The sequence below is a fragment of the Streptomyces sp. NPDC107581 genome (assembly GCF_055657175.1).
Map to the genome: position 1 here is coordinate 232,591 of NZ_JBVKBH010000008.1, position 57,671 is coordinate 290,261.

At 71.9% G+C, this 57,671-nt stretch carries 47 protein-coding genes; 29 read left to right on the forward strand and 18 right to left on the reverse strand.

What is annotated here, in order from left to right; translation table 11 throughout:
• Positions 1–240 precede the first annotated feature (240 nt).
• The 4 genes from ACZ7P3_RS22425 to ACZ7P3_RS22440 form a co-directional block, all read right to left on the reverse strand.
• On the reverse strand, positions 241–489 hold the full coding sequence (locus ACZ7P3_RS22425) for an SCO4226 family nickel-binding protein (protein ID WP_472084288.1): 249 nt from the start codon (positions 487–489) through the stop codon (positions 241–243).
• A gap of 478 nt (positions 490–967) precedes the next feature.
• Complete coding sequence (locus ACZ7P3_RS22430; protein ID WP_472084290.1) at positions 968–2,101, reverse strand: Mrp/NBP35 family ATP-binding protein; 1,134 nt, start codon at positions 2,099–2,101, stop codon at positions 968–970.
• Positions 2,102–2,144: 43 nt separating this feature from the next.
• On the reverse strand, positions 2,145–2,747 hold the full coding sequence (locus ACZ7P3_RS22435; RefSeq protein ID WP_472084292.1) for a DUF1003 domain-containing protein: 603 nt from the start codon (positions 2,745–2,747) through the stop codon (positions 2,145–2,147).
• Entirely contained in the window at positions 2,737–4,089 is a 1,353-nt protein-coding gene (locus tag ACZ7P3_RS22440; RefSeq protein WP_472084294.1) for a magnesium transporter MgtE N-terminal domain-containing protein, read from the reverse strand. The genes ACZ7P3_RS22435 and ACZ7P3_RS22440 overlap by 11 nt, the downstream gene beginning before the upstream one ends.
• Before the next feature lie 211 nt (positions 4,090–4,300).
• Here ACZ7P3_RS22440 and ACZ7P3_RS22445 point away from each other — a divergent pair, with 211 nt between their 5' ends.
• A complete protein-coding gene (locus ACZ7P3_RS22445) occupies positions 4,301–5,038 on the forward strand; it encodes a hypothetical protein (RefSeq protein ID WP_472084296.1) in 738 nt (245 codons plus the stop codon).
• Between the two features lie 148 nt (positions 5,039–5,186).
• On the opposite strand, the gene ACZ7P3_RS22450 is transcribed toward ACZ7P3_RS22445, so the two are convergent.
• Both ACZ7P3_RS22450 and ACZ7P3_RS22455 read right to left on the reverse strand, forming a co-directional pair.
• A complete protein-coding gene (locus ACZ7P3_RS22450) occupies positions 5,187–5,714 on the reverse strand; it encodes a hypothetical protein (RefSeq protein ID WP_472084298.1) in 528 nt (175 codons plus the stop codon).
• A gap of 23 nt (positions 5,715–5,737) precedes the next feature.
• On the reverse strand, positions 5,738–6,862 hold the full coding sequence (locus tag ACZ7P3_RS22455; protein WP_472084300.1) for a magnesium and cobalt transport protein CorA: 1,125 nt from the start codon (positions 6,860–6,862) through the stop codon (positions 5,738–5,740).
• A gap of 459 nt (positions 6,863–7,321) precedes the next feature.
• Here ACZ7P3_RS22455 and ACZ7P3_RS22460 point away from each other — a divergent pair, with 459 nt between their 5' ends.
• Entirely contained in the window at positions 7,322–7,918 is a 597-nt protein-coding gene (locus ACZ7P3_RS22460) for a suppressor of fused domain protein (protein WP_472084302.1), read from the forward strand.
• Between the two features lie 42 nt (positions 7,919–7,960).
• Here ACZ7P3_RS22460 and ACZ7P3_RS22465 read toward each other — a convergent pair whose 3' ends face one another.
• The gene (locus ACZ7P3_RS22465) at positions 7,961–9,238 is read right to left on the reverse strand and encodes an MFS transporter (RefSeq protein ID WP_472084304.1); all 1,278 of its coding nucleotides are present in this window, start codon (positions 9,236–9,238) and stop codon (positions 7,961–7,963) included.
• A 171-nt stretch (positions 9,239–9,409) separates the two neighbouring features.
• Here ACZ7P3_RS22465 and ACZ7P3_RS22470 point away from each other — a divergent pair, with 171 nt between their 5' ends.
• The 3 genes from ACZ7P3_RS22470 to ACZ7P3_RS22480 all read left to right on the forward strand — a co-directional run bounded on the left by ACZ7P3_RS22470 (position 9,410) and on the right by ACZ7P3_RS22480 (position 12,020).
• Positions 9,410–10,051: a DUF6758 family protein gene (locus tag ACZ7P3_RS22470; RefSeq protein ID WP_472084306.1), complete on the forward strand. Its 642-nt coding sequence runs from the start codon at positions 9,410–9,412 to the stop codon at positions 10,049–10,051.
• A 437-nt stretch (positions 10,052–10,488) separates the two neighbouring features.
• On the forward strand, positions 10,489–11,346 hold the full coding sequence (locus ACZ7P3_RS22475) for a PHP domain-containing protein (RefSeq protein WP_472084308.1): 858 nt from the start codon (positions 10,489–10,491) through the stop codon (positions 11,344–11,346).
• Positions 11,347–11,414: 68 nt separating this feature from the next.
• Entirely contained in the window at positions 11,415–12,020 is a 606-nt protein-coding gene (locus ACZ7P3_RS22480) for a MarC family protein (RefSeq protein ID WP_472084310.1), read from the forward strand.
• Positions 12,021–12,064: 44 nt separating this feature from the next.
• Here the strand turns inward: ACZ7P3_RS22480 and ACZ7P3_RS22485 are convergent, their stop codons facing one another.
• Positions 12,065–12,220 carry a hypothetical protein gene (locus tag ACZ7P3_RS22485; protein ID WP_472084312.1) on the reverse strand — a complete coding sequence of 52 codons (156 nt, stop codon included), beginning with the start codon at positions 12,218–12,220 and terminating at the stop codon, positions 12,065–12,067.
• A 204-nt stretch (positions 12,221–12,424) separates the two neighbouring features.
• Here ACZ7P3_RS22485 and ACZ7P3_RS22490 point away from each other — a divergent pair, with 204 nt between their 5' ends.
• Positions 12,425–13,321 carry an NYN domain-containing protein gene (locus ACZ7P3_RS22490; RefSeq protein ID WP_472084314.1) on the forward strand — a complete coding sequence of 299 codons (897 nt, stop codon included), beginning with the start codon at positions 12,425–12,427 and terminating at the stop codon, positions 13,319–13,321.
• Positions 13,322–13,570: 249 nt separating this feature from the next.
• Here ACZ7P3_RS22490 and ACZ7P3_RS22495 read toward each other — a convergent pair whose 3' ends face one another.
• On the reverse strand, positions 13,571–14,446 hold the full coding sequence (locus ACZ7P3_RS22495) for an alpha/beta fold hydrolase (RefSeq protein WP_472084316.1): 876 nt from the start codon (positions 14,444–14,446) through the stop codon (positions 13,571–13,573).
• 136 nt (positions 14,447–14,582) lie between these two features.
• A complete protein-coding gene (locus ACZ7P3_RS22500; protein WP_472084596.1) occupies positions 14,583–17,234 on the reverse strand; it encodes a DEAD/DEAH box helicase in 2,652 nt (883 codons plus the stop codon).
• Positions 17,235–17,737: 503 nt separating this feature from the next.
• Here ACZ7P3_RS22500 and ACZ7P3_RS22505 point away from each other — a divergent pair.
• Positions 17,738–18,484 carry a ferritin-like fold-containing protein gene (locus tag ACZ7P3_RS22505; RefSeq protein ID WP_472084318.1) on the forward strand — a complete coding sequence of 249 codons (747 nt, stop codon included), beginning with the start codon at positions 17,738–17,740 and terminating at the stop codon, positions 18,482–18,484.
• Positions 18,485–18,517: 33 nt separating this feature from the next.
• Here the strand turns inward: ACZ7P3_RS22505 and ACZ7P3_RS22510 are convergent, their stop codons facing one another.
• The 4 genes from ACZ7P3_RS22510 to ACZ7P3_RS22525 form a co-directional block, all read right to left on the reverse strand.
• A complete protein-coding gene (locus ACZ7P3_RS22510; RefSeq protein WP_472084320.1) occupies positions 18,518–18,787 on the reverse strand; it encodes a hypothetical protein in 270 nt (89 codons plus the stop codon).
• Positions 18,788–18,958: 171 nt separating this feature from the next.
• Entirely contained in the window at positions 18,959–19,186 is a 228-nt protein-coding gene (locus tag ACZ7P3_RS22515) for a DUF3107 domain-containing protein (protein ID WP_472084322.1), read from the reverse strand.
• Positions 19,187–19,320: 134 nt separating this feature from the next.
• Positions 19,321–19,962 (reverse strand): TetR/AcrR family transcriptional regulator, encoded by a 642-nt coding sequence (locus ACZ7P3_RS22520; RefSeq protein ID WP_472084323.1) that lies wholly within the window; start codon positions 19,960–19,962, stop codon positions 19,321–19,323.
• A gap of 189 nt (positions 19,963–20,151) precedes the next feature.
• Positions 20,152–20,376, reverse strand: a complete 225-nt coding sequence (locus tag ACZ7P3_RS22525) for a hypothetical protein (RefSeq protein ID WP_472084325.1) — start codon at positions 20,374–20,376, stop codon at positions 20,152–20,154.
• Between the two features lie 429 nt (positions 20,377–20,805).
• Between ACZ7P3_RS22525 and ACZ7P3_RS22530 the strand changes: the two genes are divergently transcribed.
• The 12 genes from ACZ7P3_RS22530 (at position 20,806) to moeZ (ending at position 35,664) form a co-directional block, all read left to right on the forward strand.
• Positions 20,806–21,867 carry an alpha/beta fold hydrolase gene (locus ACZ7P3_RS22530; RefSeq protein WP_472084327.1) on the forward strand — a complete coding sequence of 354 codons (1,062 nt, stop codon included), beginning with the start codon at positions 20,806–20,808 and terminating at the stop codon, positions 21,865–21,867.
• A gap of 8 nt (positions 21,868–21,875) precedes the next feature.
• On the forward strand, positions 21,876–23,462 hold the full coding sequence (locus ACZ7P3_RS22535; RefSeq protein WP_472084329.1) for a DUF3152 domain-containing protein: 1,587 nt from the start codon (positions 21,876–21,878) through the stop codon (positions 23,460–23,462).
• Positions 23,463–23,518: 56 nt separating this feature from the next.
• Complete coding sequence (locus ACZ7P3_RS22540; protein WP_351880145.1) at positions 23,519–23,614, forward strand: Ms4533A family Cys-rich leader peptide; 96 nt, start codon at positions 23,519–23,521, stop codon at positions 23,612–23,614.
• Between the two features lie 154 nt (positions 23,615–23,768).
• On the forward strand, positions 23,769–25,487 hold the full coding sequence (locus ACZ7P3_RS22545; protein ID WP_472084331.1) for an ABC transporter substrate-binding protein: 1,719 nt from the start codon (positions 23,769–23,771) through the stop codon (positions 25,485–25,487).
• Between the two features lie 4 nt (positions 25,488–25,491).
• Entirely contained in the window at positions 25,492–26,502 is a 1,011-nt protein-coding gene (locus ACZ7P3_RS22550) for an ABC transporter permease (RefSeq protein ID WP_472084333.1), read from the forward strand.
• Entirely contained in the window at positions 26,499–27,497 is a 999-nt protein-coding gene (locus ACZ7P3_RS22555) for an ABC transporter permease (protein ID WP_472084335.1), read from the forward strand. The genes ACZ7P3_RS22550 and ACZ7P3_RS22555 overlap by 4 nt, the downstream gene beginning before the upstream one ends.
• Before the next feature lie 80 nt (positions 27,498–27,577).
• Positions 27,578–29,173, forward strand: coding sequence for a dipeptide ABC transporter ATP-binding protein (locus ACZ7P3_RS22560; RefSeq protein ID WP_472084337.1), 1,596 nt, complete (start codon positions 27,578–27,580; stop codon positions 29,171–29,173).
• Between the two features lie 202 nt (positions 29,174–29,375).
• Positions 29,376–31,112, forward strand: coding sequence for a DUF3492 domain-containing protein (locus ACZ7P3_RS22565; RefSeq protein ID WP_472084339.1), 1,737 nt, complete (start codon positions 29,376–29,378; stop codon positions 31,110–31,112).
• Positions 31,113–31,162: 50 nt separating this feature from the next.
• Entirely contained in the window at positions 31,163–32,527 is a 1,365-nt protein-coding gene (locus ACZ7P3_RS22570; RefSeq protein ID WP_472084598.1) for a hypothetical protein, read from the forward strand.
• 198 nt (positions 32,528–32,725) lie between these two features.
• Positions 32,726–33,685 (forward strand): NAD-dependent epimerase/dehydratase family protein, encoded by a 960-nt coding sequence (locus ACZ7P3_RS22575; protein WP_472084341.1) that lies wholly within the window; start codon positions 32,726–32,728, stop codon positions 33,683–33,685.
• Entirely contained in the window at positions 33,673–34,422 is a 750-nt protein-coding gene (locus ACZ7P3_RS22580) for a spherulation-specific family 4 protein (RefSeq protein ID WP_472084343.1), read from the forward strand. Before ACZ7P3_RS22575 ends, ACZ7P3_RS22580 begins: the two co-directional genes overlap by 13 nt.
• 63 nt (positions 34,423–34,485) lie before the next feature.
• A complete protein-coding gene (moeZ, locus tag ACZ7P3_RS22585; protein ID WP_472084345.1) occupies positions 34,486–35,664 on the forward strand; it encodes an adenylyltransferase/sulfurtransferase MoeZ in 1,179 nt (392 codons plus the stop codon).
• Positions 35,665–35,882: 218 nt separating this feature from the next.
• On the opposite strand, the gene ACZ7P3_RS22590 is transcribed toward moeZ, so the two are convergent.
• The 3 genes from ACZ7P3_RS22590 to ACZ7P3_RS22600 all read right to left on the reverse strand — a co-directional run bounded on the left by ACZ7P3_RS22590 (position 35,883) and on the right by ACZ7P3_RS22600 (position 42,077).
• Entirely contained in the window at positions 35,883–37,439 is a 1,557-nt protein-coding gene (locus tag ACZ7P3_RS22590; RefSeq protein ID WP_472084347.1) for an alpha/beta hydrolase, read from the reverse strand.
• 134 nt (positions 37,440–37,573) lie between these two features.
• Complete coding sequence (locus tag ACZ7P3_RS22595) at positions 37,574–39,115, reverse strand: alpha/beta hydrolase (protein WP_472084349.1); 1,542 nt, start codon at positions 39,113–39,115, stop codon at positions 37,574–37,576.
• A gap of 85 nt (positions 39,116–39,200) precedes the next feature.
• Complete coding sequence (locus ACZ7P3_RS22600) at positions 39,201–42,077, reverse strand: lysylphosphatidylglycerol synthase transmembrane domain-containing protein (protein ID WP_472084351.1); 2,877 nt, start codon at positions 42,075–42,077, stop codon at positions 39,201–39,203.
• 185 nt (positions 42,078–42,262) lie between these two features.
• Between ACZ7P3_RS22600 and ACZ7P3_RS22605 the strand changes: the two genes are divergently transcribed.
• The 5 genes from ACZ7P3_RS22605 (at position 42,263) to nudC (ending at position 53,123) form a co-directional block, all read left to right on the forward strand.
• Complete coding sequence (locus ACZ7P3_RS22605) at positions 42,263–42,649, forward strand: MGMT family protein (RefSeq protein ID WP_472084353.1); 387 nt, start codon at positions 42,263–42,265, stop codon at positions 42,647–42,649.
• Positions 42,650–42,924: 275 nt separating this feature from the next.
• Positions 42,925–46,536, forward strand: coding sequence for an ATP-dependent helicase (locus ACZ7P3_RS22610; protein WP_472084355.1), 3,612 nt, complete (start codon positions 42,925–42,927; stop codon positions 46,534–46,536).
• Between the two features lie 306 nt (positions 46,537–46,842).
• The gene (locus tag ACZ7P3_RS22615; RefSeq protein WP_472084357.1) at positions 46,843–50,574 is read left to right on the forward strand and encodes a UvrD-helicase domain-containing protein; all 3,732 of its coding nucleotides are present in this window, start codon (positions 46,843–46,845) and stop codon (positions 50,572–50,574) included.
• A 47-nt stretch (positions 50,575–50,621) separates the two neighbouring features.
• Positions 50,622–52,025 (forward strand): dipeptidase, encoded by a 1,404-nt coding sequence (locus ACZ7P3_RS22620; RefSeq protein WP_472084359.1) that lies wholly within the window; start codon positions 50,622–50,624, stop codon positions 52,023–52,025.
• Positions 52,026–52,178: 153 nt separating this feature from the next.
• Entirely contained in the window at positions 52,179–53,123 is a 945-nt protein-coding gene (nudC, locus tag ACZ7P3_RS22625) for an NAD(+) diphosphatase (protein ID WP_472084361.1), read from the forward strand.
• Between the two features lie 120 nt (positions 53,124–53,243).
• Here nudC and ACZ7P3_RS22630 read toward each other — a convergent pair whose 3' ends face one another.
• Positions 53,244–53,486 carry a mycoredoxin gene (locus tag ACZ7P3_RS22630; protein WP_472084363.1) on the reverse strand — a complete coding sequence of 81 codons (243 nt, stop codon included), beginning with the start codon at positions 53,484–53,486 and terminating at the stop codon, positions 53,244–53,246.
• Positions 53,487–53,583: 97 nt separating this feature from the next.
• On the opposite strand from ACZ7P3_RS22630, the gene ACZ7P3_RS22635 reads away from it, so the two are divergent.
• The 5 genes from ACZ7P3_RS22635 (at position 53,584) to ACZ7P3_RS22655 (ending at position 57,566) form a co-directional block, all read left to right on the forward strand.
• Positions 53,584–55,866, forward strand: coding sequence for an ATP-dependent DNA helicase UvrD2 (locus tag ACZ7P3_RS22635; protein ID WP_472084365.1), 2,283 nt, complete (start codon positions 53,584–53,586; stop codon positions 55,864–55,866).
• Positions 55,867–56,034: 168 nt separating this feature from the next.
• Positions 56,035–56,355 carry a hypothetical protein gene (locus tag ACZ7P3_RS22640; RefSeq protein WP_472084367.1) on the forward strand — a complete coding sequence of 107 codons (321 nt, stop codon included), beginning with the start codon at positions 56,035–56,037 and terminating at the stop codon, positions 56,353–56,355.
• A gap of 172 nt (positions 56,356–56,527) precedes the next feature.
• Positions 56,528–56,896 (forward strand): WhiB family transcriptional regulator, encoded by a 369-nt coding sequence (locus tag ACZ7P3_RS22645; RefSeq protein ID WP_037660091.1) that lies wholly within the window; start codon positions 56,528–56,530, stop codon positions 56,894–56,896.
• Entirely contained in the window at positions 56,893–57,216 is a 324-nt protein-coding gene (locus tag ACZ7P3_RS22650) for a hypothetical protein (RefSeq protein ID WP_472084369.1), read from the forward strand. Before ACZ7P3_RS22645 ends, ACZ7P3_RS22650 begins: the two co-directional genes overlap by 4 nt.
• 137 nt (positions 57,217–57,353) lie before the next feature.
• Positions 57,354–57,566 carry a hypothetical protein gene (locus ACZ7P3_RS22655; RefSeq protein WP_472084371.1) on the forward strand — a complete coding sequence of 71 codons (213 nt, stop codon included), beginning with the start codon at positions 57,354–57,356 and terminating at the stop codon, positions 57,564–57,566.
• The last annotated feature ends 105 nt before the right edge of the window (positions 57,567–57,671 follow it).

Here is a 57,671-nt window from a genome sequence, read left to right on the forward strand (position 1 = left end):
GCGAGCACGGCATGCCCCGAGCACGGCATGCCCCGAGCACGGCATGCCCCGAGCACGGCATGCCCCGAGCACGGCATGCCCCGAGCACGGCATGCCCCGAGCACGGCATGCCCGGTGTACCGGATCGGCCTCCTCGGGCCGCACGGTCAGGTGCCGGATCGGCTCCTTCGGGTCGCAGGGCCAGGTGCCGGATCGGCTTCTTCGGGCCGCACGGTCAGGTGCCGGATCGGCTCCTTCGGTTCACACGGTCAGGGGGACCGGGTGGATCTCGTCGGCCCGGTGACCGGCGCGCTCGTGGATGCGCTGGACCGCTTCGGCCGAGGGGGCCTCGGAGAGGCAGTAGACGATGCCGGACTCCGGGTCTGCCCAGGCCTTCTCGAAGTGGACGCCCTCGTCCTTCTCGATGGCGAGGTCGGCCCCGTGGGCCTGCTTCAGCTGGTCGGCTGTGAGGCCCTTCATCCCGTGGTGGACATCCATGAACTGGGGCATGGCTCCGCATCTCCTTCCGGCTGTCGCGTCCCGGCACACGGCCGAGTCGCCTGCCAGTTCCGTCATGTCCATCGTGTGCCTGTACGACCGCGATGGCGACCGTGCGGGCCCCGGCCAGCCGATGCCTGCGCCGGTCGGCGTCCTCGGTCCCGGAGAAACCGCGGCGTCGGCGGTGACGTGGCGTCGGCGGTGATGCGGCGCCGGCGGAGACGCGGCGTCGGCGGTGACAGCGAGGCGCCGGGCCGTCGCCGGGCGGTCCGAAGGCGCACAACGACAACGAACGCCGGCCAACGACAACGAACGCCGGCCAACGACAACGAACGCCGGCCAACGACAACGAACGCCGGCCAACGACAACGAACGCCGGCCAACACAACGAACGTCGGCCAACGACAACGAACGCCGGCCAACGACGACGGCTCCGCCGCTGGTCGAAGAGTTGACCAAGGGCGGAGCCGCGGATCGCAGGCGTGCGAGTTCAGAACTTGTTCTTCGGGGTGATCCCCAGGGACAGGCCCGACAGGCCCCGCTGGCGGCCGCCGAGCTTGCCCGCGATGGCGCGCAGGGCCGAGCCCGCCGGGGAGTCCGGGTCGGTCAGGACCACCGGCTTGCCCTCGTCGCCGCCCTCGCGCAGGCGGACGTCGATGGGGATGTTGCCGAGGACCGGGACCGTCGCACCCGTGGTGCGGGTCAGGCCGTCGGCGACCGTCTGGCCGCCGCCGGTGCCGAAGACGTCGACCATCTCGCCGCAGTGCGGGCAGGGCAGGCCGGACATGTTCTCGACCACGCCGACGATCTTCTGGTGGGTCTGCACCGCGATGGAGCCGGCGCGCTCGGCCACCTCGGCCGCCGCCTGCTGGGGCGTGGTGACGACCAGGATCTCGGCGTTCGGCACCAGCTGGGCGACCGAGATGGCGATGTCGCCGGTGCCGGGCGGCAGGTCCAGGAGCAGGACGTCCAGGTCGCCCCAGTAGACGTCCGCCAGGAACTGCTGGAGGGCACGGTGCAGCATCGGGCCGCGCCAGACGACCGGGGCGTTGCCCGGGGTGAACATGCCGATGGAGATGACCTTCACGCCGTTCGCGGACGGCGGCATGATCATGTTCTCGACCTGGGTCGGGCGGCCGTCCGCGCCGAGCATGCGCGGTACCGAGTGGCCGTAGATGTCGGCGTCCACGACACCGACCTTCAGGCCGTCGGCGGCCATCGCCGCCGCCAGGTTCACCGTCACCGAGGACTTGCCGACGCCGCCCTTGCCGGAGGCGACCGCGTAGACCCGGGTGAGGCTGCCCGGCTTGGCGAAGGGGACCTCGCGCTCGGCCTGGCCGCCGCGCAGGGCCGCCGCCAGCTCCTTGCGCTGCTCGTCGCTCATCACGTCCAGCGTCACGTCGACGCGGGTGACGCCCTCGACCCGGGAGACCGCCTCGGTCACCCGCTGGGTGATGGTGTCGCGCATGGGACAGCCGGAGACGGTCAGGTACACGGTCACCGCGACCGCTCCGTCCGCACCGATCTCCACCGATTTGACCATCCCGAGTTCGGTGATGGGTCGGTTGATCTCGGGGTCGTTCACCGTCGCCAGTGCCTCGCGCACCGCGTCTTCCGTAGCCATAAGGACGATGGTACGGCGCGTCGTGGTGCCTCCGGGTAGCCCCTCAGCGGTCGTCTGCGTCACGTCCCGGCGACCGTTCCGACCGTTCCGCCGGGAATACGACATGACCGTCGTGCCGCCGCCGTTCCTCCGCCTCCTTGACCACGTCCTGCAGTTCGGAGCGGATCCAGTCGCGGGTCGCCACCTCGCCCAGGCCCATGCGCAGTGCGGCGATCTCCCGGGTCAGGTACTCGGTGTCGGCGATCGACCGCTCGTTCTGCTTGCGGTCCTGCTCCAGGTTGACCCGGTCGCGGTCGTCCTGCCTGTTCTGGGCGAGCAGGATCAGCGGGGCGGCGTAGGAGGCCTGCAGGGACAGCATCAGGGTCAGGAAGATGAAGGGGTAGTTGTCGAAGCGCAGGTTGGCCGGCGCGGCGATGTTCCAGACCACCCACAGGATGATGACGACCGTCATCCAGACGATGAAGCGTCCCGTGCCCAGGAAGCGGGCGATCTTCTCCGACAGCCGGCCGAAGGCCTCCGGGTCCCACTCGGGCAGGATCCGGCGCCGGGGCGGGCGCGGCTGGTCCAGACGGGGCGTGCGGGGCCGGGCGGCGGCCGTGGCGCCCGTCGCGGTGCGTTCGCGGGCGCTCTCACGCTCAGGAGCCATGGGCATTCGCCCCCTCGTCCGCCGTCCCGCCGGTCGCGTCGGTCCCGCCGGCTCCGCCGGTTCCGTCGGCCCCGTCGGTCTCGTCGTTCAGGTGGAACTCCGTCTCCCGCCAGTCCTCGGGCAGCATGTGGTCGAGTACGTCGTCCACGGTCACCGCGCCGAGCAGCGCCCCGGACTCGTCCACGACGGGCGCGGCGACCATGTCGTACGTGGCGAAGAACCCGGCGACCACGGGCAGCGCGGCGTCGGGGTCGAGGGCCTGCAGGTCGTCGTCCACCAGCGAGCTGACCAGGGTGTACGGGGGGTCCCGCAGCAGCCGCTGGAAGTGCACCGTGCCCAGGTACTTGCCGGTCGGGGTCTCGTCGGGCGGGCGGCAGACGTAGACCTGGGCGGCGAGGGCGGGGGACAGGTCCGGGTTGCGGACCCGGGCGAGCGCGTCGGCGACCGTGGCGTCCGGGCGCAGCACGATCGGCTCGGTCGTCATCAGACCGCCGGCGGTGTGCTCCTCGTACGACATCAGGCGCCGCATCTCGGCCGCGTCGGCGGGTTCCATCAGGCTCAGCAGCCGCTCCTTGTCCGCCTCCGGCAGCTCGCCCAGCAGGTCGGCCGCGTCGTCCGGGTCCATGGCCTCCAGGACGTCGGCCGCGCGTTCCTCGGCCAGCTTGCCGAGGATCTCGATCTGGTCGTCCTCCGGCAGCTCCTCCAGGACGTCGGCGAGCCGGTCGTCGTCGAGGGCGGCGGCGACCTCGGCGCGGCGCTTGGGGGAGAGGTGGTGCAGCACGTTGGCGAGGTCGGCGGGGCGCAGCTGCTCGAAGGTGGCGAGCAGGCTCTCGGCGCCCTGTCCGTGCTCCTCCAGCGAGAACCCGGTGACGGCCGACCACTCCACGGTCAGCGTCTCTCCCCTGGCCCGCCGGAAGGCGCCGCCCTTCTTCCCCTTGCGGACGAAGACGCGGTCGACCTCCCAGTCCCGGCGTGCGGGCAGCTGCTGCACGGCCAGGTCGAGGACGGTGACCTCCTCGCCGGTCTCCACCAGCTTCACCCGCCGGTCCAGCAGCTCCCCGAAGACCAGCCGCTCGGTGGGACGCTGCTCGAAGCGCCGGACGTTGAGCACGCCGGTGGTGATGACCTGCCCCGACTCGATGCCGGTCACCCGGGTCATGGGCAGGAAGATACGGCGTCGGGTGGACAGCTCGACGACCAGCCCGAGGACGCGTGGGGGCCGTCGTCCGACCCGCAGCATGACGACCAGATCGCGCACGCGTCCCACCTGGTCACCGGTCGGATCGAAGACGGGGACCCCGGCGATGTGCGAGACGAAGATCCGGGGGGCGCCGGCTGCCATGACGGTGCTTCCTTTGCGTGGAGATCGTGTCGGTTGGCGCTGGAATGGTGTGAATTGCTCAGATGTGACCGCTCGGGTGCGCTTCAGGCTAGCCCGTCCTGATCGGATACGCCCTGGTGGGCGGTCCGGACGGACTGGCTCCGTCGGGCGCCCGGGGCCCCGGTACGCTGCCGTACGCCGCTCAGGAACCGTCAGAAAGGCAGCACCACCTGTGACTGCGATTCCCCGGGGCCGTACCCGCCGGGCCGCGCTGGCGGCCGCGACATGCGCGCTGGCCGTTTCGGGAGCGATGGTGCTGACGGGGTGCAGCGACGATCCGGACGCGGGGACCAACGGGGTCGGCAAGCTGCCCGCCGACCAGATCCAGGCGAAGACGCGGGCCGCGGCGCAGACGGCGCCCGCGGTGCGGCTGTCGGGGACCGTGGTCACCAGTGGCCGTACGTACACGCTGGACATGCGGCTGAAGGCGGAGGGCGGTACCGGTTCGGTCACCTCCGGGGGGTCCACGTTCCGGCTGCTGCGGGTCGGCAAGCAGCTGTATCTGAAGGCCGACGCGGGCTTCTGGAACCACGCGGACGGCAGCGACGGTGCCGCCGGCAAGCTGGACGGCAAGTACGTGAAGGTGCCGCAGGGCGATCCCGCCTACAAGAAGTTCAGCGGCTTCACGGACAAGGACGTCCTGCTCGGCGGACTGCTGACGCTGCACGGCAAGCTGGCCGCCGACGGCCACCACGACCAGTCCGGCACCCCGGCGATCCGCATCACCGGCGACTCCGGCTCGGGCGGCACCCTCGACGTCTCCCTGGAGGGCACGCCGTACCCGCTCCGCCTGGTGCGGGGCGGCAGCGCGGGCACGCTCAGCTTCTCGGACTGGGGCAAGGACTTCACCGTGACCGACCCGGCGAAGTCGGAGACGGTGGACTACGGCAAGCAGCTGCCGACGTCGTAGCCCGTCCGGCCGGGGCCTGCGCACGGGGTTGCGGCCGGCCCGGCACCGCCGCCGGGCCCTTGCCTCTTCCCGGCCCTCCGGCCTCTTTCCCGGCCCTTGGGCCTTCTTCCCGGCCCTCTGGTCCGAGTTCCTTCCCGGCCCTCCGGTCCTACTTCCTGCGGCGCTTCGCCAGCAGTCTGGGCAGGCCCGGCGGGACGGGGCGGCGGGTCGTCGCCGGGGTCGGGACCGGGCGCTCGGCCAGGCTTCCGGAGGGCAGCGGTGCGGAGGACCCCGTCGGCGCCAGGCGGAGCACCCTGCACTCGCGGGCCCAGCGCTCCGGCATCCGCTCGCCGTCGGGGGCGTTCAATCGCTTCCCCTTCAGCTCGGCGACCGCGGCCTCCCACTCCGGCGAGCCCGGGGCCAGTTCGGACACGGTCGCCGCCCAGCTCACCAGCCGGCCCCCCTTGTCCTTGCTGCGCACGGTCACCTCGGCGGCACCGCCGTCCGTCAGAGCGGGCAGCGGCTGCTCCCCGGGCCCGTCGCCGACCAGGCACAACGCACCCTCGTGCCACACGTGCCACAGCGCACGCGCCGCCGGGGCCCCGGCGCCCTTGACCCAGACGAGGCCGGACTTCTTCGTGGCCTCCTCGATGAGGGCCTGGTCGTGCAGGGCCCGGCCGGGCAGCTCGCTTGTCATGCGCCCAGCCTATCCAGCCGCGCTCACAGCCAGCCGTTGCGCTTGAGCGTGCGGTGGATGCCCAGACACAGGGCGGCCGTGATGCCCATGATCACCGGGTAGCCGTACTTCCAGTGCAGCTCGGGCATGTACTTGAAGTTCATGCCGTACACCCCGCACACCATCGTCGGTACGGCGATGATCGCGGCCCAGGCGGTGATCTTGCGCATGTCCTCGTTCTGCGCGACGGACGCCTGTGCCAGGTTGGCCTGGAGGATGGAGTTGAGCAGCTCGTCGAAGCCCATGACCTGCTCCTGGACGCGGGCGAGGTGGTCGGCGACGTCCCGGAAGTACTTCTGGATGTCCGGGTCGACCAGCCGCATCGGCCGCTCGCTCAGCAGCTGCATCGGTCGCAGCAGCGGAGCCACCGCCCGCTTGAACTCCAGCACCTCGCGCTTGAGCTGGTAGATCCGCGCCGAGTCCACACCGCGCGAGACCCCGCCCCGGCGGCCGGGGGAGAAGACCTCGGTCTCCACCTCGTCGATGTCGTCCTGCACCGCGTCGGCGACCGCGATGTAGCCGTCCACGACATGGTCGGCGATGGCGTGCAGCACGGCCGAGGGACCCTTCGCGAGCAGCTCGGGGTCGTCCTGCAGCCGGTGCCGCAGCGCCCGCAGGGAGCCCTGGCCGCCGTGCCGGACGGTGATGAAGAAGTCCCGGCCGGTGAAGCACATGACCTCGCCGGTCTCGACCACCTCGCTGTTGGCGGTCAGTTCGTCGTGCTCGACGTAGTGGATGGTCTTGAAGACGGTGAAGAGCGAGTCGTCGTACCGCTCCAGCTTGGGCCGCTGGTGGGCCTGGACCGCGTCCTCGACGGCCAGCGGGTGCAGCCCGAACTCGGCTGCGATACCCGCGAATTCCGCCTCGGTCGGCTCGTGCAGGCCGATCCACACGAATCCGCCGTCACGGCGTACCTGACGCATCGCCTCCTGCGGGGTCACCGGCTTGGCGCTCGGCACCCGGGAGCCGTCGCGGTAGACGGCGCAGTCGACGACGGCCGAGGGCGTCGCGGGGTCGCGGGTGGTGTCGTAGGACGCGCTCGTCTCCTTGCGGAGCGAGGGGCGGGACGACGGACGGACCACGGCGCGCAGGTCGCGGATCATCGACATGGGCAGGCTCCTTCGCGGGCGGGCAGCGACAGCGCGCGGCGACGGGTGGAACTACCCGGAATGGGGACGTCCTGACTGCGGATGTTTGGCACGTCCACAAAGCGGGGAGCACCGCACCGTCGCGGTGGCGACTTCGCTGCTGATGCAGGACTGATTCAGGTCAGACAGATCAGGGCAAAGCGAGACGAAGTGCTCTTCCGAACGACAACACGAACAGGAAGGCGGCAGCCAGCCGGAAATCAGATCAGCAGCCGGAAGAGCGAGTGGTACTGCACGGTCGACTTCGATCCATGACAGCCCCACCTCCTCCGGCCGGTCCCTCGTAAGGGAGTCTCATCGGCGTCGGGGCTTGATAGCGACGCTTCTGCGTGCTGCCCCGAACCACCGGCTCAGCGTAGCAGTCGCCCGAAGTGTCAAGGCGCCGCTTTGCCCGCTGCTGACGAGTTCTATGCTCACCACATGGTTGATGTTCTCCCTCTGGTCGAGGCACGGTTGAGCACTGCGCTGGGCGAACCGGACGCACGCGCGGCGGTCACCTTCCTCGGTACGGACCGCATCGAGGTGCTCCGCTTTCAGGGTTCCGGCCAAGAGGGAGCCGTGGTCCGTTACGCCACGCTCGGCATGTCCGCGCACCCCATGACGGACCCCACGGCGATGCTGGCCGACCCCGTCAAGGGCCCCCGCGCCGAGCTGGTGCTGTCCGTCCGAGCGGGCCTCGCGGAGACCGACAAGGCCCTTCGCGCACTCGCCGTACTCGCCGCGTCCCCGCAGGTGGAGGGCGTGGTGGTGGCCCCCGGCGCCTCCCTGGACGTGGGCGGACCGCTGTGGCCCGGCGCCCCCTTCACCTCGGTCCTGGTGGGCGAACCCGGCGGTCTCGTCGAGGATCTGGAGCTGGACGAGCCGATGGATCCCGTGCGGTTCCTGCCGCTGCTGCCGATGACTCCGAACGAGGCTGCCTGGAAACGGGTGCACGGCGCGCAGGCCCTCCAGGAGCGCTGGCTCACGAACGGGACGGACCTGAGGGACCCCGCCCGCGCGTCCGTGCCGCTCGACTGATCCGGGAAGTGACCGATCTCACCAACCCGAGGCTGGAATCGGTCAGTTGACGAAGGCGCCGACACCGTCCTCGGTGGCGTGCGCCGTCTCAAGTTCCGCGGCTTCGTGCGTCAGCGCATCGCGCCGTACGACGACCACCACCGCGCCCAGCACCGCGGTGACCGCCGCGACCACGAACGGGATGCGGATGTCCGTCCACCCCTCGATCTTCGGCGCGAAGTACGGCGCCGCTGCGGCCGCGAACCAGCGGACGAAGTTGTAGCCCGCGCTCGCCACCGGCCGCGGCGCATCCGACACGCCGAGGGCCAGTTCGGTGTAGACCGTGTTGTTCACACCGATGAAGGCGCCGGACAGGATCGTGCAGACGACAGCCGCGGTGTGGTTGCCGTAGCCGAGCACGAGCACGTCCGCCGCGAGCAGCAGCAGCGAGCCGCCGAGCACCTTCAGCGAGCCGAACCGTGCCTGCATCCGCGGGGCCACGATCACGGAGAAGACGGCGAGCAGCACACCCCAGGCGAAGAACACGGCGCCCGACCGGTACGGGGTCATGTTCAGCACGAACGGCGTGAAGGCCAGCACGGTGAAGAACGTGTAGTTGTAGAAGAACGCCGAGACCGCCGTCGAGGCGAGGCCGCCGTGGCCGAGCGCCCTGAGCGGATCGAGGACCGAGGTCCTGCGTGCGGGCTTCGGCTGCTCCTTCAGGAGCACCGTGATGCACAGGAAGCCGATCGCCATCAGCGTGGCCGTGCCGAAGAAGGGGTAGCGCCAGCTGGCGTTGCCGAGGACCGCGCCGAGCAGCGGGCCGCAGGCCATGCCGAGTCCGAGCGCGGACTCGTACAGCAGGATCGCCGCCGCGCCGCCTGCTGCCCGTCGCCCGCCACCACCGTTGTCCGACGTGCTGTGGGCGGCCCCTCCCGGATTCGCCGCGCCCACGATGACCGCGAGGGCGGTCGAGACGAACAGGGCGTTGCCCAGACCCCAGCCGGCCCGGTAGCCGACGAGCCGGCCGACCGAGTCCGACGTGCCGGCCAGACCCGCGAAGACGACCACGAAGGCGAGGCCGAGCAGCAGCGTCCTGCGGCCGCCGATGCGGCTGGAGACGAAGCCGGTCAGCAGCATCGCCACCGCGGTGATCAGGAAGTACGAGGTGAAGAGCAGGGACACCTGGCCGGCGGTGGCGTCCAGGCCCCGGGCGATGGACGGCAGGATCGGGTCGACGAGCCCGATGCCCATGAAGGCGACGACGGAGGCGCCGGCCGTGGCCCAGACCGCCTTGGGCTGTCGCAGGATGCCGCCGGCTCCCGCGTCGAAGGGGTCCATGTGCTTCTCCCGTCCGGACGAGCGAATGGTTGGTTTATGCACACGGTAAGTTAGCCGAGCTAATTAATGCAAGATGCATCTAGTTTCCTCCGGTGAGCGCGGTGACCGGGTTCCGTCCGGACGGGTGATCGTCCTTGACGTGGGCGTGCAGGGGTAGGACCGTGGAGCCCTATGAGGGGCGAACCCAGTTGCCCGAAGTGTGGTGGCCGGGTCAGGGCTCCCGGACTCTTCGCCGATTCCTGGCAGTGCGACGTGCACGGGACGGTGTATCCGCTGCAGCCCGTGATCCCGCCCAGCGTCGAGGCGCTCAATGTCGTGGTGCACCGCACGCAGGTCCCGGTGTGGATGCCGTGGCCGCTGCCGGTCGGGTGGCTGTTCACGGGCGTGACCTATGCGGGTGACGACCGCAGCGGCGGCCGCGCCAGCGCCGTGGCCTGCTCCGGCCCCGGCCCGCTCGGCGGTATGGGCGAGATGATCCTGGTCGCGGAGGAACTCGGCGTCGGCCTCGGTGCGCGGTACGCGGGCATCGACGGTCCGGACCCGGGGGCGTACATGAACGTGGAGAAGCCGCCCCAGGCGAAGGTCCTCGCCGCCGGACGTCCGACCCCGCTCTGGCATGTCTACCGCACCCCCGACGACCGCGCCGTCTTCGCCGGTGAGGCGCTCGGGATGTGGCTGTGGGCGGTGATGTGGCCCGAGCAGGCCGGCCTGCTCATGTACGACGAGCTGGTGCTGACGGATCTGCGGGATGCAGGGGCCGAGCTGGATCTGGTGCCTTGCGGGGCGTTGTCGCCGCGGCTGCTCAAGCCGTGAGGTGGTAGCGGGTTCGACCGTGGGGTGAGTGAGGGTCGGCGTGCTCCGGGTCCGGGCCGATGCGGGTGCGGCCGGTGGGGCTGCGGGACGGCGAGTCACCCAGGGGCGCGGGGAACTGCGCGACCAGCCACGACGGACCCGGTCCCGGCATGGGTCCGCACCCGGTCCCGGCATGGGGTCGCACCCGGTCCCGGCATGGGGTCGCACCCGCACTCGAAATGGGTCCGCACCCGGAACGGGTCCTCACCCTCACCTCTCCGTGCCCGACCTGAAAGGCGGTGCCCCCTCGGCGCCCGCGCCCCTTTGTGCGGACCGATGCTTACCTTCGGCGGGTGTGTGTAGGGGGTGCCCATCAAGTGCGGGTGTGACAGGGCATGGGCGGGCTCCCGGTATCCTTGGGTGTCCCCTTCCGTCCGTCATCGCCTGGAGTACACGTCGTGCGCATCGACCTGCACTGTCACTCCACGGCCTCCGACGGTACGGACACCCCGGCCGAGCTGGTGCGCAATGCCGCCGCGGCCGGTCTGGACGTCGTCGCGCTGACCGACCACGACACCACCCGTGGGTACGCCGAGGCGACCGCCGCGCTGCCCGAGGGGCTCACCCTGGTCACCGGCGCCGAGCTGTCCTGCCGCATCGACGGCATCTCCATGCACATGCTGGCCTACCTCTTCGACCCCGAGGAGCCCGCCCTGCTCGCCGAGCGCGAACTGGTCCGGGACGACCGGGTGCCGCGGGCGCAGGGCATGGTCACCAAGCTGAACGCGCTGGGCGTGCCCGTCACGTGGCAGCAGGTCGAGCGGATCGCCGCCGGCGGCTCCGTGGGGCGTCCCCATGTGGCCACCGCGCTCGTCGAGCTGGGTGTGGTGCCCACGGTGAGCGACGCGTTCACCGAGGAGTGGCTGGCCGACGGCGGCCGGGCCTACGTGGAGAAGCACGAGACCGACCCCTTCGAGGCGATCCGGCTGGTCAAGGGCGCGGGCGGCGTGACCGTCTTCGCGCATCCGGCCGCCGCCAAGCGTGGCCGTACGGTGCCGGAGTCCGCGATCGCCGAGATGGCCGCGGCCGGTCTGGACGGCATCGAGGTCGACCACATGGACCATGACGCCGACTCCCGGGCCCGTCTGCGCGGCCTCGCGAAGGAGCTGGGGCTGCTGGTCACCGGGTCCTCGGACTACCACGGCAGCCGCAAGAGCGTGGCACTCGGCGCGGACACGACGGACCCCGAGGTGTACGGGGAGATCATCCGGCGGGCCACCGGCGCGTTTCCCGTCCCGGGGACCGGCGGGGCCTGAGACCCTCAGGGGTCGACCCCGCGCCACCTCATGCCCGTTCTTCTTCCTGCAAGGCTTGTGCTTCCCCCATGTTCGACGTCGCTGTCTTCGGCTCTCTCTTCCTGACCCTTTTTGTCATCATGGATCCCCCGGGGATCACCCCGATCTTCCTCGCGCTGACCGCGGGGCGCCCCGCCAAGGTGCAGAAGCGGATGGCCTTCCAGGCCGTCTGCGTGGCGGGCGGGGTCATCGCCGTCTTCGGCGTCCTGGGCCACCAGATCCTGAACTACCTGCACGTCTCCGTCCCCGCGCTGATGATCGCGGGCGGTCTGCTGCTTCTGCTGATCGCGCTCGACCTGCTCACCGGCAAGACCGATGAGCCGAAGCAGACGAAGGACGTGAACGTCGCCCTGGTGCCGCTGGGCATGCCGCTGCTGGCCGGGCCCGGCGCCATCGTGTCCGTGATCCTGGCCGTGCAGAAGGCCGACAGTGTGGCCACGCAGGTCTCGGTGTGGTCCGCGATCCTCGCGATCCACGTCGTGCTGTGGCTGGTGATGCGTTACTCGCTGCTGATCATCCGGGTCATCAAGGACGGCGGTGTGGTCCTGGTGACGCGGCTCGCGGGCATGATGCTCTCCGCGATCGCGGTGCAGCAGATCATCAACGGTGTCACTCAGGTGATCCGGGGGAGCTGAGACGTCGCCTCGGCTCCCCCGGAAAGCTTGAGTGTCGCTGCCCGTTACGAGGCCGGCTTGGTCTCGGCCGGGCGGATCCACAGGCGCTGTCCGATGGCGGCGGCCTGCTGAACGATCCGGTTGACGGAGGCGGCGTCCACGACGGTGCTGTCCACGGTGGTGCCGTCGACCTCGTCGAGTCGCATGATTTCGAAGCGCATGGCTTCTCCCTTCGTCTGGTCATCCTCCTGAGGAGAACTACTGGGTGTGACGTGGTGTCCTCATAGTCAACGGCCTTCACGTTACAAACATTCCCTACGCTAAAGAAATTTTTCGAACGTCTAATTACTGACCGGTAAGCGGGGTCCGCGGGACTGACCGGGACCGGTTGTGTTCGTAGCGTGACCGCCGGGACAATGGAGGCGATGAACGACGACCTGGCGGCCCTCTCCGGCCGCATCGACCACACGAACGAGCTGCTGCAGCGCATGCTCGCCGAGGTGGCGAAGACGCCCTCGACCCACGCGATCTTCGTCGACGCGGGCTATCTGTATGCGGCGGCCGGCCGGCTGGTCGCCGGGACCGAGGACCGCCGGGCCTTCGACCTCGATGCCGAGGGCCTGATCGACGCACTCATCGACAAGGCCCGCACCATCTTCGCGGACAGCCGCCTGCTGCGCGTCTACTGGTACGACGGCGCCCGCCGCCGCATCCACACCGCCGAGCAGCAGTCCATCGCCGAACTGCCCGACGTCAAGGTCCGCCTCGGCAACCTCAACGCCAACAACCAGCAGAAGGGCGTCGACTCCCTCATCCGCTCCGACCTGGAGTCCCTCGCCCGGCACCGCGCGATCAGCGACGCGGCCCTGCTCGGCGGCGACGAGGACCTGGTGTCGGCGGTGGAGGCGGCCCAGGGCTACGGCGCGCGCGTCCACCTGTGGGGCATCGAGGCGCCCGAGGGGCGCAACCAGGCCGAGCCGCTGCTCTGGGAGGTCGACAGCCAGCGCACCCTCGACCTGGAGTTCTTCAAGCCGTACGTCGCCCGCCGCACGGCCGCCGCCTACGAGGCCCCTGCCGGGGCCCGGCCCAGCCGCGAGGACGTCCGTTTCGTCGGCGCGCAGATCGCGGCGAAGTGGCTGGCCGCCCGCGGCCGAGAGTCCCTGGCCGACCTGCTGCCCGGCCACCCCCGCCTGCCCGGCTCCGTCGATCAGGACCTCCTGGTCGAGGCGGAGCGTGTGCTCCAGTACTCGCTGCGCGGCCAGGGCGACCTGCGGCACGCCCTGCGGGAAGGCTTCTGGGAGCACCTCCAGACGCAGTACTAGGCGCCGCGGCGCGCGACTTGCCGCGCCGGTTCGGGCCTGGCCACGTCCGTACGGGCCGCCGGTAAGGGCCGCCGGTAAGGGCCTGGTCGCCCGGTACGAGCCACGGGTACGGGCCTGGCCGCGCCGATGCGCGTCGCCGGTCTCGGTCCGGGGGTGCGTTGCCGGTCTCGGTCCGGGGGCGCGTTGCCGGTCTACGTCCGAGGGCGCGTCGCCGGTCTTCGGTCTCGACCCCGGGGTCGGTCACCGGTCTCAGCCCGGGTGGTCGTCCCAGAAGTCGGCCATGGCGCGTGCCGTGGCGAGCGGACGGTCGGTGTTGGGGGAGTGCTCGGCACCGTCGATGACGGACCGCCGGGCCCCGAGCCGCGCCGCCATCTCGTCGAGCAGCGCCAGCGGCCAGGTGTCGTCCAGCGCACCCGACAGCACATGGAACGGCAGCGGTACCGCGGCCAGTTCGGTGACCCGATCCGGCTCCGTGCACAACTGGCGCCCGGTGGCCAGGAGTTGGGCGGGCTTGTTGCCCAGCCAGCGGTGCCGCAGATCCTCCCGGTCGTCCAGGCCGTCGTCGAGCCCGCCCGTGTCGGTCTCCTCGGGCGCCTCCATCGCCTGCATCGCGTCCCACACCTCGGCCATCGTCATCACACCGAGCGCGTCCCGCAGCAGCTTCACGCGCTGCTGCTGGGAGACCGAGATCTGTGCGGGCCCCGAGGCCATCAGGCTGAGCGACAGGAACGGGGCGTGGTCGATCAGCACGGCCGCGCGCGAGATCTGCCCGCCCAGCGAGTGGCCCAGCAGATGCACGGGCCCTCCGACCGCCTCCGCCTGTGCCAGCACGTCTCGCGCCAACTCCTCCTGCGCGTAGGCGGATTCGTCGTGCTCGGGGCCGTCCGACTCGTACTGTCCGCGCCCGTCCACGGCCACGGTCCGGTACCCGCGCTCGGCCAGCGGCACATGCAGGGGATTGAAGTCCTCCTTGCTCCCGGTGAACCCCGGCAGCAGCAGAGCGACGCCTCTGGGCTCGACCCCGGCGGCCACGGGAGCGTCGACGACGGCGAACTCGCCGCGCGCGGTGCGCAGAGAGTACGCACGGGCACCGGGGGGCGGGACGAACGTGGCAGGCCTGCTCATGGAGAGAGATTATCGGGCCGCACCGGCCTGCCGGGCGCGGGGGCGAGGCGGGAACGCCGACGGCCCGGCCCACTGTGTGGGCCGGGCCGTCGGCGTGACGCCGTTGCGCTGTTCGGCCGGTGAGCCGATGCGCGGATCAGGCTTCGGTGGCCTCCACGACCGCCGCCGTGGCCTTGCGGGTACGGCGACGCGGCTTGACCTCCGGTTCCCCGGTGGCCTGCGCCGGAATCTCCGCAGTGGCCGCCTCGGCAACGGCCTTACGGGTCCGTCGAGCCTTGGGCGCGGCCACCTCGGCCCCGTCCACCGTGGTTTCGGCGGCGGCGGCGGTCTTGCGGGTGCGGCGCGGCTTGGCCTCGGTGGCTTCGGCCGTGTCGAGCGCAGCCTCGGGTGCGGCGGCGGCCGTCTTCCGCGTGCGGCGCGGCTTGGCCTCGGCCACCTCGGCCCCGTCCACCGTGGTTTCGGCGGCGGCAGCGGCGGTCTTGCGGGTGCGGCGCGGCTTGGCCTCGGCCTCCGTCTCCACTGCCTCGGGGGCGGTGGCGGTGGCGGCGACGGTCTTGCGGGTGCGGCGCGGCTTGGTCGCCGGGGCGGCCTCGTCCGTGCCCTCTGCGGTCGCGACCGCCGCTTCGGCAGCGGGCTCGGCCGTCTTGCGAGTACGCCGGCGCGGCTTGGCCTCGGCCTCCGCCTCCACCGTCTCGGGGGCGGTGGCGGTGGCAGCGGTCTTGCGGGTGCGGCGCGGCTTGGCCTCGGTGGCTTCGGCCGTGTCGAGCGCAGCCTCGGGTGCGGCGGCGGCCGTCTTCCGCGTGCGGCGCGGCTTGGCCTCGGCCACCTCGGCCCCGTCCACCGTGGTTTCGGCGGCGGCAGCGGCGGTCTTGCGGGTGCGGCGCGGCTTGGCCTCGGTGGCTTCCGCCGTGTCGACCGCTGCTTCGGTGGCCGGCTCGGCCGTCTTGCGGGTGCGGCGACGCGGCTTGGCCTCGGCAGCCTCTGCCGTTGCCTCGGGCGCGGCGGCCACCGGCGCGGGCTCGACGACCACAGCCGTCTCGGCCTGAGCCACCGGTGCCTCGGTCTGCGTCAGCGGCGCCTCGGTGGCCTCCGCCGATTTCCGCGTACGGCGGCGGCGCGGCTTCTCCGGGGTCTCCGGCGTGACACCGGCGCCCTCCGCCGTGGCGACGGCGGCCTCGGCAGCCGCGGTCGGTGCAGCGGACGTCACTGTCTCCGCCGGGGCGGCGGACGTCACTGTCTCCGCCGGGGCGGCGGACGTCACTGCCTCCGCCAGTGCGGCGGACGTCACTGCCTCCGCCGAGGATCCGGCACGCGTACGGCGACGGCGGCGCGGGGTGCGGGTCTCCGTGAGCTCCTCCGCGGGGCCGGTCTCGGCGGTCGGCGCCGTGGCGGTCGTAGCGGTGGAAGTGGTGGCAGCGGTGGAAGAGTCCAGCAGTGCACCGCCGCGCGTGCGGCGGCGACGGCGCGGCGTGCGCGCCGAGCGCTCCCGCTCGGCCGACGCGTCGGCATCGGACCCCGTCCGGGCGTCGCGGCCATCGCGGCCATCGCGGCCGTCACGGCCGCCCCGGCCACCGCGACCGCGCGCACCACGGCCGCCGGTCTCGCCCAGGTCCTCCAGCTCCTCCGCGTCGAGCCCGGCGCGGGTGCGCTCCGAGCGCGGCAGAGTGCCCTTGGTGCCCTTGGGGATGCCGAGGTCCGAGAACAGGTGCGGGGAGCTGGAGTACGTCTCCACCGGGTCGTTGAAGTCCAGCTCCAGCGCCTTGTTGATCAGCTGCCAGCGCGGGATGTCGTCCCAGTCGACGAACGTGATGGCCGTACCCTTCGCGCCCGCACGGCCGGTACGGCCCACGCGGTGCAGGTACGTCTTCTCGTCCTCGGGGGACTGGTAGTTGATGACATGGGTCACGCCCTCGACGTCGATGCCGCGCGCGGCGACGTCGGTGCAGACGAGGACGTCGACCTTGCCGTTGCGGAAGGCCCGCAGGGCCTGCTCGCGCGCGCCCTGGCCGAGGTCGCCGTGGACCGCGCCGGAGGCGAACCCGCGGCGCTGCAGCTGCTCGGCGATGTCGGCGGCCGTCCGCTTCGTACGGCAGAAGATCATCGCGAGTCCGCGGCCGTCGGCCTGCAGGATGCGGGCGACCATCTCCGGCTTGTCCATGGAGTGCGCGCGGTAGACGAACTGCTTGATGTTCGCGACCGTCGCGCCCTGGTCGTCCGGCGCGGTGGCGCGGATGTGGGTGGGCTGGGACATGTAGCGGCGCGCGAGGCCGATGACCGCACCCGGCATGGTCGCGGAGAACAGCATGGTCTGGCGCTTGGCCGGAAGCATGTTGATGATCTTCTCGACATCGGGCAGGAAGCCCAGGTCGAGCATCTCGTCGGCCTCGTCGAGGACCAGGCACTTGACGTGCTTGAGGTTCAGCTTCTTCTGGCCCGCGAGGTCGAGCAGGCGGCCCGGGGTGCCGACGACCACGTCGACGCCCTTCTTCAGGGCCTCGACCTGGGGCTCGTAGGCCCGGCCCCCGTAGATCGCCAGCACGCGCACGTTACGGACCTTGCCGGCCGTCAGCAGGTCGTTGGTCACCTGCGTGCACAGCTCGCGCGTGGGGACGACGACGAGCGCCTGCGGGGTGTCGGTGACGGCCTCGGGCTGCGCGCGGCCGGCCTCGACGTCGGCAGGGACGGTGACGCGCTCAAGGAGCGGGAGGCCGAAGCCCAGCGTCTTGCCGGTGCCGGTCTTGGCCTGGCCGATGACATCCGTTCCGGACAGGGCGACGGGGAGCGTCATCTCCTGGATGGGGAAGGGAGTCGTGATGCCGACGGCGTCCAGGGCCTCGGCGGTCTCGGGAAGGATTCCGAGTTCTCGAAACGTCGTAGTCAGGGTTTTGCCTCTTCTGTGTGCGCGGTGCGAGGCGAGCGCGGGGGTCATGTCTGACCGTGCCGGGGACGTCGGCTGCCGTACGGACGAACCACTTGGGCAAGCCGTATGACACGGGACCTCTGCCGACGCTCTAGCGCTCGTACCGCTGAGGGTGTCCCTCCGGTCGTCGTACGTACTGAGTCGTACGGCCAGGGAGGGCTGTCGGGTCGGAGCCGATCGGGCCACCGACCGGGCATCCTCATGCGTGCGCCCTGTCGGAATACGTCGTTCAGTACCGACGCACTCAGCAGGCGCATTACCACCATACCCCGGATTCGCGCACATGCGATGGCCGAATTGGTCACGTAGTCGTGGTCACAGTGGTTGACCAGGGGCTTCCCAGGCCCGGCAAGCGGGCTATTGTGCGCCTCATGACTAGCTCTGACAAGCCTGAGAACGCCTCCGCCGCCTCCGCCGGGCACACCGGTGTCGCAGCCCAGGACTGGGCCCGGGCCTCCGCCGATCCGCAGTACCGTGCCGCGGTCGTGGACCTGCTCGGCGCGCTCGCGTACGGAGAGCTGGCGGCGTTCGAGCGGCTCGCGGAGGACGCCAAACTGGCGCCCACCCTCGCGGACAAGGCGGAGCTGGCGAAGATGGCCTCGGCCGAGTTCCACCACTTCGAGCGGCTGCGGGACCGGCTGACCGAGATCGGCGAGGAGCCGACCGCGGCCATGGACCCGTTCGTCGCGGCCCTGGACGGCTTCCACCGGCAGACCGCGCCGTCGGACTGGCTGGAGGGCCTGGTCAAGGCGTACGTCGGCGACTCGATCGCCAGTGACTTCTACCGGGAGGTCGCGGCCCGGCTGGACTCCGACACGCGCGAGCTGGTGCTCGCCGTCCTCGACGACACCGGGCACGCCGGATTCGCGGTGGAGAAGGTGCGCGCGGCCATCGACGCCGACCCGCGTGTCGGCGGGCGGCTGGCGCTGTGGGCACGTCGTCTGATGGGGGAGGCGCTCTCGCAGTCGCAGCGGGTCGTCGCCGACCGGGACGCGCTGTCCACGATGCTCGTGGGGGGCGTGGCCGACGGCTTCGACCTCGCGGAGGTCGGGCGGATGTTCTCCCGGATCACCGAGGCGCACACCAAGCGGATGGCCGCGCTCGGCCTCGCGGCCTGAGAGCGGACGGCTGTGCCGCCTGCGCCGGGACGGCTACGCCGTCGCTGATCGTCGGCGCAGGCGGCCTGCCGGGCGCAGGAGCAGGGAGAGAGAGGCGGCCGAGACGATCGCGGCGCCGAGGAGGCTCAGCAGAGGGCTGCCGGGGCCGAGGGCGCTGTGGGTGACGAAGTCGCCGAAGAGGGCCCCTGCGACGCCGGTCGAGAAGACGAGGTGGCGGGCGGGCAGCCGGTGTGCGAACCGGTGGGTCGCCGCCCAGGCCAGGATCAGACCGAGCAAGGCGGATCCGATTGCTTCCAGGATCATGTCGGGGGTCCCTCCCACGGCCGGCCCGTGCTTCGCGGTCGTAGCCCGTCATACCCGTGACCTGCGGATTGCAATCATCATCTGTGGATGACTTGTGCTCTGTCTGTGTGCACGTCCCACAGACGGAGGGGCCCGGCGGCACAGTGCCGCCGGGCCCCTCTCCGCATGGACCTACAGGGTGCCGAAGCCCACCTTGCGGACCGTCGGCTCACCGATCTCCACGTACGCCAGGCGGTCCGCCGGGACCAGGACCTTGCGGCCCTTCTCGTCCTGGAGGCTCAGCAGCTGCGTCTTTCCGGCCAGCGCCTCCGACACCAGACGCTCTACCTCCTCGACGCTCTGACCGCTCTCCAGAACGATCTCGCGGGGCGAGTGCTGCACGCCGATCTTGACCTCCACGGCTATGTCCCTCCGACGGTCAGTGATGTGCGCGATCTTCCGCGCCGTACGCAGCACACATTAGCCCGGTGAGGGGACGTACACGCTGCGGACCGGAACGCCAACAGCGAACACGCTTTGGGAACAAACGGCCGTCAGTGGTGCTCGTTGCCGTGCAGCGGGAAGCCGGCGATGCCCCGCCAGGCCAGCGAGGCCAGCAGCTGCACCGCCTCGTCGCGCGGCACGCTGCGGTCGCTGTGCAGCCAGGAGCGTGCGACCACCTGGGCGAGACCGCCGAGACCGGAGGCGAGCAGCATCGACTCGGCGCGTGAGAGACCGGTGTCCTCGGCGATGACGTCGCAGATGGCCTCGGCGCATTCGTTGGTGACCTTGTCGACCCGCTCGCGCACCGCGGGTTCGTTCGTCAGGTCCGACTCGAAGACCAGGCGGAAGGCGCCGCCGTCGTCCTCGACGTACGCGAAATAGGCGTCCATGGTCGCCCGTACGCGATGCTTGTTGTCGGTCGTCGAGGCGAGCGCACCGCGCACGGCCTGGATCAGCGACTCGCAGTGCTGGTCCAGCAGGGCGAGGTAGAGGTCGAGCTTGCCGGGGAAGTGCTGGTAGAGCACCGGCTTGCTGACACCGGCCCGCTCGGCGATGTCGTCCATCGCCGCGGCGTGGTAGCCCTGCGCGACGAAGACCTCCTGCGCTGCGCCCAGCAGCTGGTTCCGTCGGGCTCGGCGTGGCAGACGCGTGCCACGCGGGCGCGCTGCCTCAGTTTGCTCGATGGCTGTCACGCCGCCTCCCAGAGTCGTCCACATGCGGTGTCGGCCGCGCGGCCATCGTACTTTTCGGTAACCGTGGTGTGCGCGGTGCGAGCGCAGAATTTCACGTACCGGACGGCGACGAAAGCCGCGAAGCCCGCCGTGCGCGTTCGGAGCAGCGGCCTGAGGCGGCTCCGCGCGGTGCCGTGAGGTCCTGCGGGGTCAGCGATAGTCGTCCTCGTCGAGTGAGACCACGCGCGCCTGTTCGATGAGATCGGCCTCGTTCCCGCGCGCCGGATCCACTTCCGTAAGGGGGTCGTCGCGGTCCGGCGCGATGTCGGCGTGCTGCTCGACGCTGTCGCCCTCGGGGGCCTCGACGTCGATCTCCCGGGTGTCGTCGGCCGCCGGATCCTCGATCACATCCGGCTCGACGGGGTCATAGGCCATGGTGGGCTCCCTTCCTACGAACGTCCCTGGAAACAGCAGGGGCCACATACGGGTGCCCTCGGTACGAGCCTAGGAGACACCTGATCCGGACGCCATGCCGTGGAGGCCTGTCCTCCGAGGGGTTCGGGGGCGCGGTTTCGGCGGTCCGGGTTTCGCGGTTTCGGCCGTGGCGGTTTCGAGGTTTCGGTGGTGGCGGTCTGGAGATGCGGGATGGGTCGGTTCTCGAGGTTTCGATGGTGCCGGTCTGGAGATGTCGGCTGGGCCGGTTTTCGAGGTTTTGGTGGTGCCGGTCGGGTCGTGCCGGTTCGGTGGTGTGGATCAGCCGTGTGCCGGGCCGTGCGGTGCTTCGGCCCGGTATGCGACACGGCGAGCCCCGCCTGTGACGGCGAACACATGAGCCACAGCGTGATCGTCTCGTAACATTGCCGCATGTCTTCGACCGAGTCGCCCTCCGTGCCGGCCGCAAGTGTGCTCCCCAGGGTGGCGCCCGTCCGGGTCGGCGAGGGCGAGCGGCTGCGGTCGGTGGGGCTGCCGGGGGTCACCCTGTCCGTCCGTTCGCGCCGGCCCGCGCGCGAGGGCCTGCCGCCCGCGCTCTACGTCCATGGACTCGGCGGCTCCTCGCAGAACTGGTCGCAGCTGATGGCGGAGCTCGACGGCCTCGTCGACAGCGAGGCGGTCGATCTGCCCGGCTTCGGCGACTCCCCGCCCCCGGACGACGGCGACTACTCCGTCACCGGGCACGCGCGCGCCGTCATCCGCTACCTCGACGCCGCCGAGCGCGGTCCGGTCCACCTCTTCGGCAACTCCCTCGGCGGAGCGGTCGCCACGCGCGTCGCCGCCGTACGCCCCGACCTGGTCCGGACGCTCACGCTGGTCTCGCCCGCCCTGCCGGAGCTGCGTGTGCAGCGCACCGCGGTGCCGACGGCGCTGCTGGGTGTGCCCGGCATCGTCGTCCTGTTCAACCGGCTCACCAAGGAGTGGACGGCCGAGCAGCGCGTGAGCGGCGTGATGGCCCTGTGCTACGGCGATCCCGGGCGGGTGTCGGACGAGGCGTTCCGGCACGCCGTGGAAGAGCTGGAGCGGCGGCTGCAACTGCCGTACTTCTGGGACGCGATGGCGCGCTCGGCGCGCGGGATCGTCAACGCCTACACGCTCGGCGGCCAGCACGGGCTGTGGCGCCAGGCCGAGCGCGTGCTCGCGCCGACCCTGCTGATCTACGGCGGCCGTGACCAGCTGGTCGGCTTCCGCATGGCCCGCAGGGCCGCGCGCTCCTTCCGCGACTCCCGCCTGCTGTCCTTGCCGGAGGCCGGGCACGTGGCAATGATGGAGTACCCGGAAGTGGTGGCCGGGTCGTTCCGGGAACTCCTTGCGGAAGCAGGGGAGTTGGGAGATACAGGCGTGGGCGGGTCGCGAGGTGACGGCGAGGCCGCGGTGCCCGGCGCCGGATCGGCCGGAGGCGGCGACGTCGCCGCCGCGGGTGCGGGGAGCTGAGGGCGCAGGTGGGACGCCACAGCCGCCGCGGACCGGCCCCCAAGGGCGACTCCGCGGACATATCCGCACAGCGAGACGAACGGGGCCGGGCTGCCGGCCCGCCCGGTGGAGCCCAGCGGCCCGGCCTGCCCGGCCAGCGCCAGGCACCGGGAAGCGCCACCCACGACTACGGACCGCCGAACACCGCACAGGCCGCCTCCGGCTTCCCGCCGGGCACCCCGGCCCACGGCGTGCCCCGGCTTCCCGACGGCACCCCGGCCTCCGGCGTGCGCCGGCTTCCCGACGGCACCCCCGTCCACGGCGTGCCCCGGCTTCCCGACGGCACCCCCGTCCACGGCGTGCCCCGGCTTCCCGACGGCACCCCTGTGCGAGGTGTGCCGGGGCTCGCCGGTGGTGCTCCGGACGCTCGGGGTGGGCACCCCGAGCAGCGTGAAGGCGGCGGTGGCTGGGGCGAGTTCGGGGGGCCGGCCGGTGGCGTGGCCGGGGTTGCCTCCGGGGTGCAGCAGAGCCCCGGCGGCCCCGGTGTCGCCCTGCCCCGGCAGCGGCAAGGGCGGGGACGGACGCAGCGGCAGGGCCGGCCCGGTGGCCCGGGCGGCGGGCCCCGGCAGGACTACCTCGACGCCTTCGAGGAGGACGCCGACGTCTTCGCGCCCCGTTCCGGCGGCGGGCCCGCCGTATCGCAGGAGTCGCACAGCCCTGGTGTGGGCACGGCTGCCGTCGGTTCCGGTTCCGGGGCGGGGTCCGGCTCCCCGTCCGGTGACGGCGACGGTGCGCCGCCCGCCGGTGTGCCCGCCCAGCGCACGGGTAACAAGGGGCGGGCCTTCGCGGGCATCGCGGCCGCCGCCGTGACCACCGTGCTCGCGGTCGTGGTGGCCGGTCAGGTCGCCGACGACCGGGACGGCAGCGGCGCGCAGTCGCAGTCCGCCACCGACCAGGCGCGCGACGCGCGTGCCCCCGGGCAGGCTGCCCCCTCGGCGGCGCCGAGCGTGGCGACGCTGACGTACGAGCAGAAGATGGACCGGAGGTACCCGCTCGGCGCCACCATGAAGGGCTCGGGGAAGTTCGACGCCGTTTTGGGGTTCGACAAGGCGCCCGGCAAGGGGCAGAAGTACACCTACCGCGTGGACGTCGAACAGGGGCTCGGCCTGGACGGCGAGCTGTTCGCCGAGGCCGTGCAGAAGACGCTCAACGACAGCCGCAGCTGGGCCCACGGCGGCGCCCGTACCTTCGAGCGGATCTCCTCCGGCAAGCCCGACTTCGTGATCACGCTCGCCAGCCCCGGCACCACCGCCAAGTGGTGCGCCAAGTCGGGCCTGGACACCACGGAGGACAACGTCTCCTGCGACTCGGCGTCCACCGAGCGCGTGATGATCAACGCCTACCGATGGGCACAGGGCAGCAAGACATATGGCGACAAAATGTATGCATACCGGCAGATGCTCATCAATCACGAGGTCGGCCACCGGCTCGGCCACGGCCATGTGACGTGCCAGAAGGACGGCGAACTCGCCCCGGTCATGCAGCAGCAGACCAAGTTCCTCGACCACGACGGAATCCACTGTCTGCCCAATCCCTGGCCCTATCCCAGGAGTTGACAGCCGCCGCTGATGTCACATTGACATGAGTCGACGGGTCGTTCATATTTTGGCGCATGTGGTCTAGTCATGCCGTCTCCTACAGCGCCGCCATCGAGCTGGCGCTGATCGGCGTGACCGCTCTCTGCGTGGCCGACATCGACTGTCGCTGACGCCGCCTCCTGGCGCTCGCGTCGCGATCTCTGCTCTCTTCCGTCCGTGACCGTGTCACGGCTTTTTCGACGACCCGACGCCGGGGCCGACGTGCGTTCACTGCCGTCTCACTCCTCGTTCACTTGTCTCAGCATTCGAGAGGTCGTCATTCCGATGCGTCAACCGTCCGTGAAGAGCGCCCGCGTGGCGACCGTTTCGCTTGCCCTGGTCGTGGCAGCGGGCGCCGCCGCCTGCGGCCCGAAGGACAACGATGCCAAGGGCTCCGGTGGCGACTCCACGCCGCACAAGGGCGGCACGCTCACGGTCCTGAACTCCGAGCCGCAGCAGGACTTCGACCCCGCCCGCCTGTACACCTCCGGCGGCGGCAACGTCCCCTCGCTCGTGTTCCGCACGCTCACCACGCGCAACCGCGAGAACGGCGCGGCCGGTGCCAAGGTCGTCCCGGACCTGGCCACCGACACCGGGCGCCCCAGCAAGGACGCGACCGTGTGGACGTACACCCTGAAGAAGGGCCTCAAGTACGAGGACGGCACCCCGATCACCTCGGCCGACATCAAGTACGGCATCGAGCGCTCCTTCGCCCCCGAGCTCTCCGGCGGCGCTCCCTACCTGCGCGACTGGCTGGTCGGCGCGGCGGACTACCAGGGCCCGTACAAGGACAAGAAGGGCCTCTCGGCGATCGGGACGCCGGACGAGCGGACCATCGTCTTCCACCTGAACAAGCCCGAGGGCGAGTTCCCGTTCCTCGCCACGCAGACGCAGTTCACCCCGGTCCCGAAGGGCAAGGACACGGGCACCAGGTACGAGGAGCACCCGGTCTCGTCCGGCCCCTACAAGGTCGTCAAGAACGAGAACGACGGCGAGCACCTCGTCCTGGAGCGCAACACGTACTGGTCCACCGCCGTCGACGCCGAGCGCAAGGCCTACCCGGACTCCATCGACGTGCGGTCCGGCCTCGACTCCTCCGTGATCAACCAGCGACTGTCCGCGTCCCAGGGAGCGGACGCGGCCGCGGTCACCACGGACACCAACCTCGGCCCGGCCGAACTCGCCAAGGTGACCGGCGACAAGCAACTGGCCGCGCGCGTGGGCACCGGCCACTTCGGCTACACCAACTACATCGCCTTCAACCCGAAGGTGAAGCCGTTCGACGACCCCAAGGTGCGGCAGGCGATCTCGTACGCCATCGACCGCTCGTCCGTCGTCAACGCGGCCGGCGGTTCGGCGCTCGCCGAGGCCGGCACCACCTTCCTGCCCGACCAGAAGTCCTTCGGCCACACGCCCTACGACCCCTTCCCGGCGGGCAGGACGGGCAACGCCGCCAAGGCCGAGGAGCTGCTCGCCCAGGCCGGTCACAAGAGCGGGCTCACGGTGACGCTCACGCATTCCAACGACAGGAGCTTCGAGACCAGCCCGGAGATCGCCACCGCCATCCAGGACGCCCTGAAGAAGGCCGGCATCACGGTCAAGCTGCAGGGCCTGGAGGACAACGACTACAAGGACAAGATCCACAGTGTGAAGACCGAGCCCGGCTTCTTCCTCGCTCACTGGGGTGCCGACTGGCCTTCCGGCGGCCCCTTCCTCGCCCCGATCTTCGACGGCCGGCAGATCGTCAAGGACGGAGCGAACTTCAACACGGGCCTGTTGAACGACATGTCGGTCAATGACGAGATTGACGCGATCAACAAGTTGACCGACCTTGACGCGGCCGCCGGGCGGTGGGGTGCACTGGACAAGAAGATCGGCGAGCAGGCCCTCGTCGTGCCGCTGTTCCACCCGGTCTACAAGCGCCTGTACGGCTCGGACGTCAAGAACATCGTCATCAGCGACTGGACCGGTGTTCTGGACATCTCCCAGGTCGCGGTGAAGTAGCGCCGTGAGCGAGGCACTCGTCGCCTCCCGCACCCCTGGGACGGACACACCCGTCCCAGGGGTCTCGGGGGCCCGTCAGTTCTGGCGGCGGCTGCGGACGCAGCGCGCCGCCCTGGTCGCCGCGGCCGTCGTCGTGCTGCTCGTCCTGGTCGCGCTCGCCGCGCCGCTGCTCACCGCACTGGAGGGCCAGGACCCGACCACCTACCACCCCTCCCTGATCGACTCCGCGCGCGGAGGCGTGCCCATCGGCTCGTTCGGCGGCGCCGGTGCCGACCACTGGCTGGGTGTCGAACCGCAGACCGGGCGGGACCTGTTCGCGCGGCTGGTGTACGGGGCCCGGGTCTCCCTGGCGGTCGCGCTGGCGGCCACCCTGATGCAGGTCGTCATCGGGGTCGTGGTGGGGGTGGCCTCCGCGCTCGGCCGTGGATGGGTTGATCAACTGTTGAGCCGCGTCACGGACATCATCGTGGCCCTGCCGCTGATGATCATGTCGTTGGCGCTGCTGGCGATCGTCCCGTCAAGCTTCCCGCGGCCCGTCCTGGTCAGCCTGGTCATCGGTCTGATCGCCTGGGGCAACATCGCGAAGATCGTGCGCGCCCAGACCCTCACCCTCAAGGAGCTCGACTACGTCTCCGCCGCCCGGCTGAGCGGCTGGGGCGCCTGGCGGATCGCCCGCCGCGAGCTGCTGCCCGGCATCGCCGCGCCCGTCATCACCTACGCCGCGCTGCTGGTGCCCACGAACATCTCCGCCGAGGCGGCCCTGTCCTTCCTCGGCGTCGGCGTGAAGCCGCCCACGCCCTCGTGGGGGCAGATGCTCACCGCCGCCGACGTCTGGTACCAGGAGGCCCCGCAGTACCTGCTGCTGCCGGCCGGCGCCCTGTTCCTCACGGTCCTCGCCCTCACCGTCCTCGGCGACGGCGTGCGCACCGCCCTCGACCCGCGCGCGGCCTCCCGCCTGCGCGTCGGCACCGGCCGCAAGAACGAGGACGCGACCGGCAAGGAGAAGACCTCATGAGCGGCTTCGGCGGATTCCTGCTGCGCCGGGCCGTGGGCACGGTCGTCACCCTGCTCGCCATCTCGGTGCTCATCTACGTCGTCTTCTACGCCACCCCCGGCAACGTCGCCCAGATCACCTGCGGCCCGCGCTGCTCGCCGGAACAGGTGCACCAGGTCGCCGAGCAGCTGAAGCTCGGCGATCCGCTCTACCTGCGCTACTGGCACTTCCTGGAGGGCATCTTCGCCGGCCAGGACTACTCGACGGGCACTTCGGTGGCGCACTGCCCGGCCCCCTGCCTGGGGCTGTCGTACCAGAGCGACCAGCAGGTGACGGACATCATCCTCACCAAGCTGCCGGTCAGCCTGTCCCTCGTCCTCGGCGCGATGGTTCTCTGGCTGGTGATCGGAGTCGGCACCGGTGTGCTGTCCGCCTGGCGGCGCGGCCGGCTCTCCGAGCGCGTGCTGACCGCTCTCACGCTCGCCGGCTGGGCCACCCCGGTCTTCGTCCTCGGGCTCGTCCTGATGATCGTCGTCTGCGGCGAACTCCAGCTGCTGCCGTTCCCGCAGTACGTGAACTTCGCCGACGACCCCGAGCAGTGGGCGTGGAACCTGCTGCTGCCCTGGCTGTCGCTCGCGCTGATCGAGGCGGCGGCCTTCGCCCGGCTCACCCGCGCGTCCATGCTGGAGACGCTCGCCGAGGACCACATCCGCACCTTCCGCGCCTACGGCGTGGGCGAGCGCGCGATCGTCGGCCGGCACGCCCTGCGCGGCGCGCTCGCGCCCGTCATTGCGCTGAACGCCAACAACGTCGGATCGGCCGTCGGCGGCGCCGTCCTCACCGAGACCCTGTTCGGCCTGCCCGGCATCGGCCAGGAACTGGTGCACGCGGTGAAGGTCGTCGACCTGCCGGTCGTCGTCGGCATGGTCCTGGTCGTCGGCTTCTTCGTGGTCATCGCCAATGCCGTCGCGGACGTCCTGTTCGCGGTGGCCGACCGACGGGTGGTACTCGCATGAGCCGGGTGAACGTGGTGGCCGACCGGCGGTGCTCGCACAGGCCCGGAGTACGCGGTGGCGGACGGACGGGTGGTGTTCGCATGAGCCTGGTGGAAGTAACGGACCTGACGGTCGAGTTCGGCTCGCTGCGGGCCGTCGACGGGCTCTCCTTCCGGCTGGAGGAGGGCGCCGCCCTCGCGCTCGTCGGCGAGTCCGGTTCCGGCAAGTCCACGGTCGCCGGCGCCCTGCTGGGCCTGCACCGGGGCACCGGCGCGCGGGTCGGCGGCTCGGTCCACGTCGCCGGCACCGACGTGCGGCGGGCCACGGACGAGGCACTGCGGCGGCTGCGCGGCGCCAGGGCAGCCATGGTCTTCCAGGACCCGCTGTCCTCGCTCGACCCGTACTACGCGATCGGCGACCAGATCGCCGAGGTGTACCGCGTGCACACGCGCGCCTCCCGCCGCGCCGCACGCGCGCGTGCCGTCGAGGTCCTCGACAGGGTTGGAATTCCGGACGCACAACGCCGGTCCCGTTCCCGCCCGCACGAGTTCAGCGGCGGCATGCGCCAGCGCGCCCTCATCGCCATGGCCCTCGCCTGCGAGCCGGACCTGCTGATCGCCGACGAGCCCACGACGGCCCTCGACGTCACCGTCCAGGCCCAGATCCTCGACCTGCTGCACACGCTGCGCGAGGAGACCGGCATGGGCCTGCTGCTCGTCACCCACGACGTGGGCGTCGCCGCGGAGAGCGTCGACGAGGTCCTGGTCATGCGGCACGGCAGGGCCGTCGAGCACGGCCCGGTCGGCACGGTCCTGGGGGCGCCCGCGCAGGCGTACACCCGCGAACTGCTCGGTGCCGTCCCGCGCGTGGACGCGCCGCGCGCGACCGCGGCCGAGGCGTCCGACGAGGTCGTCCTGGAGGCCACCGGCCTCAGGCGGGAGTTCGGGCGCGGCAGGCGGGCCTTCACGGCCGTGGACGACATCTCGCTGACCGTCCGCCGGGGCGAGACCCTGGGGGTCGTGGGGGAGAGCGGCAGCGGCAAGACGACGCTCGGCCGCATGCTGGTCGGGCTGCTGCGGCCCACCGCCGGAGCCATCCGCTACGACGGGCGGCCGCACACCGGCGTGAACCCTGCCGTGCAGATGGTCTTCCAGGACCCGGTCTCCTCCCTCAACCCCCGCCGCAGCGTGGGCGAATCCATCGCCGACCCGCTCCGCGCGCGCGGGGAGCGGGACGAACAGGGCATCCGCAAGCGCGTCCTCGAACTGCTGGAGCGCGTGGGGCTCGAAGCGGCGCACTACGACCGCTACCCGCACGAGTTCAGCGGCGGACAGCGCCAGCGCGTGGGCATCGCGCGGGCGCTCGCCGCCGAACCGCGCGTCATCGTCTGCGACGAGCCCGTCTCCGCGCTCGATGTCACCACGCAGGCCCAGGTGGTCGCCCTGCTCGGTGAACTGCAACGGGAACTCGGCCTCGCCCTCGTGTTCATCGCGCACGACCTCGCCGTCGTCCGCCAGGTCAGCGACCGGGTCGCGGTGATGCGCCGCGGGCAGGTCGTCGAGTCCGGACCCGCCGACGAGGTCTACGGCGCTCCGCGCGAGCCGTACACCGAGCAACTGCTCGCCGCCGTGCCCGCGCTCGATCCGGAGCTGGCCGCCCGGCGGCGGGCCGCCCGTCGCGAGCCGGCCGTGGCGTAACGTTTCGTGCGGGAGCGATCACCCTGTGATCTCCTAGCGCGACGGAACGCGATCCGCAGGCGAAAGTTACGACCGTTCACCCCTTTTGGTGGCGCGATGGACAACCGTCCGTCGCGCCACTGCCTTGTCCGCATACGTTCTTCCCGCTGCGAGCCGCCGAGACCAGGGCGGCTCCCACTCACGGGAGATCGGGGGTGCACACGTGCGCATCGGACTGCTTACGGAGGGTGGCTATCCGCATGTGAGCGGTGACGCCGGGCTCTGGTGCGACCGGCTCGTGCGCGGGCTCGCACAGCACGAGTTCGACCTCTACGCGCTCAGCCGCAGCCGGCAGCAGGAGGACGCGGGCTGGGTCCCGCTCCCGCCACAGGTCGGCCGGGTGCGTACGGCTCCGCTGTGGACGGCCGACGACGACGGGGTCGCTTACGGACGGGGCGCACGCCGTCGCTTCACCGAGTGCTACGGAGAACTGACCGCGGTGATGTGCGCCGGATCGGACGCCGTGTTCGATCCGGCCGCCCATACCGGGGCCTCTCACCTGGAGGATGCCGGGTCCTCTCACCTGGCGGACCGTTTCGGCAGTGCGCTCTACGGCCTCGCCGAACTCGCCCGCGACAAGGGCGGGTTGGTCGGCGCGCTCCGCTCCGACCTCGCCGTACGCACCCTCGAGCGCGCCTGCCGCGCCCACGGTGCGCTGCGCACGGCGCGCGAGGCGCGCGTACCCGACCTGCTCAGCGTCGCCGCACACCTCGAACGCGCCCTGCGCCCCCTCTCCCTCGACTGGTACGGCGACGACGGCCTCGGCGCGGCCGACCTCTGCCACGCCACCGCCGGCGGTCCGGCCGCCCTGCCCGGACTGCTCGCCCGCCACTTCGGCGACGTACCGCTGCTGGTCACCGAGTACGGCGTGCAACTGCGCTCGCACTACCTGGCCCTCGGCCCCGACGCCGCCGCGCCCGCCGTGCGCGCCCTGCTCGCCGCCTTCCACGGCCGGCTGGCCGCCGAGGTCTACCGGCGCGCGGCGATCCTCACGCCCGGCAACGCCCATGCCCGCCGCTGGCAGGAACGGTGCGGCGCCGAGCGCGCCAGGATCCGCACCGTCCACCCGGGCATGGAGGCCGCCTGCTTCGCGGAGGTCGGCGAGGCCCCGGACCGCGCCGAACCCGACACGCTCGTCTGGGTCGGGCGCGTCGAACCCGCCAAGGACCTGGTGTCCCTGCTGCACGCCTTCGCCGAGGTGCGCAAGGAGGAGCCGAAGGCCCGCCTGCGGATCGTGGGTGCCCCCGCGGGCCCCGAGGGCGCGGCCTACCTGGGCCACTGCCGGATGCTCGCCGCCCAGCTCTTCCCGGACGAGGCGGACGGCGTGCATGCGGTGGGGGACAACCCGGTCTCCTTCGAGGAGATCGGCGGCCCCGAGGCCCCCACCCTGTCCGACGCGTACGCCGCCGGCGCCGTCGTGGTCCTCTCCAGTGTCGTCGAGGGCTTCCCGGTCACCCTGGCCGAGGCCATGTTCTGCGGCCGGGCCACCGTGTCCACGGACGTCGGCGCGGTGGTGGAGGCCATCGGCGGCACGGGCCTCGTCGTGCCCCCGCGCAATCCGCGGGCGCTCGCCGAGGCGTGCGTGGCGCTGCTGCGCGACCCCGAGCGCCGTGAGCGCCTGGGTGCCGCCGCGCGCGCCCGTGCTCTCGAACTGTTCTCTGTCGAGCAGAACATCGCGGCATTTCACAGCATTTACCTGGAGATCGTCTCGCACTGCCCGGTCCGCCGGGTCGTCCTCGACGAAGCCGGCGAACCCCTGCCGTTCGCCACCCCGCCCGAGGCCCATGTCCCCGGCCGCTGGACCGGCCCCATGGCTCGCGCATCGGCCCGGGGCGTTCCCGGCTGGGCAGCGGGCGGCCCGGTCCGGGCGACCCGGCTGGCCGCTTCGGAGGGGGCGTGATGACCGGCTCCGGCGCGGCGGGGGGCACCCGTGACGAGCGGTGGGCGGCGATGAGCGACGAGCGGTGGGCGGCGACGAGTGCCGTGGGCGACGCGACTGCTGCGGGTGACGCGGGTTCTGCCGGCGGCGCGGGCGGCTCGGTTTCTCTTGGCGGCGCGGGCGGCTCGGGTTCTAGCAGCTCGGGTTCTACCGGCGGCACGCGCGGTTCGGGATTTTCCGGCAGTGCGGGTGGCTTGGGTTCTGTCGGTGGCACGCGCGGCTTGGGGTCTTCCGGCGGTGCCGGCGGTGCCGGCGGCTCGGGTCGGGCCGCTGCCCGGCGCGGTGCCGCCGACCCCGTGAAGGCTCTGCTGCACCGTCACCGGGAGCTGTGCGAACGGGCCGTGGACCCACTGGAGATCGCCGCCGGACTCGAGGCGCTCGGCGTCACCGACCGGACCGCCGCCCGCTTCCGCCACCGCGACGTCTTCTCGCTCGCCGAGGAGCTGTACGCGCGCGTGCCCCGCGACGGCGCTTCGCGTCCGCACCCCGAGCCCGTGCGCGCACTCCGCCTCGGCGCCGACTGGATCCTGCTCACCCTCCTTCCGGGGGCGCTCGGCGTGGCCGTGCTGAGCGGACTGCGCCTCACCCACGGCCAGGCCCGCCTGCTGGTGGCCCTCGGCGGACTCCTCGCCGTCGGCCTCGCGGTCCGCGCGGCCCTGCGCCGCGGCCCCCTGGCCACCGTGGACGGCACCACCCCGTGGCGGACGGGATCCGGCACGCGCGCGTGGACCCTGTTTCTGCTCGGCTACGCCCTCCTGGGCGACGGACTCCTGCGGGCGATCCTGGCGGACGGCCCCGACGCCCTGCCCACCGGTGCCGCGGACGGCCCCTGGCCCGTGGCCGTCGCGCCCGCCCTGGCGCTCACGCTGGCCTGTGCTCCGGCCGCCTGGTGCGCGCACCTCCTCGCCGCAGGCGCCCGCCGCAGGCTCGCCGGCAGTCGAGGCCTGGAGGACTTCACCGCCGCCGCCCGGCCCCTGCTGCTCGGCACGTTCGCCCTGTTCCTGGGCGCCCTCACGGCGCTGCTCGCCCTGTGCGGCGCCGTCCTGCACGAGGACGCCCACTACCCGCAGGCCCTCGCGCTCGGCGCCCTGCTCCTGCTCGCCCGTCTCCTCGCGGTGCACCACCACCGGCACGCCCCCGCGCTCGTCCTCGGCGCGGCGGCGGCAACCGAGGCGGCGGCCCCCGTCCTGCTCCTGGCCGGCCGGCTGCCCGGCTGCGCCTTCCTGGCGACCCCGGTGCGGAGCCTGGCGGACGCCTGGGGCACGGCCTGCGTCCCGGCACTCGCCTGTGGCACCGCGGCCCTGACCCTGCTGGTCCACGCGCTGCGCACGCTCACCAGGGCCTCGGCCCACGCGCCCACGGGAGCACCCGAGTGAACCTTCCGCCACCGGCCCCAGGCCGCAGCCGCGCCCGCCCGGTCCGCCGGCACGGGCCACCGCACCACGCATTTGACGTCGCAGGCAACCGCATCACCCCTCTGAAGGAGAAGACCAGATGACCACCTCCCGACACGGAGCGCCCGGAGCGTCCGGAGCCTTGGGAGCAGCCGGAGCGCACACCCCGGGAGCCGCACGATGAGGGTCCTGCTGATCGGAGCCAACGGATACATCGGCCGCTTCGTCGCCGACCGCCTGCTCGCCGACCCGGCCGTCCAGCTCACCGCGCTCGGCCGCGGCGACGACGCCGACGTCCGCTTCGACCTCGCCACCGGCAGCCCCGGAGCGCTCACCCGCTTCCTGGACGCGGTCCACCCCGGAGTCGTCGTCAACTGCGCCGGCACCACCCGGGGCGGCGCCCGCGAACTCACCCGGCACAACACCGTCGCCGTCGCGACCGTCTGCGAAGCTCTGCGGCGCAGCGGCTGCGGCGCCCGTCTGGTGCAGATCGGATGCGGCTCCGAATACGGACCCAGCCAGACCGGCTCCTCCACGGCCGAGGACGCCGTGCCCCGTCCCGGCGGGCCGTACGGCGTCAGCAAACTCGCCGCCACCGAACTGGTCCTCGGCTCCGGCCTCGACGCCGTCGTGCTCCGCGTCTTCTCACCCGCCGGACCGGGCACCCCGGCCGGCTCGCCGCTGGGCCGGCTCGCCGAGGCCATGCGGCGTGCCATGCAGTCCGGCGACGGGGAACTCAAGCTCGGCGGCCTCGGCGTCCAGCGCGACTTCGTCGACGTCCGCGATGTCGCCCGCGCCGTGCACGCCGCCTCGCTCTCCGCCGCGCAGGGCGTCATCAACATCGGCTCCGGCCGCGCGGTCCGTCTCCGCGACGCCGCCGCCGTCCTCGCCCGGGTCGCCGGATACGGCGGCGCCCTCCACGAACTCGACGCCCCTCCCGGGCCGCTGCGCAGCCCCATCGGCCATCCCCGCCCCGATGCCGAACACGCCTCGCCGGTCGCGTACCCGTACCCGGACGGCTGCGGCAGCTGGCAGCAGGCCGATGTGCGCACCGCGCGCGACCGGCTCGGCTGGCGGCCCCGGATCAACCTCGAAGAGTCCCTCGCCGACATCTGGATGGAGGCGGCATGCCGCATCTGACCAGCACCACAGCAGGAACCCCGCGCACCGGCGTCCGTACCGCCCTCGGCATCCCCGGCTACGCGCACCCGCTCGTGGCCCCCGCCCAGTGGGCCGAACTCGCCCGCCCGGGCACCCCCCTCGACTGGGTCGTACTGAACGTCGCCGCCGGACCCGGCACCCGCCCCGACCCGCACTGCCTGCTGGCGGCCGGCCGGCTGCGCGACGCGGGCGTCCGCGTCCTCGGCCATCTCGACCTCACCCATGGCGCCCGGACCCTCGCCGACCTGCTCGGCGACGCGCACCGCTACCTCGACTGGTACCGGGCCGACGGCTTCCTGCTGGACCGCTGCCCCACCGAGCGCACCGCGCTCCCCGAGGTTCGCCGCGCCGTCAGCACGCTGCGGGCGATCAGCGACACCGCCCACATCGTCCTCGGCCACGGCACCCACCCCCACCCCGGGTACGCGGACGAAGCCGACCAACTGGTGACCTTCTCCGGCCCCTGGTCCGACTATCGCTGGTCCCAGGTGGCCGAGTGGACCGCCGACTACCCGTCCGATCACTTCTGCCACTTTGTGCACGGTGTGCCCCAGGGGCACCTGGAGGAGGCGCTGCGCATCGCCCGCTGGCAGGGCGCGTCCACGATCTACTTCACGGACCGCACCGACCGCGGCGGCCGCACCGACCCTTGGGAGACCATGCCCGGCTACTGGGACGACATCGTCTCGCGTGTCGGAACAGGTGTCTCGGAATGAAGAAGGCCATGGCAGTGTTACGGGGAGAACAACCGTAGTGATTGACCGACCAACGGAGTCCCCGTGTCGCTGCCACCCCTGGTCGAGCCAGCTCCTGAGCTCACCGTAGACGAGGTCCGCCGGTACTCCCGCCACCTGATCATCCCCGACGTCGGGATGGACGGGCAGAAGCGGCTGAAGAACGCCAAGGTGCTCTGTGTGGGCGCCGGCGGCCTGGGCTCGCCGGCGCTGATGTACCTGGCCGCCGCGGGCGTGGGCACGCTCGGCATCGTGGAGTTCGACGAGGTCGACGAGTCGAACCTGCAGCGCCAGATCATCCACAGCCAGGCCGACATCGGCCGCTCCAAGGCCGAGTCCGCACGCGACAGCGTCAAGGGCATCAACCCGTACGTGAACGTGATCCTTCACGAGGAGCGGCTGGAAGCCGACAACGTGATGGACATCTTCAGCCAGTACGACCTGATCGTCGACGGCACGGACAACTTCGCGACCCGCTACCTGGTCAACGACGCGTGCGTGCTGCTGAACAAGCCGTACGTGTGGGGCTCGATCTACCGCTTCGACGGCCAGGCCTCGGTCTTCTGGTCCGAGCACGGCCCCTGCTACCGCTGCCTCTACCCGGAGCCCCCGCCCCCCGGCATGGTCCCCTCCTGCGCCGAGGGCGGCGTCCTGGGCGTGCTGTGCGCGTCCATCGGCTCCATCCAGGTCAACGAGGCCATCAAGCTCCTCGCGGGCATCGGCGAGCCGCTGGTCGGCCGCCTGATGATCTACGACGCCCTGGAGATGCAGTACCGCCAGGTCAAGGTCCGCAAGGACCCCGACTGCGCGGTCTGTGGCGAGAACCCGACCGTCACCGAACTCATCGACTACGAGGCCTTCTGCGGCGTCGTCTCCGAAGAGGCGCAGGAGGCGGCCGCCGGTTCGACGATCACTCCCAAGCAGCTCAAGGAGTGGATCGACGACGGTGAGAACATCGAGATCATCGACGTCCGCGAGCCGAACGAGTACGAGATCGTCTCCATCCCGGGCGCCAAGCTGATCCCGAAGAACGAGTTCCTCATGGGCACCGCCCTGGAGGGCCTGCCGCAGGACAGGAAGATCGTCTTGCACTGCAAGACGGGTGTCCGCAGTGCGGAAGTCCTCGCCGTCCTGAAGTCCGCGGGCTTCTCGGACGCCGTCCATGTCGGCGGCGGCGTGATCGGCTGGGTCAACCAGATCGAACCGCACAAGCCGGTCTACTAGGCGCCGGTCTCGCTGACCGAGCGGGACACCGGAAGCCCACGGCTCTGACCAGTTCAGAAGCTGTGGGCTTCCGTCGTTGTCGGTCGGCGTCGACCGACCCCGCAGGGGCCGGGCGCGGCCCGTCCGCCCCCCGGGTTCCCCGCTGCTTCCCGCTCGACCTCGCCGGGCCGAGTGGCGGGGGCTTCGGTTGCCGCGGGCGCCCCGGGGCCCCGGCTGCGTCACGAGCAGACCGTGCCGTCCTTCGGTACCGTCCCCTCCAGGAGGTAGGCGTTCACCGCTGAGTCCACGCAGTCGCTGCCGTTGCCGTACGCCCCGTGTCCCTCGCCCTTCCAGGTCAGTTCGACTCCGACGCTCTTGCCCAGTTCGTCGGCCATCCTGCGGGCACCCTCGTACGGTGTCGCCGGGTCCCCGGTGTTGCCGACCAGCAGGATCGGTGCCGCACCCGGCGCGTCGACCTCGGGGGTGGCGAACTGGCCCGGCACCGGCCAGTCGTGGCACCACCCGGCCGTGTCCCACCCCATGAAGTCGCCGAACACCGGCGAGATCCGTTCGAACTCCGGCAGCAGCTTCTTCGTCTGCGCGAGCGTGGGCCGCTGCCTGTCGTCCAGGCACGATATGACCCGTTGGGCGTGGCTCGTCGTGCCGTAGTGCCCGGAGGTGTCACGCTCGTCGTACTCGTCCGCCAGCGCCAGCAGTTGCGAACCGTCGCCGCTCTGTGCCGACTTGAGCGCGCTGGTCAGCCGCGGCCAGCCGGCCTCGCTGTACAGCGGCAGGACGATTCCGGTGACCGCGAGCGTCTGGGTCAGCTTCCGGCCGGACGATGTGGGCAGCGGCTTCGCGTCGATCCGCCGGAGCAGGTCCACGATCTTCTCCGAGCCCTGCTTCGGGTCCTGGCCGGTGGACTTCAGATAGTCGTCCAGGGCGCGCTGGAAGCCGCGGGCCTGGTTCTCGGCGTGGCCCACCGTGTCCGCGGTCGGGTCGACCACCGCGTCGAGGACCAGCCGGCCGACCCGCTCGGGGAACAAGTGGGCGTACACGCCGCCCAGTTCGGTGCCGTAGGAGATGCCGAAGTAGTGCATCGTGCGGTCGCCGAGCACCTGGCGCATCAGGTCCATGTCGCGCGCGGTGTCGGTCGTCGACACGTGGGCCAGCAGCTTGCCGGCCGCCTTACGGCAGCCCTTGCCGAAGTCGGTGGCGTCCTGCAGATACGCCTTCTCCTCGGCCGGGGTGTCCGGGGTGGCGTCCACCGCCTCGGCCGCCCGGATGTCCCGGTCGCCGCGGCAGCGGACGCCTTCGCTGCCGGCGACCCCGCGCGGGTCCCAGCTGACCAGGTCGTAGTGCTCGCGCAGGGTGGAGACGGTGGCCGCGTAGTACGGCATCGTCGCCACGCCCGAGCCGCCGGGACCGCCGAAGTTGAACAGCAGCGAGCCGGTCCGGTGGCTTCCGGTCACCCGGGCCCGGATGAGGGCGAGGCGGATCGTCGTACCGCCCGGCTTCGACCAGTCCAGTGGCACGGTGAGCGTGGCGCACCGCCAGTCGTCGCCCGGTGCGGCCGAGTCGCCGGTGGCCTTGCAGCGGCGCCAGTCGAGCCGCTGCGAGGTGAGCGAGGAGGGGAGGTGCGCCGAGGACGGCTCTTTCGCGGGGGCCGTGCCGGTCGCCTCGGCCGAGCCGGCCCGCTTGCCCTCGTCATGGCCCCCACCGGACGAGCCGCCACTGCACCCGGCCACCAGCAGCACCACGGCCGCAGCGGCCGTCCACCGCAGAAATCGCGACATGCACACCCCCCTGGCAGGCCCTCCGCGTCGTGCCGCGGCGGGCGTTCAAGCCATGGTAGGCGGAGCCACCCCAGCCTGCCGCGGCCTGTGGATAACCCTCTGACCTGCGCTTTTTTTAGATCTTCTCGGGTGTTTCAGGTGCAGACCGTGCCGGCCTTCGGCACCTTCCCGTCCAGCAGGTAGCCGTTCACCGCGCTCTGCACACACTTGTTCTTGCTGTCGTACGCCCCGTGTCCCTGGCCCTGGTAGGTCAGTTCGACGGCGACGCCCTTGCCGAGCGCGTCCACCATCTTCTTCGCGCCCTCGTACGGGGTGGCCGGGTCACCGGTGTTGCCGACGACGAGGATGGGCGCCGACCCCGGTGCGCTGACGTCGGGATGGTCGGCGGCGCCCGGCACGGCCCAGTCGGTGCAGCTGACCATGCCCCAGGCCAGATAGTCCCCGAACAACGGGGAGGCGGCGCGGAACTCGGGCAGTTTCTGCTGGACGTAGTCGGCGCTGTAGCGCGGTTTCTCGTCGGCGCAGTTGATGGCGGTGTTCGCCGCGGTGGTGTTGCTGTACTCGCCGTTCTCGCTGCGTCCGTTCATCGAGTCGGACAGCAGCATGAGGACCCTGCCGTCGCCCTCGTACGCCTGCTGGAGCCCCTCGGTGAGGTACTCCCAGAAGTCCTTCGAGTACAGGGCCTGCGCGATGCCGTTGGTCGCCGCGGTCTGGGTCAGCACGCGCGGGAGGATGCCGGGGATCGGCTTCTTCTCCAGGTCCTTCAGCAGTTTGGCGATGCGGTCCTTCACGTCCTGCGCGGTGTCGCCGATCGGGCAGTCGGTCGTCTTCGACGTGCAGTCCTGGGCGAAGTTGTCGAGCGCGAGCTGGAAGCCCTTGGTCTGCCCCAGTGCGCTCTGCTCCGGGTCCTGCGTGGGGTCGACCACCCCGTCGAGGACCGCCCGCCCGACGTTCTTGGGGAACAGGTGGGCGTAGACACCGCCGAGTTCGGTGCCGTAGGAGATGCCGAAGTAGTGCAGCTTGTCGTCACCGAGGACGTGGCGCATCAGGTCCATGTCGCGGGCCGCGTCGGTGGTGCGCACATGCGGCAGGATCGCCTTGGAGTTCTTCTCGCAGGCGCCGTTGAACTGTTTGGTGCGCTCGAGCAGCTGGGTGCGTTCGGCACTGTCGTCGGGTGTCGCGTCCTGCTGGAAGTACTCGTCGAGCTGGGCGTCGCTCTCGCACTCCACGGGTTTGCTGCGGCCCACCCCGCGCGGATCGAAGCTCACCAGGTCGTAGCGGGTGCGCAGGGCGGCGTAGTCGTCGCCGAACGCGGGCAGGGTGGTGACACCGCTGCCGCCGGGGCCGCCGAAGTTGAACACGAGCGAGCCGATCCGCTTGTCGGCGGGCCCGCTGGCCTTGGCACGGATCAGGGCGATCCCGATGGTGTCGCCCTTGGGATCGCTCCAGTCCAGGGGCGCCTTCATGGTGGCGCACTGCCACTTGGTGCCGTTCGGCAGCGGGGACGGGGAGCCGCCGCCCTCCGCCTGGGACGCCTCCGGGCAGTCCTTCCAGTCCAGCTTCTGCGCCGTGAGGTCCCCGTCCTTGGCGGCGTGGCTGCACCCGGTCAGCAGGGCGGCCAGCAGCACGACGCTGGTGGTCAGGGCAGTGGCACGCGGCAGGGAGGGGTTCGCCATGTTCCCATCGTGAGGGCGCGCACGGCGGCGCGCGCGGGCCACGGGCCGTCCGAGGTACGTCTCCGGAGCGGCCGGGCAGGCCTGCCTACAGGGCGCCCTTGCGGGTGAGCTGGTTGAAGGCGAGCCAGCCCGGCAGTACCGGCAGCCACAGGGTCAGCAGCCGGAACAGCAGGACGGCCGGGGCGGCGACCTCCTTGGGCAGGCCGAAGGCGATCAGACCGAGCGTGAGGCTCGCCTCCACGGCTCCCACACCGCCCGGGGTGGGCGCCGCGGAGCCCAGTGCGTTGCCGGCGAGGAAGACGACGGCGACGCTGGCGATGCTCAGCGAGGGCGAGCCGTCGCCGAACGCCCGCACGGAGGCGTCCAGGCACATCACGAAGCAGGCGGTCAGCAGCAGCATGCCGCCGATGCCGGTGACGAGCTTCTGCGGACGCTGGAGCACATCCAGCATGCGCGGCACGACACCGGCGAACAGCGACCTCACGCGCGTGACGACGAATTTCCGCAGGAACGGCACCGAGGTCACCACGAGGACGAACACCGCCACGGTCAGCAGACCCGCGATGACCGTCCGGGACGGGGACAGCGACGGCGTCTTCTCGGTGCCGGTCAGGTAGCCGAAGGACAGCAGCATCAGGATGTGGCAGCCGAGCCCGAACAGCTGCGACGCCCCGACGCTCGCCACGGCGAGCCCCGGACGCACACCAGTGCGCTGCAGGAAGCGCGTGTTGAGGGCCACGCCGCCGACCGCGGCCGGCGCCACGATCTTCACGAAGGAACCGGCGACCTGGGCCCCCACCGTGCGCAGGAACGGCACCCGCTCCGGCACGAACCCCAGCAGCGCCATCGCGGCGGCCACATAGCTGAGCGCGGAGAACAGCACGGCCGCGGCCACCCAGCCCCACTGGGCCTGCGCGAACAGTGTGCCGAACTGGATGTGGGTGAGCTGGGTCAGCAGGTAGTACGCGCCGATCGCACCCGCGATGAAGCTGATCAGGGTGCGCGGGCGCACCCGCTCCAGGCGGGCCGGCTCCACGGGTGCCTGGGGCCTGATCCGCAGCACCTGGTGCCGGATCTGCGTGAGCAGGTCGTCCTCGCGTGCCTCGTCGAGGGCTTCGTCGATGGCCCGTCTCTCCGCGCGCTGCTCGGCGCGGACCGTCTTCTTGTCGGGCTTTCCGAGGACGGTCCGGGTCGTCTCGGGGGCGTCCTCCAGGCGGGCCTGCTTGGCCTGCCGGGACGCCTCCAGCACCGCCTCGCGCTCCCGCTGGGCCCGTTCCCTGGCCAGCTTGCGCAGCGTCGCGCGCGTGGAGCGCGTCAGCGCGATGGGCTGCAGCATCGGCAGGCAGTCGGCGACCACGTCCGGACCGAGCACCCCGACCGCCGAGGCCACCGCCCGTTCGGCGCCCACGCGCAGACCGAGCGTGGTGACCAACTGGGCCACGTCCATGCGCAGCAGCAGATCGCCGGCCGCGATCTCACCGCCGCGCAGCTCGGTGAGGATCACCTTGCCGGAACGATCCACCAAAATCGCGTCACCCGCCAGCCTGCGGTGCGCGATGCGCCGGGACTGCAGTGCCTGCACCTGGTGCCAGGTGTTGCGCAGCAGCTCGTCGGTGATCTCCTCGTCGGACAGCGAGTCCAGCATGCGCCCGCCGGTGTGCTCGTAGACGAGCATCACCGCGTCCGGACCGAGTTCGGAGGTGGCGATCAGCTTGGGCGCGTTGGCGCCCGCCGCGATCGCCGCGTACGCCAGCAGCGCCTCCTGCTCCAGCGCTTGGCGCAGCGACTGCAGGCTGGAGCGGGTGGCGAAGCCGCGCAGGGTCAGGTTGCGCCACGCGCGGTAGAAGAAGCCCTGGGCCTGCTGCTCCCGGTCGACGACCGTGACGTCCAGCGGCGGGCCGTCCTCCAGGGTGACGAAATAGCGCCGGCCGCGGTCGCCGTTCTCGGTCTCCACGGCCTCCTCGCGGGCCGCGCTGACGGGGTGGAAACCGACGTGCCTCAGGCCCGCCATCAGGGTCTGTCCGGTGGGCCGGACATTGGGCGAGCCGACCGCGTACAGCGTGCCGTAGGCGATGGTCCAGCCGATCAGCACGGTCAGGATGATCGAGAACGGGGTCGTGTAGCCGGTGACCAGCATCGAGAACGCGTCGAGCAGCAGCACGATCCACAGCACCGCGCGCCACCGGGGTCTGCGGGACATGCCGACGGCCGTCATATAGGCGATGACGGGCGCCAGATAGCCGTGCACCGGGTCGGTCAGGGCGTGGATGTCACCGGGTGAGGGCTGGGTGAGCGCCTCCTGGATGGAGCCCGGGGCGCCTCGGGCGACCCACAGGTCGGTGGCGAGCGTCACTCCGTGCGCGAGGACGGCCGCAAGGACGCCGTCGGCGATCCGCAGCCCGTCCCGTTTGATCAGACGTTCGATCGCGAAGGCGACCGGCACCAGCAGGATCGCGATGCTGGAGGCGAGTCCCGCGATCTTGATGAGCAGGTCGGGGGCCTGCCCCGTGCCCTTGTTGATGTCCTGTTCAAGACCCGAAGTGGTGCCGTGCGCGAACGCGGCGATGGCGAGCAGGACGACGATGGCGAGCAGGCCCACCAGCAGCCGCATGAGGTCGGAAGGGCGGTGCACGCGCGCGGGGAGCAGCGGTTCGTCTCCCTCGACCTCGTCCGGGTGGAGACCGTGGTCGCCGAGACCGGGTCCCGTGCCTGCGGACGCGCTCTCGGGGACGTGCGTCCCCTCGACCGGATCGGCCTCGTCCTCACGCGCGCGCGGGGAAGGGGAAGCGGGCTGTGTGCCGTCGTCCCCGCCCGTGGCGCCGGTGTCACCCGGGCCCGTGGCGCCGGTGTCACCCGGGCCCGTGCGGGCGGTGTCACCCGGGCCCGTGCGGGCGGTGTCGGGGCGCGCGGCCGCGCCAGAGGTGCCCTCCGCGCCTTCGGGGTGCACGCCCTGCTGCTTCATGGTCTCTTCTTGATCTCGTATCACCAGTCACCGCCCGCACGATGGTGGCATGCCCCACCGGCACACGAGGCCATCAGGGTGCGGATGCGCGGGCGGACAGTCTGCCCGAAGCGCCGCCCCAGGGCGAGAGGGCCGCCTTCCGCCGGCCGTGCCGGATGTCGGCGGGGTGCGGCAGGATGGGGCGAATGAGCGAGCAGAGCCCTGCCGAGGACACCCGCGAGGGGTACGCGGACGCGTTGCCGGAGTACGCCGAGCGGGTTCTGGAAGCCGTCGAGCGGATTCCGCCCGGGCGGGTCATGACGTACGGCGATGTCGCCGAGTGGCTCGAGGAGGGCGGACCGCGCCAGGTCGGCCGGGTGATGGCCCTCTACGGGGGTGCCGTGCCCTGGTGGCGGGTGGTGCGCGCCGACGGAGCGCTGCTGCCCGGCCATGAGCTGGGCGCACTCGACCACTACCGCGCGGAGGGCACACCGCTGAAGGAGGCGGGCAGAAGCACCGAGGGCCATCTGCCGCGGCTCGACATGCGGCGGGCGCGCTGGGACGGCGCCGCGGGCGCGGAGGGTCACATCTGACAGCTTCCGCCATCGGACGCACTCAAGGGGAACCTGTGGCCCGTACGAGGGACACCGGGGACGTCCGTGGCATGACGTACGTTCGTGAGGTGAGGGACGCGCGTGGCGCGAGGGCTGCGAGAGCCGCGAGGGCCGCGAGGGAAGAAACGGAAGCCCTGCTTCCGGCCGGTGTGGCGGCGTAGCGTCGGCTGCACGCGTCCCCCTCACCCCGCGGCCACCGTCTCGCACGCGTGACCGCCCGCCCACCAGCACAACCACCAGGACCGGCGAACCACGTGAGCTCCTCTTCCTCCATCAGGCACCTGCCGCACCCCCCGGTGCGGCAGGGGAACGGTGGCGCTTACCGACTGGTCCGTACCCCGCCGGCCGCCATCGACCCCCCTCGTCTGGACGCCACGCAGCGCGCCGTGGTTGACCATCGGACCGGGCCGCTGCTCGTCCTCGCAGGTCCAGGCACCGGCAAGACCACCACGCTGGTGGAGTCCGTGGCGGCACGCATCGCGCGTGGCGCGGACCCGGAACGCATCCTGGTGCTGACCTTCAGCCGCAGGGCCGCCGTCGACCTGCGCGACCGCATGGCCCAGCGCATCGGCGCGGCCCGCGCACCCCGGGCGACCACCTTCCACTCCTACTGCTACGCCCTGGTCCGATCCCACCAGGACAGCGGCCTGTACGCGGAGCCGCTGCGCCTGCTGTCCGGACCCGAGCAGGACGTCACCGTCCGCGAGCTGCTCGCCGGGCACCCCGAACTGGAGCGGCTCGGCCTCGACCCCGTGCGCTGGCCGGACGAGCTGCGCGCCTGCCTGACCACGCGCGGCTTCGCCGACGAGGTGCGCGCCGTCCTCGCCCGCAGCCGTGAGCTGGGCCTGTCACCCGCGGCCCTGGACGCCTTCGCCCGCCGCATCGGCCGCCCCGACTGGCGGGCCGCGGCCGCCTTCCTCGCCGAATACCTCGACGTGCTCGACCAGCAGGGCGTCCTCGACTACGCGGAACTGGTCCACCGCGCGGTGCTGCTCGCCCATCGCCCCGAGAACGCGGCCCGCCTCGCCGCCCGGTACGACGCCGTCTACGTCGACGAGTACCAGGACACCGACCCCGCCCAGGTACGACTCCTGCACGCCCTGGCCGGCGGCGGCCGCACCCTGGTCGCCATCGGCGACCCCGACCAGTCGATCTACACGTTCCGGGGCGCCGACGTGAACGGCATCCTGGACTTCCCCGCGGCCTTCCCGCGCGCGGACGGCCGCCCGGCCCCGGTCGAGGTGCTGCGCACCTCCCGCCGCTCCGGCGCCGCCCTGCTGGCCGCGACCCGCCTGATCACCCAGCGCATGCCGCTGACCCGGCTGCCCGCCGAGAAGGTGCGCGCCCACCGCGAACCGACCGCCGTACGCGACGGTGGCCGCGTCGAGGTCTACACGTACCCGACGCCCCGTACGGAACTGGACAACATCGCCGACATCCTGCGCCGCGCACATCTGGAGGACGGTGTCGCCTGGAGCGACATGGCCGTCCTGGTGCGCGCCGGGTCCCGGACCATCCCGACGCTGCGCCGGGCCCTCACCGCGGCCGGCGTCCCGCTGGACATCGACGGCGACGACCTGCCGCTGCGCCACGAGCCGGCGGTGGCACCCCTGCTGACGGCCCTCAGGACCGTGGCCACGGCAGAGGCCGCCCGGCGTGCCCCCGAGGACACGGCCGGCGAAACCGAGGCGCCGTCGACGGACGCCGCCGGGCGGCCCGCCGGCGAGGCGGCCGACGAAACCGAGAAGCCGTCGGACCTCGAAACCGGCAGGGAGGTGCCCGCCGAGGGGCAGGCTGCCGACACGCAGGCTGTCGTTGAGCAGGCCGCCGAGGGGCAGGCTGCCGACACGCAGGCTGTCGTTGAGCAGGCCGTCGAGGGGCAGGCTGCCGACACGCAGGCTGTCGTTGAGCAGGCCGCCGAGGGGCAGCCCGTCGATGAGGATGAGGTGGCCGCTGACGGGCAGCCCGTCGACGGGCAGGTCGCCGGCACGCGGTGGCTCGACGCCGAGACCGCCCTCACCCTGCTCGCCTCCCCCCTCGCAGGCATGGACACCGCCGATCTGCGCCGCCTCGGGCGTGCCCTGCGGGAGGAGGAGCGGACCGCCGGGAACCCCCTGCCGCCGCCCTCCGACGAACTGCTCGCGCGGGCGCTCGCCGAACCCGAGCGCCTGGTGGCGCACGACCCCGCCTACGCGCGCGGAGCGCAGCGCCTCGGCGCGCTGCTCCGCAGGGCCCGTGAGCGCCTCGCCGCCGGCGGTACGGCCGAGGAGGCGCTGTGGGACCTGTGGAACGGCACGCCCTGGCCCGCGCGTCTGGAGCGGACCGCCCGGCGCGGCGGCGCGGCCGGCCGCAACGCCGACCGGGACCTGGACGCCGTATGCGCGCTGTTCGCCACCGCCGCGCGTGCGGAGGAGCGCTCCGGAGGACGCGGCGCCCTCAACTTCCTGGAGGAGATCGAGGCCGAGGACATCGCCGCCGACACCCTCACGCGTCGCGCCGTACGTCCCGACGCCGTCCGCCTGATGACCGCGCACCGCGCCAAGGGCCTGGAATGGCGGCTCGTCGTCGTCGCCGGCGTCCAGGAAGGCCTGTGGCCCGACCTGCGCCGCCGCGGCTCCCTCCTGGAGGCCGACCGCATCGGCCGCGACGGACTCGCCGAACCGCTCACCCCGGGTGCGCTGCTCGCCGAGGAGCGCCGCCTGTTCTACGTGGCCGCCACGCGCGCGCGTGAGCGTCTCGTGGTGACCGCGGTGAAGGCACCGGCCGAGGACGGCGACCGGCCCTCCCGCTTCCTGGCCGAACTGGGCGTCGAACCCCGGGACGTCACCGGCCGCCCCCGCCGCCCGCTGTCCGTGGCCGCGCTCGTCGCCGAGCTGCGCGCCACCACCGTCGACCCGCGCGCCTCGGCCGTCCTGCGGGAGGCGGCCGCCCGCCGCCTGGCCAGGCTCGCCGCGCTCGCCGACGAGGACGGCCGCCCGCTGGTGCCGTCCGCGCACCCCTACCGCTGGTGGGGCATGTTCGAGCCGACCGAGAGCAAGGTGCCGTTGCGCCACCGCGACCAGCCCGTCGTGCTCTCCGGCAGTGCGCTGGACCAGCTCGCCAACACCTGCGCACTGCAGTGGTTCCTGGGCCGCGAGGTGAAGGCCGACGCACCCGCCACCACCGCCCAGGGCTTCGGCAACGTCGTCCACGTCCTCGCCGACGAGGTCGCCTCCGGCCGCACCGCCGCCGACCTCGACGTGCTGATGGAACGCCTGGAGTCGGTCTGGAACGCGCTCGCCTTCGACGCGCCCTGGAAGTCGGCGCAGGAGAAGGACAACGCACGCGTGGCGCTCGAACGCTTCCTGAACTGGCACGTACTGGACCGCACCAGCCGCACCCCGGTGGCCAGCGAGCAGGACTTCGACATCGCCCTCCCAGCGGGCGACTACGAGGTACGCATCCGCGGTCAGATGGACCGCGTCGAGACGGACGGCGAGGGCCGGGCCTACGTCGTGGACTTCAAGACCGGCAAGCAGGCGCCCAGCGGCGCCGAGGTGGCCCGCCATCCGCAGCTCGCCGTGTACCAGCTCGCCGTCCGCGAGGGCGCCGTCGACACCGCCTTCGACGGGGCGCGTCCTGAACCGGGCGGCGCCGAACTGGTGCACCTCAGGCAGGGCGCCGCCAAGCGGGACGGCGGCGAGCACCTGCCCAAGGTGCAGGCACAGGAGCCGCTGGCGGGGGAGTGGGTCGGCGAACTGCTGGCCACCGCCGCCGGCAAAGTTCTCGACGAGCGGTTCACCCCGAGCGCCGGCCAGCACTGCACGCACTGCGCCTTCCGTGCCTCCTGCAGCGCGCGGCCCGAGGGACGGCACGTGGTCGAGTGAGGTGACAGGGACGTTGGGGCTCGAGTGGTGTGCGTGCCTGGGCGGCGTAGGGCCGTCAGTCACGGACAGGTCCGGGTGGTCTGCGGGCCTGGGCGAGGTAGGGCCTGAGTCACGGACAGGTCCGAGTGGTGTGCGTGCCTGGGCGGCGTAAGGCCTGAGCCACGGACAGGTCCGCCTGACGTACCGGTCTGGGTGGCGGAGCACCTCGAGTGACGTACGGCACCACAGGTGCTGACCTGCGGTTCTTTCTCCCCGGGCGGCCGATCCGTCCTCGATTGTCAGTGCCCGCGACTAGCCTCTGTCGACATGCCCGCCCGTATCACCGACCCCGAGCAGCTCAAGGAGCTCCTCGGCATCCCGTTCACCCCGGAGCAGACGGCCTGCATCACCGCGCCGCCCGCCCCGCAGGTGATCGTGGCCGGAGCCGGCTCGGGCAAGACGACCGTGATGGCGGCCCGCGTGGTCTGGTTGGTCGGCACCGGTCAGGTCGCCCCCGAACAGGTGCTCGGCCTGACCTTCACCAACAAGGCCGCCGGCGAACTCGCCGAGCGCGTCCGCAAGGCGCTGATCAAGGCCGGCGTGACCGACCCCGAGGCCCTCCCGTCACCCGACCCCCACCCCTCCACGACAGCGCTTGGCGCCGCTTCCCCCTGGCCGGACCCGGACAACCCGCCCGGCGAGCCGGTCATCTCGACGTACCACGCCTTCGCCGGCCGTCTACTGACCGACCACGGCCTGCGCATCGGCCTCGAACCCGCCTCCCGGCTCCTGGCCGACGCGACCCGCTACCAGCTCGCCGCGCGCGTGCTGCGCGAGGCCCCCGGCCCCTACCCGGCACTCACCCGCTCCTTCGCCGACCTCGTCAGCGACCTGCTCGCCCTCGACTCCGAACTCGCCGAACACCTCGTGGACCCCGCCCGCCTGTGCGCCTGGGACGCCGGCCTGCTGCACACCCTGGAAGGCGCCAAGCTCACCAACGCCGACCTGCGCAAAGTCCCCGAGGCCGCGGCCGCCCGCCGTGAACTCGCCGACCTCGTCGTGCGCTACCGGGCCGCCAAACGCGAACGCGACCTGCTCGACTTCGGCGACCAGATCGCCCTTTCCGCCCGTCTCGCCGGCCTCCCCGAAGTGGGCCGGCTGCTGCGCGAGGAGTTCCGCGTGGTGCTCCTGGACGAGTACCAGGACACCTCCGTGGCCCAGCGCGTCCTGCTGTCGGGCCTGTTCGGCGACGGCACGGGCCACCCGGTCACCGCCGTGGGCGACCCCTGCCAGGCCATCTACGGCTGGCGCGGCGCCTCCGTCGCCAACCTGGACGACTTCCCCGAGCACTTCGCCCACGCCGACGGCCGCCCCGCCACCCGCCAGGCACTCAGCGAGAACCGCCGCAGCGGCGGCCGTCTTCTCGACCTGGCCAACGGCCTCGCCGAGCCCCTGCGCGCCCTGCACGCGGGCGTGGAGGCCCTCCGCCCGGCCCCCGGCGCCGAACGCGACGGCACGGTCCGCTGCGCCCTGCTGCGCACCCACGCCGAGGAGACCGACTGGATCGCCGACTCCATCGCCCATCTCGTCCGCACCGGCAAGGCCGCCGGCGAGATCGCCGTACTGTGCCGCACGGCGACCGACTTCGCCCAGATCCAGGCCGCCCTCGTCGCCCGTGACATCCCCGTCGAGGTGGTCGGCCTGTCCGGGCTGCTGCACCTGCCCGAGATCGCCGACCTCGTCGCCGTCTGCGAAGTGCTCCAGGATCCCGGGGCCAACGCCTCCCTGGTCCGCCTGCTGACCGGCCCGCGCTGGCGCATCGGCCCGCGCGACCTAGCCCTCCTGGGGCGTCGCGCCCGCCTGCTGGTCGCCCACGCGCGCGCGGGCGACACCGACGACCCGGACCGCCGGCTCGCCGCGGCCGTCGAAGGGGTCGACCCGTCCGAGGTGATATCGCTCGCGGACGCCCTGGACACGTTCCTCGACAGCCCCCTGGACGAGGCCGGGGACGACGACGGGCTGCCGTTCTCCACGGACGCGCGCGTGCGCTTCGGCCGCCTCGCCGCCGAACTGCGCGACCTGCGCCGTTCCCTGGCCGACCCGCTGATGGACGTCCTGCACCGCGTCCTCGCGGTCACCGGTCTGGAAGTGGAACTGTCCGCCTCCCCGCACGCCCTGGCCGCCCGCCGCCGCGAGACCCTGTCCAACTTCCTGGACGTCGCCGCCTCCTTCGCGGCCGGCGACGGCGAGGCCACGCTGTTGGCCTTCCTCGGCTTCCTGCGTACCGCCGCCCAGTACGAGAAGGGCCTCGACAACGCCCTGCCCGGCGGCGAGAACACCGTCAAGGTGCTCACCGCGCACAAGTCCAAGGGCCTGGAGTGGGACGTAGTGGCCGTCCCCGGCCTGGTCCAGGGCACCTTCCCGAGCGCCCAGGGACGAGAGAAGTGGACCGCTCAGGCCAGGGTGCTGCCGCACGCCCTGCGCGGTGACACCGACACCCTGCCCGACGCCGGCACCTGGGACTCCCGGGGCATGAAGGCATTCCACGAAGCCATGAAGGAGCACCAGCACACCGAGGAACTCCGCCTCGGCTACGTCACCTTCACCCGCCCCCGCTCCCTCCTCCTGGGCTCCGGCCACTGGTGGGGCCCCAGCCAGAAGAAGCCGCGCGGCCCCTCCGACTTCCTCCAGGCCCTCCACGACCACTGCGCCGCCGGGTACGGCGAGATCGAGGCGTGGGCCGACGAGCCCGCCGAGGACGAGGAGAACCCGGCCCTGCACACGGCCGGCGCCGACCAGGTGTGGCCGCTGCCCCTGGACGACGCGGCCCTGACCCGCCGCCGCGCGGCCGCCGAGACCGTCCTCGCCCACCTGGACACCCTGGCCGCCCGGCAGCACGGCAACCCGCCCGCCGCCCACGACCCCGACACCTTCGACGACCCCGACTGGCCGGCACCGCCGGACGACGAGGACCCGTACGAGCAGCAGCCTCCGTACGACGAGGACCTGTACGAGCAGCAGTCTCAGTACGCCGAGGACGGCCCCTACGCCGAGGACATCCCGTACGACGAGGATCTGTACACCGAGAGCCCGTACGCCAAAGAAGAAGCAGCTGCCCCCCGCCCCGAGGTGTCCGGAAGCCGGAGCTCCTGGGATGCCGGGCGGCCGATCGTTCCCCACCAGGCGTCGGCCCCCGCCGAACGGCGTCCCCATGGCAGCGATGCCCCCCGTCCCGCCGAGCCCGGACGCCCCCGGCCCCTCACCCGCGAGACCGCCCCAGGGGCCACCCCGGAGGCCGCCCCGGACGTCACCCCACCGGTCACCGACGAGGTCACCCCCGAGGAGGCCCGCACCATCGCCTCCTGGGACCGTGACCTCGACGCGCTCACCGGTGAGCTGATGCGGGCCCGCCAGAGCGTCATGGACGTCCCCCTGCCCACCACACTGACCGCGTCCCAGCTGCTGCGTCTTGCCGAGGACCCGGACGGGCTCGCACAAGAACTCGCGCGCCCCATGCCGCGCCCCCCGCAACCCGCCGCGCGCCGTGGCACCCGGTTCCACGCTTGGGTCGAAGCGCGCTTCGAAGCATTGGCGCTGCCCATGCTGGAGCCCGACGAGCTGCCCGGCAGCGAAGCCGAGATCGCCGACGAACGCGACCTGGAAGCACTCAAAGACGCCTTCGAACGCACCGAGTACGCCCACCGCACCCCCTACCGTGTCGAAGCGCCCTTCCAGTTCACCCTGGCCGGCCGGGTCGTACGCGGCCGGATCGACGCCGTCTACAAGAACGGCGACGGCGACGCGGCGACCTACGAGATCGTCGACTGGAAGACCAGCCGCTCCCGCACCGCCGACCCCCTCCAGCTCGCCGTCTACCGGCTGGCCTGGGCCGAGCAGCAGGGCGTGCCGCTCGAGTCGGTCACGACCGCCTTCCTGTACGTGCGCAGCGGCGAGGTCGTACACCCCGAGGGCCTGCCGGACCGGGCCGCCCTGGAGCGGCTGCTCACGGGTGACGAGCCGGGCGACACGGAAGCGTCACGCCAGGCAAGCCGAGTGTGACGAACCGCCCGCCGAGGATGTCGGTGCGGGCCGATAGGCTCGTGAGCATGAGCCAGACCCCGGACAGCGCTGTCCGCACGTACATCGAGCAGCACCGCGCCGCCTTCCTCGACGACCTCGCCGCTTGGCTGCGCATCCCCTCCGTGTCGGCCCAGCCCGACCACGCGCCCGATGTACGGCACAGCGCCGACTGGCTCGCCGCCAAGCTCAAGGAGACTGGTTTCCCGACCGCCGAGGTCTGGCCGACACCGGGCGCCCCGGCCGTCTTCGCCGAATGGCCTGCGGGCGACCCCGAAGCGCCCACCGTCCTCGTCTACGGCCACCACGACGTGCAGCCCGCCGCCCGCGAGGACGGCTGGGACAGCGAGCCCTTCGAACCCGTCGTCCGTGAAAACCGCCTCTACGCGCGCGGGGCGGCCGACGACAAGGGCCAGGTGTTCTTCCACACACTCGGCGTCCGCGCCCACCTCGCCGCCACCGGCCGCACCGCCCCCGCTGTCAACCTGAAGCTGCTGATCGAAGGCGAGGAGGAGTCCGGCTCCCCGCACTTCCGCGCCCTTGTCGAGGAGCACGCCGCAAGGCTCACCGCCGACGCAGTGATCGTCTCCGACACCGGCATGTGGTCGCCGGACACCCCGACCGTCTGCACCGGCATGCGCGGCCTCGCCGAGTGCGAGATCCGGCTGCACGGACCCGACCAGGACATCCACTCCGGTTCCTTCGGCGGTGCCGTCCCCAACCCGGCCACCGCCGTCGCCCGCCTCGTGGCCGCCCTCCACGACGAGCACGCACGGGTGGCGATCCCCGGCTTCTACGACGGCATCGTCGAACTGACCGACCGCGAACGCGAACTCTTCGCCGAGCTGCCCTTCGACGAGGAGCAGTGGCTGCGCACCGCCAAGTCGTACGCCGCCCACGGCGAGGCCCGGCACACCACCCTGGAGCGCATCTGGGCCCGCCCGACCGCCGAGGTCAACGGCATCGGCGGCGGCTACCAGGGCCCCGGCAGCAAGACGATCATCCCGTCCTCGGCGATGGTGAAGCTGTCCTTCCGGCTCGTCGCGGGCCAGGACCCCGAGCACATCGAGAAGGCCGTCCGCAGCTGGGCCACCGAGCAGATTCCCGCCGGAATCCGGCACGAGATCAGCTTCGGCTCCGCCACCCGCCCGTGCCTGACCCCGCTCGACCACCCCGCACTGCAGTCCGTCGCCCGCGCCATGGGCCGCGCCTTCCAGAGCCGCGTCCGCTTCACCCGCGAAGGCGGCTCCGGACCCGCCGCCGACCTCCAGGAGGTACTCGGCGCCCCCGTCCTCTTCCTGGGCATTTCCGTCCCCTCCGACGGCTGGCACGCCCCGAACGAGAAAGTCGAACTCGACCTCCTCCTCAAAGGTGTCGAGACCAGCGCCTACCTGTGGGGCGACCTTGCCGAGAACTGGCGCAACGCCCCCTGACCGGCAGGCACCGTACGGGACGGCACCGCACGCGGGCACACTGGAAGAACCGCCCCGCACGCCCGCCCACGCCGGACCGGTGCCCACCCGTCCCACGACCCGCCGAACCGCCCGCCGAAACGAACCGTTCCACTGGGGGAGTTGGAAGCACCCGTGACCACCTGGACCGACCACACTGCAGACCGCCCCATCTCGCTGACCGCCCCGAGCGGCATCGACCGCGCCGCCCACCACCGGCTCGACGAGGCCTGGCTCGCGGCGGCGTGGAGCCACCCCAAAACCCGCTGCTTCGTGGTCTCCGGCGGCCAGGTGCTCATCGACGAGACGCCCGACGGCCGGACCGAACTCGTCATGACCCCCTCCTTCGAGGCGCCGCTCACCGAGGCCCACCGCTACTTCCTCGGCATCGACGAAGAAGGCGTCAGCTACTTCGCCCTGCAGAAGGACGCGCTGCCCGGCCGCATCGACCAGTCCGCACGCCCCGCGGGCCTGCGCGAGGCCGGGCTGCTCCTGTCGCCCCGGGACGCCGGCCTCATGGTGCACGCGGTCGGCCTGGAGAACTGGCAGCGCACCCACCGCTTCTGCTCCCGATGCGGCGAGCGCACGGTCATCGCCGCCGCCGGCCACATCCGCCGCTGCCCGGCCTGCGGCGCCGAGCACTATCCGCGGACCGACCCGGCGGTGATCATGGCCGTCACCGACGAGGAGGACCGGATCCTGCTCGGCCGACAGGTCCACTGGCCCGAAGGCCGCTTCTCCACGCTCGCCGGCTTCGTCGAGCCCGGAGAGTCAATCGAACAGTCGGTGCGCCGCGAAGTCTTCGAAGAGGCCGGCATCACCGTCGGCCCGGTCGAGTACGTGGCCAGCCAGCCCTGGCCCTTCCCGTCCAGCCTCATGCTCGGCTTCATGGCCCGTGCCACCTCGACCGACATCAACGTCGACGGCGACGAGATCCACGAGGCCCGCTGGTTCTCCCGCGAGGACCTGCACGCGGCCTTCGAATCCGGCGAGGTCCTGCCTCCGTACGGCATCTCCATCGCCGCCCGCCTGATCGAGATGTGGTACGGCAAGCCGCTGCCGACGAGGAGCTTCGTCTGAGCGCGGACCGTCCTACCGGCCGCCGGCGCTCCATGTTGGTGTGACGCAAGACACAAAAAGGCGGCTCCTGAGGCACACAGCCTCAGGAGCCGCCTTCTCCGCAGGCGCGGACCGACCTCGTCAGGCGGCGAGCTTCTGCTTCACCTGGGCGAGCGACGGGTTCGTCAGCGTGCTGCCGTCCCCGAAGAGCACAGTCGGAACCGTCTGATTCCCGCCATTCGCCTTCTCCACAAACGCAGCGGACTCCGGGTCCTGCTCGATGTTGATCTCGGTGTAGGCGATGCCCTCCCGCTCCAGCTGGCTCTTCAGCCGGCGGCAGTAGCCGCACCAAGTCGTGCTGTACATCGTCACAGTGCCCTGCATGTCTCTCGCGCTCCTCAGGCAGCTCGGGGAAGGTCGTCCAGGGAGAGAACGTAAGCCATCGGCCCGGCATTCCCGCCCGGGGTATCCGCACCCCACTGTGACACCCGCCGCATTCATACGACCAACACCGCCCGCCTGTGGACAACCGACCCGGCAGCCACGGACGACCTGGCAGCATGGCGGTGTGACAGCAGCAACGCACTCCCCCCTCTTCCCGCACGTACCGGACACGGCCGACGCGGTGCTCGAAGGGCTCGACCCCGAGCAGCGCGAGGTGGCCACCGCCCTGCACGGCCCGGTGTGCGTCCTGGCCGGAGCAGGCACCGGCAAGACCCGGGCGATCACCCACCGCATCGCCTACGGAGTCCGCGCCGGCATCCTCCAGCCGCCCAGCGTGCTCGCCGTCACCTTCACCAACCGCGCCGCAGGCGAGATGCGCGGCCGCCTGCGCCAGCTCGGCGCCCACGGCGTACAGGCCCGCACCTTCCACTCCGCCGCGCTGCGCCAGCTCCAATACTTTTGGCCGAAAGCGATCGGCGGCTCCGTGCCCCGACTGGTCGACCGCAAGATCCAGCTCGTCGCCGACGCGGCCGCCGCCTGCAATCTCCGCCTCGACCGCGGCGAGCTGCGGGACGCCACCGCAGAGATCGAATGGTCCAAGGTCACCCAGACCATCCCCGCCGACTACCCATACGCGGTTGCGAAGGCGGGACGCGATGCCCCCCGTGACCCGGCCGAGATCGCCCACCTCTACGCCGCCTACGAAGACCTCAAACGCGACCGGTCGGTCATCGACTTCGAAGACGTCCTGCTGCTGACCGTCGCCGTCCTCCAGGACCGGCACGACATCGCCGAGCAGGTCCGCGCCCAGTACCAGCACTTCGTCGTCGACGAGTACCAGGACGTCAGCCCCCTCCAGCAGCGACTGCTGGAACTGTGGCTGGGCGACCGTGACAACCTGTGCGTCGTCGGCGATGCCAGCCAGACGATCTACTCGTTCACCGGAGCAACGCCCGACCACCTCCTCGACTTCCGTCACCGTCACCCCGGTGCCACCGTCGTCAAACTGGTCCGCGACTACCGCTCCACACCCCAGGTCGTCCACCTCGCCAACGGCCTCCTCTCCCAGGCCCACGGCCGCGCCGCAGACCACCGGCTGGAACTGGTCTCCCAGCGCCCCGCCGGACCCGAACCCGTCTACACCGAGTACACCGACGAGCCCGCCGAGGCCGAGGGCGCCGCCCGCCGCATCCGCGAACTCGTCGACGCCGGCGTCCCGGCCGCCGAGATCGCCGTACTCTTCCGCACCAACTCCCAGTCCGAAACCTACGAACAGGCCCTAGCCGACGCCGGCGTCCCCTACCAGCTGCGCGGGGCCGAGCGCTTCTTCGACCGGCCCGAGGTACGCAAGGCCGGCATCGCTCTGCGCGGCGCGGCCCGCTTCGGCGGCAACGACTCCCTCCTCGACGACGCCGTGGACCTCCCGTCACAGGTGCGTGCCGTGCTGTCAGGAGAGGGCTGGACCAGCAAGCCACCAGCAGGCTCCGGCGCCGCCAGAGAGCGCTGGGAGTCGCTGGCCGCCCTGGTCAACCTCGCCCACGACTTCGCCGCCGCCCGGCCGGGAGCCACCCTCGGCGACCTCGTGGCCGAACTCGACGAACGGGCGAACGCCCAGCACGCCCCGACCGTCCAGGGCGTCACCCTGGCCTCCCTGCACGCGGCCAAGGGCCTGGAGTGGGACGTCGTCTTCCTGGTCGGCATCGCCGAGGGCATGATGCCGATCACCTATGCGAAGACCGACGAACAGGTCGAGGAGGAACGCCGTCTCCTCTATGTCGGCGTGACCCGCGCCAGAGAACGCCTCCATCTCTCCTGGGCCCTGTCCCGCGCGCCCGGTGGCCGGCCCAACCGCAGGCCCAGCCGCTTCCTCGACGGCCTGCGCCCCGGCTCCACCGCCACCGTCGGCCACTCCGGGACGGCAGCCACCGGAGGCATCGAACGCGGCGCCCTTCCGGACACCCCGGCCGCACGACGGCGTACCCAGCGCACCCCGGCCCGCTGCCGGGTCTGCGGCCGCACGCTCACCGAAGCGGGCGAAATGAAGCTGATGCGCTGCGAGGACTGCCCCTCCGACATGGACGAAGCCCTGTACGAACGGCTGCGCGAGTGGCGTGCCGTCCAGGCGGAGCACAGCGGACAGCCGGACTTCTGCGTCTTCACGGACCGGACCCTGATGGCCATCGCCGAAGCGCGGCCCGACAACCCGGCCGAGCTGTCCCGCATCCCCGGCGTCCTCACCCGTAAGCTGCAGCGCTACGGAACCGACGTTCTGGCCATCTGCGCAGGCCAGAACGGTGCCGAAGACGACGAGAGCGACTGATACGAACTCGTCGAAAAAATAGTTTGCGCATGCCCCGGCAATCCCCATAGGTTCTAGGCACGGAAGCAGCGGCCTTCTCGAAGGCCCGGGTTCCGTGTTGTACTTACTTGCACATCCGAACGGACTGGCTCACCCCAGTCCCCAAGACGCCGAGAGGAGGCGAGTCCAGTGATCAGCATCAACACCAGCACCATCAGCACGGCCAAACTGACCGATCGCTCGGCCGTCTCCACGTGCATGCTCGGCGCAACCAACCAGGGCACCGGTCTGCCCGGCATCCGTGCCGTCCGGCCGGCCTCCGCCCTGTCTCTCGCGGGTCTTTCCATCCGCGAGCGCAATGAGCGACCGACCAAGGCACTGGAAGCGGTAGCGGCACAGGCACATGCCTATGCCTTTGCGGCGGCCGGTGCCGGATTCCGGAAGCAGACGAAGCAGCACCACCTGATGTGGGCCTTCCGTGGGCCAGAACCCTGGAGTGATCCAGCCTGATCCGATCAGGCCGGCGCCTTCAGGGCCGCGGAACCCCACCCGGGATCCGCGGCCCTTCTGTTTGCCCCGAACGGGGACGACGGAGCGAAGGGGCCTCGGGACAGGAACAGAACCCGGTACCACGCCGACACCCGGTCAACCGGCCGGAACGACCAGACGAGGAAGACCAACCGTGCAACTCGAAGCGCACGCCCCGTCCGTACCGCCTTCACAGACGATCCCCCCGCCCGGCCTCACGGAGGACTCCACCTTGATCCCCCTCACCGCGCTCACCGCGCTCGACGACGCCATCGAGAACCTCGGCGTACCCGTCCCCTGCCGCTCCTACGACCCGGAGGTCTTCTTCGCCGAGTCGCCCGCGGACGTCGAGTACGCCAAGTCCCTCTGCCGCACCTGCCCGCTGATGGAGGCTTGCCTCGCCGGCGCCAAGGAACGGCGCGAGCCCTGGGGCGTCTGGGGCGGGGAGCTGTTCGTCCAGGGTGTCGTCGTCGCCCGGAAGCGGCCCCGTGGTCGCCCGCGCAAGAACCCGGTCACGGCATGAACACCGCAGGAACGATCGACCGCCCCCTCACGCACGACCCCAAGAAGCAGGCCCCGATGAAGCCGTCCACCAGCGAGCCCGCAGGTTCCGCGAACCCAGACTTCACCATCAACGGCGCGACCGACTCGCGTCAGAACAGGACCCGAGAGATGCAACTCATCCCAGAAGCCCTGGCTCGTGCGCATATGCACGAGCGCCTGCATGAGGCCGACCGGGAACGCCGCGCCCTGCGCGTGGCGACCGCCCGGCGGATGCAGCGCCGAGCGGAGCGCGCCTCGATGCGCGCCCGCCGTGCGCTCGCCATGGCCGTCATGCAGTAATCGATCACACCTGAAGCGGTGGCCTCCCGGCCCAGGGAGGCGAAACCTTTCCCGCGGGGGCCGGTCCGTCCGAACGGACCGGCCCCCGCGGTGCGTTGTGCGGGGCGATTCGGCGACCGGAGGGTTATGGTCGGCGGGTGACGAGTCTTCCCGGAGGAAGTGACCAGGGCGGCTCCACCACGGAGCCCCGCCCTCTCGTGTGCGCCCGCTGCGGCGTCCCCGCCGACGGCCCCCAGCCGACCACCTGGACCTGCTCCGTGGAGAACGGCGCCCGCCAGTACTTCTGCGACGTCTGCTCCCGGGAGAACCTGCGGGCGATCGAGGGGCGGCTGGACTCGGCCTGGTGGTGAGAGGCGCTGTCGAGGGGCCCTCTCCCCTCCCCCTCCCCCCGCCCCCTCCCTCTCAGACGCCATGGCGCCCGCAGACCTCATGCGCGCCCGGAGACTTCATGCGCG

Bases quoted from the DNA above. Each gene is read 5' to 3' on its own strand.
- ACZ7P3_RS22425 (WP_472084288.1), bottom strand. From the start codon at position 489: ATGCCCCAGTTCATGGATGTCCACCACGGGATGAAGGGCCTCACAGCC.
- ACZ7P3_RS22430 (WP_472084290.1), bottom strand. From the start codon at position 2,101: ATGGCTACGGAAGACGCGGTGCGCGAGGCACTGGCGACGGTGAACGAC.
- ACZ7P3_RS22435 (WP_472084292.1), bottom strand. From the start codon at position 2,747: ATGGCTCCTGAGCGTGAGAGCGCCCGCGAACGCACCGCGACGGGCGCC.
- ACZ7P3_RS22440 (WP_472084294.1), bottom strand. From the start codon at position 4,089: ATGGCAGCCGGCGCCCCCCGGATCTTCGTCTCGCACATCGCCGGGGTC.
- ACZ7P3_RS22450 (WP_472084298.1), bottom strand. From the start codon at position 5,714: ATGACAAGCGAGCTGCCCGGCCGGGCCCTGCACGACCAGGCCCTCATC.
- ACZ7P3_RS22455 (WP_472084300.1), bottom strand. From the start codon at position 6,862: ATGTCGATGATCCGCGACCTGCGCGCCGTGGTCCGTCCGTCGTCCCGC.
- ACZ7P3_RS22460 (WP_472084302.1), top strand. From the start codon at position 7,322: ATGGTTGATGTTCTCCCTCTGGTCGAGGCACGGTTGAGCACTGCGCTG.
- ACZ7P3_RS22465 (WP_472084304.1), bottom strand. From the start codon at position 9,238: ATGGACCCCTTCGACGCGGGAGCCGGCGGCATCCTGCGACAGCCCAAG.
- ACZ7P3_RS22470 (WP_472084306.1), top strand. From the start codon at position 9,410: ATGAGGGGCGAACCCAGTTGCCCGAAGTGTGGTGGCCGGGTCAGGGCT.
- ACZ7P3_RS22480 (WP_472084310.1), top strand. From the start codon at position 11,415: ATGTTCGACGTCGCTGTCTTCGGCTCTCTCTTCCTGACCCTTTTTGTC.
- ACZ7P3_RS22485 (WP_472084312.1), bottom strand. From the start codon at position 12,220: ATGCGCTTCGAAATCATGCGACTCGACGAGGTCGACGGCACCACCGTG.
- ACZ7P3_RS22490 (WP_472084314.1), top strand. From the start codon at position 12,425: ATGAACGACGACCTGGCGGCCCTCTCCGGCCGCATCGACCACACGAAC.
- ACZ7P3_RS22495 (WP_472084316.1), bottom strand. From the start codon at position 14,446: ATGAGCAGGCCTGCCACGTTCGTCCCGCCCCCCGGTGCCCGTGCGTAC.
- ACZ7P3_RS22500 (WP_472084596.1), bottom strand. From the start codon at position 17,234: ATGACGCTCCCCGTCGCCCTGTCCGGAACGGATGTCATCGGCCAGGCC.
- ACZ7P3_RS22505 (WP_472084318.1), top strand. From the start codon at position 17,738: ATGACTAGCTCTGACAAGCCTGAGAACGCCTCCGCCGCCTCCGCCGGG.
- ACZ7P3_RS22510 (WP_472084320.1), bottom strand. From the start codon at position 18,787: ATGATCCTGGAAGCAATCGGATCCGCCTTGCTCGGTCTGATCCTGGCC.
- ACZ7P3_RS22525 (WP_472084325.1), bottom strand. From the start codon at position 20,376: ATGGCCTATGACCCCGTCGAGCCGGATGTGATCGAGGATCCGGCGGCC.
- ACZ7P3_RS22530 (WP_472084327.1), top strand. From the start codon at position 20,806: ATGTCTTCGACCGAGTCGCCCTCCGTGCCGGCCGCAAGTGTGCTCCCC.
- ACZ7P3_RS22540 (WP_351880145.1), top strand. From the start codon at position 23,519: ATGTGGTCTAGTCATGCCGTCTCCTACAGCGCCGCCATCGAGCTGGCG.
- ACZ7P3_RS22545 (WP_472084331.1), top strand. From the start codon at position 23,769: ATGCGTCAACCGTCCGTGAAGAGCGCCCGCGTGGCGACCGTTTCGCTT.
- ACZ7P3_RS22555 (WP_472084335.1), top strand. From the start codon at position 26,499: ATGAGCGGCTTCGGCGGATTCCTGCTGCGCCGGGCCGTGGGCACGGTC.
- ACZ7P3_RS22560 (WP_472084337.1), top strand. From the start codon at position 27,578: ATGAGCCTGGTGGAAGTAACGGACCTGACGGTCGAGTTCGGCTCGCTG.
- ACZ7P3_RS22570 (WP_472084598.1), top strand. From the start codon at position 31,163: ATGAGCGACGAGCGGTGGGCGGCGACGAGTGCCGTGGGCGACGCGACT.
- ACZ7P3_RS22575 (WP_472084341.1), top strand. From the start codon at position 32,726: ATGAGGGTCCTGCTGATCGGAGCCAACGGATACATCGGCCGCTTCGTC.
- ACZ7P3_RS22580 (WP_472084343.1), top strand. From the start codon at position 33,673: ATGCCGCATCTGACCAGCACCACAGCAGGAACCCCGCGCACCGGCGTC.
- ACZ7P3_RS22590 (WP_472084347.1), bottom strand. From the start codon at position 37,439: ATGTCGCGATTTCTGCGGTGGACGGCCGCTGCGGCCGTGGTGCTGCTG.
- ACZ7P3_RS22595 (WP_472084349.1), bottom strand. From the start codon at position 39,115: ATGGCGAACCCCTCCCTGCCGCGTGCCACTGCCCTGACCACCAGCGTC.
- ACZ7P3_RS22600 (WP_472084351.1), bottom strand. From the start codon at position 42,077: ATGAAGCAGCAGGGCGTGCACCCCGAAGGCGCGGAGGGCACCTCTGGC.
- ACZ7P3_RS22605 (WP_472084353.1), top strand. From the start codon at position 42,263: ATGAGCGAGCAGAGCCCTGCCGAGGACACCCGCGAGGGGTACGCGGAC.
- ACZ7P3_RS22615 (WP_472084357.1), top strand. From the start codon at position 46,843: ATGCCCGCCCGTATCACCGACCCCGAGCAGCTCAAGGAGCTCCTCGGC.
- ACZ7P3_RS22620 (WP_472084359.1), top strand. From the start codon at position 50,622: ATGAGCCAGACCCCGGACAGCGCTGTCCGCACGTACATCGAGCAGCAC.
- ACZ7P3_RS22630 (WP_472084363.1), bottom strand. From the start codon at position 53,486: ATGCAGGGCACTGTGACGATGTACAGCACGACTTGGTGCGGCTACTGC.
- ACZ7P3_RS22650 (WP_472084369.1), top strand. From the start codon at position 56,893: ATGAACACCGCAGGAACGATCGACCGCCCCCTCACGCACGACCCCAAG.